This window comes from Streptomyces sp. NPDC028368, from assembly GCF_055565615.1.
In genome coordinates, this window is record NZ_JBVHTY010000012.1 from 170820 (window position 1) to 226086 (window position 55267).

The 55267-nt window shown below is 70.5% G+C and carries 55 protein-coding genes (2 of these 55 only partly in view); 24 read left to right on the top strand and 31 right to left on the bottom strand.

What is annotated here, in order from left to right:
- From ACZ4S3_RS26590 to ACZ4S3_RS26620, 7 genes are all read left to right on the top strand, one after another.
- Positions 1–244: the final stretch of an acyl-CoA desaturase gene (locus tag ACZ4S3_RS26590; protein ID WP_467938309.1), read on the top strand. It extends 737 nt beyond the left edge of the window; only the last 244 of its 981 coding nucleotides appear in the window; its start codon lies beyond the left edge, outside the window; the stop codon is at positions 242–244.
- Positions 245–251: 7 nt separating this feature from the next.
- On the top strand, positions 252–944 hold the full coding sequence (locus ACZ4S3_RS26595; protein ID WP_467938310.1) for a TetR family transcriptional regulator: 693 nt from the start codon (positions 252–254) through the stop codon (positions 942–944).
- Between the two features lie 279 nt (positions 945–1223).
- Positions 1224–1784 (top strand): hypothetical protein, encoded by a 561-nt coding sequence (locus ACZ4S3_RS26600; RefSeq protein WP_467938312.1) that lies wholly within the window; start codon positions 1224–1226, stop codon positions 1782–1784.
- A 268-nt stretch (positions 1785–2052) separates the two neighbouring features.
- On the top strand, positions 2053–2343 hold the full coding sequence (locus tag ACZ4S3_RS26605; protein ID WP_467938313.1) for a WXG100 family type VII secretion target: 291 nt from the start codon (positions 2053–2055) through the stop codon (positions 2341–2343).
- Between the two features lie 51 nt (positions 2344–2394).
- Positions 2395–3609: a WXG100 family type VII secretion target gene (locus ACZ4S3_RS26610; protein WP_467938315.1), complete on the top strand. Its 1215-nt coding sequence runs from the start codon at positions 2395–2397 to the stop codon at positions 3607–3609.
- 141 nt (positions 3610–3750) lie between these two features.
- Positions 3751–4893 carry a hypothetical protein gene (locus ACZ4S3_RS26615; protein WP_467938317.1) on the top strand — a complete coding sequence of 381 codons (1143 nt, stop codon included), beginning with the start codon at positions 3751–3753 and terminating at the stop codon, positions 4891–4893.
- A 22-nt stretch (positions 4894–4915) separates the two neighbouring features.
- On the top strand, positions 4916–5545 hold the full coding sequence (locus ACZ4S3_RS26620) for a hypothetical protein (RefSeq protein WP_467938319.1): 630 nt from the start codon (positions 4916–4918) through the stop codon (positions 5543–5545).
- A 211-nt stretch (positions 5546–5756) separates the two neighbouring features.
- On the opposite strand, the gene ACZ4S3_RS26625 is transcribed toward ACZ4S3_RS26620, so the two are convergent.
- Positions 5757–6578: a trans-aconitate 2-methyltransferase gene (locus ACZ4S3_RS26625; RefSeq protein ID WP_467938321.1), complete on the bottom strand. Its 822-nt coding sequence runs from the start codon at positions 6576–6578 to the stop codon at positions 5757–5759.
- 165 nt (positions 6579–6743) lie between these two features.
- On the opposite strand from ACZ4S3_RS26625, the gene ACZ4S3_RS26630 reads away from it, so the two are divergent.
- The 3 genes from ACZ4S3_RS26630 to ACZ4S3_RS26640 all read left to right on the top strand — a co-directional run bounded on the left by ACZ4S3_RS26630 (position 6744) and on the right by ACZ4S3_RS26640 (position 10283).
- A complete protein-coding gene (locus ACZ4S3_RS26630; RefSeq protein WP_467938323.1) occupies positions 6744–7241 on the top strand; it encodes a MarR family winged helix-turn-helix transcriptional regulator in 498 nt (165 codons plus the stop codon).
- Positions 7242–7397: 156 nt separating this feature from the next.
- Positions 7398–8204, top strand: a complete 807-nt coding sequence (locus ACZ4S3_RS26635; protein WP_467938325.1) for an SDR family NAD(P)-dependent oxidoreductase — start codon at positions 7398–7400, stop codon at positions 8202–8204.
- 51 nt (positions 8205–8255) lie between these two features.
- Positions 8256–10283: a beta-galactosidase gene (locus ACZ4S3_RS26640; protein ID WP_467938327.1), complete on the top strand. Its 2028-nt coding sequence runs from the start codon at positions 8256–8258 to the stop codon at positions 10281–10283.
- Positions 10284–10477: 194 nt separating this feature from the next.
- On the opposite strand, the gene ACZ4S3_RS26645 is transcribed toward ACZ4S3_RS26640, so the two are convergent.
- The 4 genes from ACZ4S3_RS26645 to galT form a co-directional block, all read right to left on the bottom strand.
- The gene (locus ACZ4S3_RS26645) at positions 10478–11263 is read right to left on the bottom strand and encodes a response regulator transcription factor (RefSeq protein WP_467938329.1); all 786 of its coding nucleotides are present in this window, start codon (positions 11261–11263) and stop codon (positions 10478–10480) included.
- A 304-nt stretch (positions 11264–11567) separates the two neighbouring features.
- Positions 11568–12746 carry a galactokinase gene (gene galK, locus ACZ4S3_RS26650; RefSeq protein WP_467938331.1) on the bottom strand — a complete coding sequence of 393 codons (1179 nt, stop codon included), beginning with the start codon at positions 12744–12746 and terminating at the stop codon, positions 11568–11570.
- On the bottom strand, positions 12746–13747 hold the full coding sequence (gene galE, locus ACZ4S3_RS26655) for a UDP-glucose 4-epimerase GalE (protein ID WP_467938333.1): 1002 nt from the start codon (positions 13745–13747) through the stop codon (positions 12746–12748). The genes galK and galE overlap by 1 nt, the downstream gene beginning before the upstream one ends.
- Positions 13744–14793, bottom strand: a complete 1050-nt coding sequence (gene galT, locus ACZ4S3_RS26660; protein ID WP_467938335.1) for a galactose-1-phosphate uridylyltransferase — start codon at positions 14791–14793, stop codon at positions 13744–13746. Before galT ends, galE begins: the two co-directional genes overlap by 4 nt.
- 224 nt (positions 14794–15017) lie before the next feature.
- Between galT and ACZ4S3_RS26665 the strand changes: the two genes are divergently transcribed.
- Positions 15018–16688 carry a sodium:solute symporter family protein gene (locus ACZ4S3_RS26665; RefSeq protein WP_467938337.1) on the top strand — a complete coding sequence of 557 codons (1671 nt, stop codon included), beginning with the start codon at positions 15018–15020 and terminating at the stop codon, positions 16686–16688.
- A gap of 18 nt (positions 16689–16706) precedes the next feature.
- Positions 16707–17009 carry a hypothetical protein gene (locus ACZ4S3_RS26670; RefSeq protein ID WP_467938339.1) on the top strand — a complete coding sequence of 101 codons (303 nt, stop codon included), beginning with the start codon at positions 16707–16709 and terminating at the stop codon, positions 17007–17009.
- 108 nt (positions 17010–17117) lie between these two features.
- On the opposite strand, the gene ACZ4S3_RS26675 is transcribed toward ACZ4S3_RS26670, so the two are convergent.
- Both ACZ4S3_RS26675 and ACZ4S3_RS26680 read right to left on the bottom strand, forming a co-directional pair.
- On the bottom strand, positions 17118–17357 hold the full coding sequence (locus tag ACZ4S3_RS26675) for a hypothetical protein (RefSeq protein ID WP_467938341.1): 240 nt from the start codon (positions 17355–17357) through the stop codon (positions 17118–17120).
- Positions 17354–17545 carry a hypothetical protein gene (locus ACZ4S3_RS26680; RefSeq protein WP_467938343.1) on the bottom strand — a complete coding sequence of 64 codons (192 nt, stop codon included), beginning with the start codon at positions 17543–17545 and terminating at the stop codon, positions 17354–17356. Before ACZ4S3_RS26680 ends, ACZ4S3_RS26675 begins: the two co-directional genes overlap by 4 nt.
- Positions 17546–18133: 588 nt before the next feature.
- On the opposite strand from ACZ4S3_RS26680, the gene ACZ4S3_RS26685 reads away from it, so the two are divergent.
- Both ACZ4S3_RS26685 and ACZ4S3_RS26690 read left to right on the top strand, forming a co-directional pair.
- Positions 18134–18676 carry a GntR family transcriptional regulator gene (locus ACZ4S3_RS26685; RefSeq protein WP_467938345.1) on the top strand — a complete coding sequence of 181 codons (543 nt, stop codon included), beginning with the start codon at positions 18134–18136 and terminating at the stop codon, positions 18674–18676.
- Positions 18673–19452, top strand: a complete 780-nt coding sequence (locus ACZ4S3_RS26690; protein ID WP_467938347.1) for a GntR family transcriptional regulator — start codon at positions 18673–18675, stop codon at positions 19450–19452. Before ACZ4S3_RS26685 ends, ACZ4S3_RS26690 begins: the two co-directional genes overlap by 4 nt.
- Before the next feature lie 169 nt (positions 19453–19621).
- On the opposite strand, the gene ACZ4S3_RS26695 is transcribed toward ACZ4S3_RS26690, so the two are convergent.
- The 8 genes from ACZ4S3_RS26695 to rsmI form a co-directional block, all read right to left on the bottom strand.
- Entirely contained in the window at positions 19622–20338 is a 717-nt protein-coding gene (locus ACZ4S3_RS26695; protein WP_467938349.1) for a response regulator transcription factor, read from the bottom strand.
- A 206-nt stretch (positions 20339–20544) separates the two neighbouring features.
- Positions 20545–22344 carry an ABC-F family ATP-binding cassette domain-containing protein gene (locus ACZ4S3_RS26700; protein WP_467938351.1) on the bottom strand — a complete coding sequence of 600 codons (1800 nt, stop codon included), beginning with the start codon at positions 22342–22344 and terminating at the stop codon, positions 20545–20547.
- A 113-nt stretch (positions 22345–22457) separates the two neighbouring features.
- A complete protein-coding gene (locus tag ACZ4S3_RS26705; protein ID WP_467938353.1) occupies positions 22458–23375 on the bottom strand; it encodes a 4-(cytidine 5'-diphospho)-2-C-methyl-D-erythritol kinase in 918 nt (305 codons plus the stop codon).
- The gene (gene rsmA, locus ACZ4S3_RS26710) at positions 23372–24262 is read right to left on the bottom strand and encodes a 16S rRNA (adenine(1518)-N(6)/adenine(1519)-N(6))-dimethyltransferase RsmA (protein WP_467938354.1); all 891 of its coding nucleotides are present in this window, start codon (positions 24260–24262) and stop codon (positions 23372–23374) included. The genes ACZ4S3_RS26705 and rsmA overlap by 4 nt, the downstream gene beginning before the upstream one ends.
- Positions 24259–25413 carry a ubiquitin-like domain-containing protein gene (locus ACZ4S3_RS26715; RefSeq protein WP_467938356.1) on the bottom strand — a complete coding sequence of 385 codons (1155 nt, stop codon included), beginning with the start codon at positions 25411–25413 and terminating at the stop codon, positions 24259–24261. Before ACZ4S3_RS26715 ends, rsmA begins: the two co-directional genes overlap by 4 nt.
- A gap of 112 nt (positions 25414–25525) precedes the next feature.
- Positions 25526–26404 (bottom strand): TatD family hydrolase, encoded by an 879-nt coding sequence (locus ACZ4S3_RS26720; protein ID WP_467938358.1) that lies wholly within the window; start codon positions 26402–26404, stop codon positions 25526–25528.
- A gap of 55 nt (positions 26405–26459) precedes the next feature.
- Positions 26460–26924 carry a hypothetical protein gene (locus tag ACZ4S3_RS26725; protein WP_467938360.1) on the bottom strand — a complete coding sequence of 155 codons (465 nt, stop codon included), beginning with the start codon at positions 26922–26924 and terminating at the stop codon, positions 26460–26462.
- 160 nt (positions 26925–27084) lie between these two features.
- Positions 27085–27975 carry a 16S rRNA (cytidine(1402)-2'-O)-methyltransferase gene (gene rsmI, locus ACZ4S3_RS26730; protein WP_467938362.1) on the bottom strand — a complete coding sequence of 297 codons (891 nt, stop codon included), beginning with the start codon at positions 27973–27975 and terminating at the stop codon, positions 27085–27087.
- Positions 27976–28130: 155 nt separating this feature from the next.
- Here rsmI and ACZ4S3_RS26735 point away from each other — a divergent pair, with 155 nt between their 5' ends.
- From ACZ4S3_RS26735 to ACZ4S3_RS26750, 4 genes are all read left to right on the top strand, one after another.
- The gene (locus ACZ4S3_RS26735) at positions 28131–29870 is read left to right on the top strand and encodes a dolichyl-phosphate-mannose--protein mannosyltransferase (RefSeq protein WP_467938364.1); all 1740 of its coding nucleotides are present in this window, start codon (positions 28131–28133) and stop codon (positions 29868–29870) included.
- 182 nt (positions 29871–30052) lie between these two features.
- On the top strand, positions 30053–31711 hold the full coding sequence (locus ACZ4S3_RS26740; protein WP_467938366.1) for a penicillin-binding transpeptidase domain-containing protein: 1659 nt from the start codon (positions 30053–30055) through the stop codon (positions 31709–31711).
- Between the two features lie 86 nt (positions 31712–31797).
- Positions 31798–32346 (top strand): YbaK/EbsC family protein, encoded by a 549-nt coding sequence (locus ACZ4S3_RS26745; protein ID WP_467938368.1) that lies wholly within the window; start codon positions 31798–31800, stop codon positions 32344–32346.
- Positions 32343–33194 (top strand): EamA family transporter, encoded by an 852-nt coding sequence (locus ACZ4S3_RS26750; protein ID WP_467938370.1) that lies wholly within the window; start codon positions 32343–32345, stop codon positions 33192–33194. The genes ACZ4S3_RS26745 and ACZ4S3_RS26750 overlap by 4 nt, the downstream gene beginning before the upstream one ends.
- A gap of 58 nt (positions 33195–33252) precedes the next feature.
- Here the strand turns inward: ACZ4S3_RS26750 and ACZ4S3_RS26755 are convergent, their stop codons facing one another.
- Together ACZ4S3_RS26755 and ACZ4S3_RS26760 are read right to left on the bottom strand one after the other, a co-directional pair.
- Entirely contained in the window at positions 33253–34038 is a 786-nt protein-coding gene (locus ACZ4S3_RS26755; protein WP_467938372.1) for an SDR family NAD(P)-dependent oxidoreductase, read from the bottom strand.
- Positions 34039–34129: 91 nt separating this feature from the next.
- A complete protein-coding gene (locus ACZ4S3_RS26760) occupies positions 34130–34369 on the bottom strand; it encodes a putative antibiotic biosynthesis monooxygenase (protein WP_467938374.1) in 240 nt (79 codons plus the stop codon).
- Between the two features lie 126 nt (positions 34370–34495).
- On the opposite strand from ACZ4S3_RS26760, the gene ACZ4S3_RS26765 reads away from it, so the two are divergent.
- Positions 34496–35086: a TetR/AcrR family transcriptional regulator gene (locus ACZ4S3_RS26765; protein ID WP_467938376.1), complete on the top strand. Its 591-nt coding sequence runs from the start codon at positions 34496–34498 to the stop codon at positions 35084–35086.
- Positions 35087–35243: 157 nt separating this feature from the next.
- Here the strand turns inward: ACZ4S3_RS26765 and ACZ4S3_RS26770 are convergent, their stop codons facing one another.
- The 6 genes from ACZ4S3_RS26770 to ACZ4S3_RS26795 all read right to left on the bottom strand — a co-directional run bounded on the left by ACZ4S3_RS26770 (position 35244) and on the right by ACZ4S3_RS26795 (position 40518).
- Positions 35244–36446: a serine hydrolase domain-containing protein gene (locus ACZ4S3_RS26770; RefSeq protein ID WP_467938378.1), complete on the bottom strand. Its 1203-nt coding sequence runs from the start codon at positions 36444–36446 to the stop codon at positions 35244–35246.
- 104 nt (positions 36447–36550) lie between these two features.
- Positions 36551–37336, bottom strand: coding sequence for an energy-coupling factor ABC transporter ATP-binding protein (locus tag ACZ4S3_RS26775; RefSeq protein WP_467938380.1), 786 nt, complete (start codon positions 37334–37336; stop codon positions 36551–36553).
- Positions 37312–38073: a cobalt ECF transporter T component CbiQ gene (gene cbiQ / locus ACZ4S3_RS26780; RefSeq protein ID WP_467938382.1), complete on the bottom strand. Its 762-nt coding sequence runs from the start codon at positions 38071–38073 to the stop codon at positions 37312–37314. Before cbiQ ends, ACZ4S3_RS26775 begins: the two co-directional genes overlap by 25 nt.
- Entirely contained in the window at positions 38073–39182 is a 1110-nt protein-coding gene (locus ACZ4S3_RS26785) for an energy-coupling factor ABC transporter permease (protein WP_467938383.1), read from the bottom strand. The genes cbiQ and ACZ4S3_RS26785 overlap by 1 nt, the downstream gene beginning before the upstream one ends.
- A gap of 299 nt (positions 39183–39481) precedes the next feature.
- Complete coding sequence (locus ACZ4S3_RS26790) at positions 39482–39670, bottom strand: DUF397 domain-containing protein (protein WP_467938385.1); 189 nt, start codon at positions 39668–39670, stop codon at positions 39482–39484.
- Between the two features lie 11 nt (positions 39671–39681).
- Positions 39682–40518: a helix-turn-helix domain-containing protein gene (locus tag ACZ4S3_RS26795; RefSeq protein ID WP_467938387.1), complete on the bottom strand. Its 837-nt coding sequence runs from the start codon at positions 40516–40518 to the stop codon at positions 39682–39684.
- Positions 40519–40736: 218 nt separating this feature from the next.
- Between ACZ4S3_RS26795 and ACZ4S3_RS26800 the strand changes: the two genes are divergently transcribed.
- Positions 40737–41153: an ATP-binding protein gene (locus ACZ4S3_RS26800; protein ID WP_467938389.1), complete on the top strand. Its 417-nt coding sequence runs from the start codon at positions 40737–40739 to the stop codon at positions 41151–41153.
- Between the two features lies 1 nt (position 41154).
- On the opposite strand, the gene ACZ4S3_RS26805 is transcribed toward ACZ4S3_RS26800, so the two are convergent.
- On the bottom strand, positions 41155–42135 hold the full coding sequence (locus ACZ4S3_RS26805; protein WP_467938391.1) for a winged helix-turn-helix domain-containing protein: 981 nt from the start codon (positions 42133–42135) through the stop codon (positions 41155–41157).
- 240 nt (positions 42136–42375) lie between these two features.
- On the opposite strand from ACZ4S3_RS26805, the gene ACZ4S3_RS26810 reads away from it, so the two are divergent.
- Both ACZ4S3_RS26810 and ACZ4S3_RS26815 read left to right on the top strand, forming a co-directional pair.
- Positions 42376–43692 (top strand): alpha/beta hydrolase family protein, encoded by a 1317-nt coding sequence (locus tag ACZ4S3_RS26810; RefSeq protein WP_467938393.1) that lies wholly within the window; start codon positions 42376–42378, stop codon positions 43690–43692.
- Between the two features lie 417 nt (positions 43693–44109).
- Positions 44110–47481 (top strand): S41 family peptidase, encoded by a 3372-nt coding sequence (locus ACZ4S3_RS26815; RefSeq protein ID WP_467938527.1) that lies wholly within the window; start codon positions 44110–44112, stop codon positions 47479–47481.
- A gap of 89 nt (positions 47482–47570) precedes the next feature.
- Here the strand turns inward: ACZ4S3_RS26815 and ACZ4S3_RS26820 are convergent, their stop codons facing one another.
- The gene (locus ACZ4S3_RS26820) at positions 47571–48413 is read right to left on the bottom strand and encodes an RICIN domain-containing protein (protein WP_467938395.1); all 843 of its coding nucleotides are present in this window, start codon (positions 48411–48413) and stop codon (positions 47571–47573) included.
- A gap of 325 nt (positions 48414–48738) precedes the next feature.
- Between ACZ4S3_RS26820 and ACZ4S3_RS26825 the strand changes: the two genes are divergently transcribed.
- The gene (locus ACZ4S3_RS26825; RefSeq protein ID WP_467938397.1) at positions 48739–49398 is read left to right on the top strand and encodes a hypothetical protein; all 660 of its coding nucleotides are present in this window, start codon (positions 48739–48741) and stop codon (positions 49396–49398) included.
- An 84-nt stretch (positions 49399–49482) separates the two neighbouring features.
- Here the strand turns inward: ACZ4S3_RS26825 and ACZ4S3_RS26830 are convergent, their stop codons facing one another.
- The 4 genes from ACZ4S3_RS26830 to ACZ4S3_RS26845 form a co-directional block, all read right to left on the bottom strand.
- On the bottom strand, positions 49483–49674 hold the full coding sequence (locus ACZ4S3_RS26830) for a hypothetical protein (protein WP_467938399.1): 192 nt from the start codon (positions 49672–49674) through the stop codon (positions 49483–49485).
- A gap of 105 nt (positions 49675–49779) precedes the next feature.
- On the bottom strand, positions 49780–50667 hold the full coding sequence (locus tag ACZ4S3_RS26835; RefSeq protein WP_467938401.1) for an SDR family oxidoreductase: 888 nt from the start codon (positions 50665–50667) through the stop codon (positions 49780–49782).
- Complete coding sequence (locus ACZ4S3_RS26840; protein WP_467938403.1) at positions 50664–51659, bottom strand: alpha/beta fold hydrolase; 996 nt, start codon at positions 51657–51659, stop codon at positions 50664–50666. Before ACZ4S3_RS26840 ends, ACZ4S3_RS26835 begins: the two co-directional genes overlap by 4 nt.
- Positions 51656–53185 (bottom strand): flavin-containing monooxygenase, encoded by a 1530-nt coding sequence (locus ACZ4S3_RS26845; protein WP_467938405.1) that lies wholly within the window; start codon positions 53183–53185, stop codon positions 51656–51658. The genes ACZ4S3_RS26840 and ACZ4S3_RS26845 overlap by 4 nt, the downstream gene beginning before the upstream one ends.
- Positions 53186–53499: 314 nt before the next feature.
- On the opposite strand from ACZ4S3_RS26845, the gene ACZ4S3_RS26850 reads away from it, so the two are divergent.
- Complete coding sequence (locus ACZ4S3_RS26850) at positions 53500–54234, top strand: MerR family transcriptional regulator (RefSeq protein WP_467938529.1); 735 nt, start codon at positions 53500–53502, stop codon at positions 54232–54234.
- Positions 54235–54471: 237 nt separating this feature from the next.
- On the opposite strand, the gene ACZ4S3_RS26855 is transcribed toward ACZ4S3_RS26850, so the two are convergent.
- Positions 54472–55113, bottom strand: a complete 642-nt coding sequence (locus ACZ4S3_RS26855) for a class I SAM-dependent methyltransferase (protein ID WP_467938407.1) — start codon at positions 55111–55113, stop codon at positions 54472–54474.
- Between the two features lie 67 nt (positions 55114–55180).
- Positions 55181–55267: the final stretch of a glycine-rich domain-containing protein gene (locus tag ACZ4S3_RS26860; protein ID WP_467938409.1), read on the bottom strand. Its footprint extends 282 nt past the window's final position; 87 of the gene's 369 nt are visible here — the last part of the coding sequence; its start codon lies off the right edge, out of view; it ends in the stop codon at positions 55181–55183.

Sequence of the window (55267 nt, forward strand, 5' to 3'; positions counted from 1 at the left end):
CAAGTCCCGCGACCGCTCCGGCAACGTCTGGTGGCTGGCGGTGCTGTCCTGCGGCGAGTCCTGGCACAACCTGCACCACGCCGACCCGACGTGTGCCCGGCACGGTGTGCTGAAGGGGCAGCTGGACTCCAGCGCCCGCCTCATCCGCTGGTTCGAGAGGGCGGGCTGGGCGTATGACGTCCGGTGGCCGAACGCCTCCCGCCTCGATGCCCGACGCAAGGAGAAGGCCGCCCAGGCGGCATGATTGACGAGTGGCGATCGACAACAGCAGCACGAGCAAGAGCAAGGGCAAGGACGGGCCTTCTCCGTCCGCCGGCAGCCGGCGGACCCGCAGGGTGCGGATGACCGGTGCGGAGCGCCGTGAACAGCTGCTGGACATCGGTCGCACACTCTTTGCCGACCGCGGCTTCGAGGGCACCTCGGTCGAGGAGATCGCGGCGAAGGCGGGCGTCTCCAAGCCGGTCGTCTACGAGCACTTCGGCGGCAAGGAGGGCCTGTACGCGGTGGTCGTGGACCGCGAGATGCGCCAGCTGCTCGACATGGTGACCGGCGCACTGACCGCCGGCCACCCCCGCGAACTCCTCGAACAGGCCGCGTTCGCCCTCCTCGACTACATCGAGACCTTCACCGACGGTTTCCGCATCCTGGTACGCGACTCCCCCGTCGCCCAGTCCACCGGCACCTTCGCCTCCCTGATCAGCGATATCGCCACCCAGGTGGAAGACATCCTCGGCCTGGAATTCAAGGCCCGCGGCTTCGACCCCAAACTCGCCCCCCTCTACGCCCAGGCCCTGGTCGGCATGGTCGCCCTGACCGGCCAGTGGTGGCTGAACGTCCGCAAGCCGAAGAAGGCCGAGGTGGCGGCCCATCTGGTGAACCTGGCCTGGCACGGCCTGGACGGGCTGGAGGCCAAGCCGCGGCTGATCGGGCATCGGAAGGCTTGAGGGGCTCGGCTCGGCAATGTCTCAACGGTGCGGCGTCTCGACGATGGTGTCTCAATGGCGACCCACCTGATGATCGTCTTCTGCCACACTGGTCGACCGTCGTCATATACCGCGCCTCACCGGGAACCACGAGACAGTTGTCCGGGTACGCGAGGGCCAAACCTTTGCGGAACGAGGCAAGTCGAAAACAGGAGTAATGGACCGCATGCCCGAGATAGAGCTCTGCGTTTCACGGGACAAGTCCGCGCAGCAATTCACCGCGCTGCCCGAGTGTGAGGCGTGGGGGCCCTTCAGTCGGAAATGGGTAGGTTCGCCGCCGAAACACCGCTGGCACGGATCCATCGCCACAGCGGAAGTGGCGACCACGAGCCGAACTTCACCATCACGACGCCAGCCGATCCCACCCAGACCCTGTGCACGGTCGTCCCCCAGACCGGAGCCCCTCACCCACAGACCGTGTATGCGGTGCATGACGGATCCGGCCATTTCCTCGGCCGGATCATCCGCGAGCGTTCCCCACTGGGAATTCGCCGTGCATGGCGCATAGAGGACGCGGGCAAGCAATGCAGCGCGGTCGCCCATAAGGGAACCCTCCGCGGCTGGATCGCATATTGGGCATCCTCGCCGTTCTGGGCCATTATGGCGTTGATCTTCCTGCTCAACGGTGACCTGCACCCGGGCCGTTCACTGTGGAACAAGCCCCACCGCGCCCGCTGGCGCATGCGCTCCGGCGGCGGACGGAAGGTCGCCCTCGACTTCCACTCCGGTCGATACCGCGCAGACACCGGACTGCTGGACACAAACCTCATCTACGCACAGGCTGCGCTGTACGGCGCGTAGTGCCGAGGGCCGCACAACGCCCTCCCTTCTATGGGGCGTAGCTATGCACGTATCATGCGGAAGTTTTAAGCATTCGGCGACATTTCCGACATGCCCCCTATCGGCTTTTCTTTTTCTTTGCCATATCTTTGGTATTTGACAACATTCCACATTACCCCTCTTTTACCTTTTCGCTTTCACCCCTCGGGTGATCACGATACGGTGATGAGGCGCGCCGGTCCGGGATCGTCGCGCCCATGGAATAGCCGAGCGATGGGGGAATCGCGCCGTGGCGGCAGACTTCAAAATCGACGTCGGGCGTATCCAGGAGATGCTCAAGAAGCTCTCGGATGCGGACGACCACATGCGGGACGCGCAGCAGCGCCTCAACAAGGTGGGCCCGAAGACTCTGGGCACCGACGGCCTCGACGACGCCTGTGACGAATTCCAGGATCAGTGGGGTGACGGCATCAAGCGGATCGCGAAGGCCACAAAGGATATTCACGAGAAGCTCAAGCTGACGCTGGACGCCTATAAGGCAGGCGAGGAAGAAAACTCCAAGCTGATGGGCAAGAAGTAACCAGCAGCTCAGCCCGGCACTCGAGAAAATACTGATCACAGGGGGATACGTATGTCCTGGCGCTATATGTTCATCGGCAAGGACGAGGACTGGCCCGGCATCGGATTCAATCCGGCCAAGGGGGATCTGGACCAGATCCAGGCGCTCGCTTCGGACGTGAAGTCCGTGGGCGACGAGCTGGATGAACTCGACCATATGCTCAAGTCCATCGGCAAGAGCGACGGCGCATGGGAAGGCTCGGCGGCGCAGAACTTCGCAAAGAAGCTCGGCGAGCTGCCCAAGTACCTCCGCCAGGGCAGTGAGTCCATGCACGACTGCGCGAAGGCCTTGCGGAGCTGGCACACCCATCTGCAGGGATTCCAGGACAAGGCCATACCCCTGGAGTCGGATACCGCTGCGGCCCGCAAGCAGATGAAAACCGACCAGGACCACCACCAAAAGGTGTACGACGAGTACCAGTCGCACGTCGGCGAGCAGATGGAGCAGGCTGACGCCAAGGCGCTCGCGGACAGGCTGGATTCGGCCCAGCACGCCGCCGACAGCTCCCGGGAAAAGCTGGAACATCTTGTGCGCGAGGCCGAGCGCATCTTCGCGCAGTGGAAGGACCGCGCCGGCGAGGCGGAACGCGCGATTCTCAAGGCCTCGGAGAACCACCCGCCGGACATCCACTGGTGGAACAAGGCCATCGACGGTCTGAAGGCCGGTTTCCGGGAATTCAAGGACTGGCTGGTCGACCACGCCGATCTGCTGTCGACCATCTCGTCGGGCCTGGCCGCGGCCGCGCTCGCCTGCGAGTTCGTCCCGGTTGTCGGGACGGTGGCGGGTGCCGTGCTCGCCGGTGCCTCCGCGGTCTGCGCCGCCGGCGCCATGGCGGGGCACTGGATGGGCAACGCCCGCGGGAACGGCACACCCGGCTGGAAGATTGCGGTCGACGCGCTCGGGGTGATCCCTGGCGTCGGAGGCATCGGGAAGTCGGCGTTCGCAGGCGCCAAAACAGCGCTGGGCGCCACCAAAGCGGTTGGCGCGCTGGGGAAGGCGGGCGCCGCGGCCAAGGGGCTTCTCAGAGGCGAAGAACTCGGCAAAAAGGTTTATGACGGGGTGCGGCAGCCCCTCAGCCAGAAGGGCATCAACTTTCTCCTGAAGGGGAAATTCCCGGAAGGAAAGGTACCAGCTGCCGTGGAGGCCGGTATCCAGTTGCCCATCAAGGCGGGGTCGTTCATCCATGGCGTCGAGAAGCAGCTCTCCGGTCATTCGGGAGAAAAGTAGGGTCCGATAGTGAACGAAGCAACGGAATAACGTTCACGCGGCGATGGAGGATTACTCGACGCGACAGGCGGAGGGATTTACAAATCCGCACGACCGCCTGTCGCGCCATCCGACTTCGTACGCAGCGAAAGGATCGTACACATGTCGAATGACAACGGACACGGCGAATCCGATCTGCCGTCTCTGCAGAAGAAATCCGGGCTGCATATCGGCTGGATCATGCCGCCCTTCATTCACGAACTTCCCGTGGACGCCGAGGATGACGAGGAGGCGGCGACCCGGTTGTACACGCTGGCCACAGAGCTCCTGCCGAACCACCCGCAGGAGTACCAATATCGCTTCGCTCTGGGCCTCTCGGCGCAGCTGGAACCGATGGCGGCAGCCAATGTCACCTATGCCGGCCTCTGCCCGCTCGAGGTGGAAGGGCGGCCAAGCCTGTCGACCATCGTCGTCAGCCAGGTGGAGCACGACGGCGATGACGAGGCCGAGGCACTGCGTAAGACGCACGAGCTTCTCGAACGGAAATATCCGGACGATGACTACCAAACCGTGGAGTTGACGTGCGGCCCCGCCCTCACCCGTGTCGGCACCTCCTCGTTCGTCATCAATGCGAACTGGTCGGCATCGGGTCGCGAGCTGCCGGTGACGCAGACGCAGATGCAGACCTACATACCCCTGCCCGGCACCGGGGAAATGCTGATCTTTGAACTCAGCTCACAGGTGGGTGAGGACTGGGGCCTTCATGCCGAACTCTTCGGAGAAATCCTCAACACCATCGACTGGGGGACGGACCAGGAAATTGCGGATTACCGCTCCATGCACGGCGGTCCCTCGGCCGGCGCTTCGGCTTCTGCCGAGCCGGACGAGTCCGTAAAACAGGGCCTGTACTGGCACTCGAGCAGGCTGCTCGACACCATCGCGCTGCGAGGCCGCATGGGCGGGCAGGAACCCGTCGGCACGACCACCTGCGAGGACTGCTGGACCAAGGGCCTGCGAACCCCGTGTTCGGCCAAGCACCATTGGCATATCGATCTCATACCGGCCGGCGAGCTCCCCGGTGCCCTGTCACGGGTGGCAGCCTCATCCTCCACCAACGGCTGGGAATCGAAGACAACCGACGCCGGTAACACGGTACGCGGGTGGGAAATCAATAGCGCTGGCGAACGGGTGGGGCACTTCTTCACCGTCACCATTGATGCATCCGCAGGTAATATCACGGCCGAGGTGACCTCTCCATGCACCCGTTCCACGTATTCCGCAGCGACCGACTCCGCCTTCGGGTGAGATGAATGGAGAAGCGCCAAGAATGACTCGCCACGATCTCGCAGAACGAGTACGAACGGCACTGCCCGCCGACGAACACCACGCAACAGTGGTCCACGCCGTCCACGTAACCCAGAGCGTCGAAGGTGGTGGCGATGCGCCGAAGTTCGCTCGGCCGGAGGTGCTGGTCGGTCACAGTATGCCGGGTGACGGCTGGGCACGGGCCCTTTCCGTCGTCCCGCTGATCTTCAAGACTGTTTTCAACGCTTTTCCGGTCCCTTCGGAAAGCAACAGCGACCCTGCGCACAGAGTGCGCATGCAGAAGGAGAACGGTCGTTTCTTTGGTACCTGGGAAAGCCTCGCAGGACAGTGGATGGCGGCCTTGCAACCGCGGTGCACCGGCGGCGTCGTCACAGCCCTCGCGCTCACCGGGACCCATGCGCGCTTCGTTTATTGGCAACAGCGCCGCGGCGGCGGGAAGTTGGGCGACGCTTACGAGATGGGGCCGTGTTTCCGCCGCGACAGCATCGCCTGGACACGCCGCAGGCGCAAGGACCTGGAATTCCAGATCGGATTCATCGACGGGTCCTGGGGAACGGTCCTGATCCGTGAGGATGATGCCTTCCTGAAGGCATTCCCACACACACTGACGCATACCGACCCCATTCCGTAACCGACGCCATGTCCAGGTGGAGACAGGTGGAGGTGGGCCGTGCCGGCCTCGAACCAGTGGTCGCCGTGGGGGGGGGCGGGTGACGGGGGTTGGGGGGCCGTCATGCCGAGGGTGTCCGCGTAGTGGGCGCGCAGGGTGTCCTCGGTGCCGGGGGGCGGCGAGCTGGATGTGGTCGAGGCCGGTGATCACGGCGGGGGGACCTCCAGGGGCGTCAGTCCGCCGGCTTGTGGGCGATGGCGAAGATGCGGCGGAAGGGGAAGACGGTGCCGTGGCGGCCGGTGGGATAGGCCGTGCGGAGGAGGTCGCGGAATTCGGCGAGGAAGGCGTCGCGGGCGGCGGGGTCGTCGTCGAGGGCGGTCAGGACGGGGCGCAGGGCGGTGCCCTTGACCCAGTCCAGGACCGGGTCGTCGCCCTGGAGGAGCTGGACGTAGGTGGTTTCCCAGGCGTCCACCGTGCAGCCGAGGTCGGAGAGGATTTCCAGGTATCCGGCCGGTTCGAGGATGTGGATGAAGCGGCGGCCGTGGGTGGTGAGGCGGTTGCGCCATTGAGGGGCGTCGCACAGCTCGCCCAGGAGGGCGTGGCTGGGGGAGGTGAAGTTGCCGGGGACCTGGAAGGCGAGGGTGCCGCCCGGGGTGAGGGCGTCGACCCAGCGAGGGAGGGACTCGGGGTGGTTGGGGACCCATTGAAGGGCGGCGTTGGAGACGATCAGGTCGAACGGCTCGTCAGGGGTCCAGTCGGCGGCGTCGGCGGGGGCGAAGTCGAGGAGGCCGCCGCCGGGGGTCGGGCCCGCGTACGTCTTGGCTTCGCTCAGCATCTCGAGGGAGTTGTCGAAGCCGGTGATGTGGGCGTCGGGCCAGCGGTCGGCGAGCTGGGCGGTGACGTTCCCGGGACCGCATCCGAGGTCGGCGATGCGGGCGGGGCCCGTGTGCCGGGGAAGTTCGGGTATGCGGGTGAGCAGGTCGTGGAACGGGCGGGTGCGGTGCCCGGTGTGGTGCAGATACTGCTGCGGGTCCCAGGTTGGTGCGTCGTGCATGTTCGAAACCCCTTCGCTGGTACAGGGCTGACTCTGAGCTCACGAACGGTTGGTTTTGGCCAACGCTGGTGAATCGAGCTTCCCGCCGACGATGCCCAATAGTCCATCGAAATATATCTCGACGTCAAGAGACTTCATGTCGACAGACCCTTTACACTGATCGTCATGGAGGATGAGGTCGATCGACTGGTCGCAGCATGGCGCCGGGAGCGCCCGGACCTCGACGTGGAACCACTTGAGGTCCTCAGCCGGGTATCCAGGCTGGCCAGACACCTCGACCGGGCCCGCCGGATCGCGTTCTCCGAGGTGGGCCTGGAGCCCTGGGAGTTCGATGTGCTCACCGCGCTGCGCCGCGCCGGGGCGCCGTATCAGCTGTCACCCGGTGCACTGCTGACCCAGACCCTGGTCACTTCCGGCACGATGACCAACCGCATCGACCGGCTCGCCAAGAAGGACCTCGTCGAGCGACTGCCCGACCCCAGCGACCGGCGCGGAGTGCTGGTCAGGCTGACGGCGGAGGGCCGCGACAAGGCCGATCAGTCGCTGGCCGGTCTGCTGGCCCAGGAGCGCGCCATCCTCGCCGAGCTCTCCCGCCAGCAGCGACACGAATTGGCCGGTCTGCTGCGGAAGTTGACCGGCCCTTTCGACAATATTCCGGGCTGACGACGCCCTTCGGGGCGGACGGCGGCGCTGATGGCGGCAGCCGCTCCCGGCCGGCGATCCGCGGCCGGGCGGGGCGTCCTCCCCCCGGGTGAGGGCACGCCCCCACTCGTACGACGTCCCCTTGCCCGCCGCTCCCCCGTCGGCTTGGATCGCGCCATGAGCCAGCAGCGCGCACCGCACCCGGCGAACGGCGGCCACGGTGGCCCGTACGGCAGGCGGTTCTCGGACCGTACGGTTCTGGTGACCGGCGCCGCCGCCGGGATCGGCGCGGCGACCGCCGACCGGCTGGCGGCCGAAGGGGCCGCCGTACTGCTGCTGGACATCGACGACGAGCGCGGCGAGCACACCGCGCGCCGCATCCGGGCGGCCGGCGGCCAGGCCTCCTACGAGCACTGCGATGTGGCGCAGGAGGACGACTGGCAGCGCGCCGTGGAAGCGGCACGCCGCCGGTACGGGCCGGTGGACGGGCTGGTCAGCAACGCTTTCGTGCCGTATGTCGCGGCCGCCGACCGCACCACACTCGCCGACTGGGAGCGCCAGCTGTCCGTCAACCTCACGGGGTCCTTCCTGGGGGTGCGCGCCGCGCTGGACGATCTGCACGGCCGGCACGGCGCGGTGGTGCTGACCTCGTCCGTCCATGCGCTGATGGGGCTGCCGGGGCGCCCCGCGTACGCCGCGTCCAAGGCCGGGCTGACCGGGCTCGGGCGGCAGCTGGCCGTGGAGTACGGGCCCGAGGTGCGGGTCAACAGTGTGCTGCCGGGGCCGGTGCTGACCGCGGCCTGGGACGGCATCAGCGATGCGGAACGGCAGGCCAGCGCCGAGGAGACCGCGGCGCGGCGGCTGGGGCGGCCGGAGGAGGTCGCCGCGGCCATCGCGTTCCTGCTCTCCCCGGAGGCATCCTTCGTCACCGGGGCGAGCCTCGTCGTCGACGGCGGCTGGAGCGTGTACAAGAACTCAAGCTGAACCGGGACAGTCGGGACAGAGAGAACCTGAAATTCGACCCTTGGGGGTCCGATGGGCGGCATCCATTTCGGCGGCGACTACAACCCCGAGCAGTGGCCCGAGGAGGTGTGGGCCGAGGATCTGAAGCTGATGAAGGCGGCCCATGTCACCATGGTCACGGCCGGGATCTTCTCCTGGGCCAAGGTCGAACCCCGGCCCGGGGCATGGGACTTCGGGTGGTTCGACAGGGTGATGGACGGCCTTGCGGGGGCCGGGATCGATGTGTGTCTGGCGACGATGACGGCCTCGCCGCCGCCCTGGCTCTCCCGTGCGCATCCCGAGATCCTGCCCGAGGGCGTGGACGGGCAGCGCCGCTGGCCCGGCGGCCGGCAGCACTACTGCCCCTCCAGCCCCGTCTACCGCGCCCATGCCGTACGCCTCGTCGAGCAGCTCGCCACCCGCTACGCCGGACACCCGGCGCTGGCCATGTGGCATGTGGGCAACGAGTACGGGTGCCATACGCGGCAGTGCTACTGCGAGGTGTCGGCCGGGGACTTCCGCAGGTGGCTGCGGGAGCGGTACGAGAGCATCGAGGCGCTCAACGACGCGTGGTCGACGGCCTTCTGGTCGCAGGCGTACGGGGATTTCGACGAGGTGCTGCCGCCGCGCACGGCGCCCACCTTCCCCAATCCGGCGCAGCAGCTGGACTATCTGCGGTTCGGTGATGCCGCGCTGCGGGGCTGCTATCTCGCCGAGAAGGAGGCGCTGGAGCGCCTTGCGCCCGGTGTGCCCGTCACCACCAACCTGATGCCGCAGCACAAGCCCGTGGACGCCTTCGCCTGGGCGGCGCAGATGGATGTCATGGCGCTGGACATGTACCAGGATCCGTACGCGGCGGACGATCACATCCGGGCCGGCTATGTCTTCGACCTGATGCGTTCCGCCCGGTCCGGGCAGCCCTGGCTGCTGCTGGAGCAGGCGCCCGGCGCGGTCAACTGGCGGCCCCGCAACGGGCCCAAGCCGCCGGGTGCGATGCGGCTGTGGAGCTGGCAGGCCGTCGCCCAGGGCGCGGATGCGGTGCTGTATTTCCAGTGGCGGCAGTCGCTGGGCGGGGCGGAGAAGTTCCACTCGGCGATGCTGCCGCACGGCGGGACCGACACCCGGATCTTCCGTGAAGTGGCAGGGCTGGGGCGTGAGTTGGCGTCGCTGCCGGAGATCGCCGGGACGCGGTCGCGGGCCGAGGTGGCGCTGCTGGCGGACTGGCACAGTTGGTGGGCGCTGGAGGTGGACTCCAAGCCGTCGACCGCGCTGGACCACTCCCGGATCGCGCTGGATCACTACCGGCCCTTCTTCGAGGCGGGCGTCGCGTGCGATGTGGTGCCTCCGCAGCGCGAGCTCGCCGGATACCGGCTGGTCGTCGTACCGAATCTCTACCTGCTGACGGCGCGGGACGCGGAGCGGCTGGCCGCCTATGTGCGGGGCGGGGGGCGGCTGGTGGTGTCGTTCTTCTCGGGGATCGTCGATGAGCACGACCGGGTGCATCCCGGCGGCTATCCGGCGCCGCTGCGGGAGCTGCTGGGGCTGCGGGTGGAGGAGTTCTGGCCGCTGGACGCGGGCCGGCAGGTGGCGGTCGGCGGGGAGTACGCCGGGTCGGCGGATCTGTGGTCGGAGGCCATTGATCTCGAAGGGGCGCAGGCCCTCGCGTACTTCACGGACGGGGAGCTCGCGGGGCGGCCCGCGGTGACCCGGCACGCGTACGGGCGGGGCACGGTCTGGTACGTGGGCACCCGGCTCGAACCGGGCCTGCTGCGGGCCCTGCTGGACGACGTGCGGGAGGAGGCCGGGGCGGCGCCCGTACTGCCGGGGCTGCCGGCCGGTGTCCAGGCCACCGTCCGTGAGGATCCGGAGGGGCGGTACGGGCGGTTCACGTTCCTGCTCAATCACCGGGCCGGGTCCGTCGAGGTCGACCTCCCCGCGCCGATGACGGATGTGCTGGCGGCGGCCGGTACGGCGTCGGGGGCGGCTCCCCCGCCCGCCCGCCGGATCACGCTGCCGGGGCGGGGCGTGGCCGTACTGACCGAGCCGGAACCGGGCGACTAGGGCCTGTCGTCAAACTCCCGTCGTTCGCCCGAAGGGCGGGCCCCGCGGCGTCTGGTGCGTGCGATCGCAAGGCGGAGGGTCGTCCCGATACTGGGCGTACCGGGGCGAGCCCGACAACGCAGCGAGCGTGCGTGCCAGGCGTCGCGGGGCAGGCGGGAGTTTGACGACAGGCCCTAGGGACAGGCCCCAACGGCTTATGGCACCGCCACCGAGGCGGCCGCGGCTCCGGCCGTCGCCGCCTCGACCTCCGCCGGGCCCACCCCGGCCCGGCGGGCCAGCGCCACCGCGGCGAGGGTGGAGTGCACCCCGAGCTTGCCCAGGACGTTCTGCATATGCGTACGGACGGTGTGCGGGGAGAGGAACAGCCGCTCGGCGACCGCCTTGCGGCCCAGGCCCGCGACCATGCAGCGCAGCACCTCGCGCTCGCGCGGCGTCAGCGACTCCACCAGCCGCTCGCTCTCGCTGCGGTGCTTGCGGGCCGCTGTCAGCTCGCGCAGGACGCCGGTCAGCAGAGCGGGCGGCAGATGCGTTTCATCACGCAGTACGCCGCGGATGACGGCGAGCAGCCGGGAGAGCGAGCAGTCCTTGGCGACCCAGCCCGAGGCGCCGGCCTGGAGGGCGGCGGCCGCACGGCGCGGATCGTCGCGCTCGGCGAGGACGACCGTGCGCAGATACGGGTGGCTGGTGCGCAGGCCGGAGACGAGTGCGATACCGGCCGAGGCCGTGGTGCGTGGCGCGCTCTCGCGGGCGGTCGGCTGCGGCGGCACCGCTGCCAGCGGCGCGACGGCGGCCAGCTCGGCGTCGGCGAGCAGCACATCGAAGCGGCGGCCCTCGGCGGCGGCCCGTTCGAGGTTGCGCAGGGCCGCGGGGGCGCTGCCCGCCGCCGCCACGTCCACGTCCTGTTCCGCCGCGAGTGCGGCCGCCAGGGATTCGGCGAAGATGCGGTGGTCGTCTACCACCAGAACCCGGATGCGTTGCACGGAGACCCCCTGTCTCGGTGAACGGACCATAGCGGGCACGACGCCCGGATTGAAGATCGCCTCAGCCGTACGGCCGCCGCCGTGCCGACATGACTACCCCGCCCCGGGCGCCGTACCCGACGGTCTCGCCCCCTGATCAGCACCGGCCCCCACCGGTGCTGATCTCAGAGTACGGACAGGAGGCCGCGAGGGAAGGGCAAATGGCCGAACCGGTCCGCCCGCGGGGTGTTTTTGCGACGGATCGGTGGGTGGTATGCGGCGGTCCGGTGGCCGTTTTGCGATGGCTGCCGGCGGGCCGCGCCCGTTACAGCAGGCGGCGGGCACCCGCGCCGGGCACGGCGGTGAAGACTCGCGGGGGGACGAATCCGGCCGCCGCAAAGGCGTCGGTGACGGCGGCGGTGACCGCCGTGGCGTCCGCCTCCTCGACGAGGACGATGGCCGAGCCGCCGAAGCCGCCGCCGGTCATCCGGGCCCCTACGGCACCCGCCGCGACCGCCGTGCCGACCGCGAGGTCCAGCTCGGCGCAGGAGATCTTGAAGTCGTCGCGGAGCGAGGCGTGTCCGGCGGTCAGCAGCGGGCCGATCGCGCGGGTCTCGCCCGCGCCGAGGCGGGCGACGACCTCTTCGACGCGGTGGTTCTCGGTGACGATGTGGCGTACGAGGTCCCGGACGGCGGGCTCATCGGCGAGCTTGTCCAGTGCCTCGGACAGATGCGCGTACGGCACATCGCGCAGGGCGCGCACGCCGAGCGCCCGCGCGCCACGCTCGCAGTCGGCGCGCCGCTGCGCGTATGCGCCGTCCCCCAGTTCGTGCTTCACGCAGGTATCCACGACGAGGAGCCGCAGCCCCTCCCCCGCCAAATCGAACGGTACGTGCCGCTGGGAGAGGTCGCGGGTGTCCAGGAAGAGGGCGTGGCCGTCGGTGCAGCAGGCGGCGGCCGTCTGGTCCATGATCCCGCAGGGCACGCCGACGAAGGCGTTCTCGGCGCGCTGGGCGAGCTGGGCCAGGCGCTGCGGGGCGAGGCCGAGGCCGTAGAGGTCGTTGAGGGCGAGCGCCGTGACGACCTCCAGGGCGGCGGAGGAGGAGAGCCCGGCGCCGGTGGGCACGGTGCTCTCGTAGTGCAGGTCCGCGCCGCCCACCGGCAGCCCGGCCTCCCGCATCGCCCAGACGATGCCCGCCGGGTACGCGGCCCAGCCTCCATCGGGAGCGGGCCGCAGAGCGTCGATGACCAGCTCGACGATGCCGCCGTCGGCGCCGCCGGAGTGCAGGCGCAGCACGCCGTCCGGGCGGGCCGAGGCGGCGGCGACGGTGGTGTGCGGGAGGGCCAGCGGCATCACGAAGCCGTCGTTGTAATCGGTGTGTTCGCCGATCAGGTTGACCCGGCCGGGGGCGGCCCAGACGCCTGCGGGGGCGGCGCCGTACACGGCGTGAAACGCCTCGGAGACGGCCCCTGCCTCCGTCGTCCCGGCCTCGGTCGCGGTCATCAGGACTCCTTCGTGCTCTCCGGCCGGCCGGCGTCGAGCTGCTGGGTGAACTGCCAGGCGTCGGCGACGATCCCGGCGAGGTCGGCGCGGCTGGGGCGCCAGCCGAGCCGGTCGATGGCGGTGCGGGCGGAGGCCACCAGGACGGCGGGGTCGCCGCCGCGGCGCGGGGCCATGACCTCGGGGATGGGGTGCCCGGTGACCTTGCGGACCGTCTCGATGACCTCGCGGACGGAGAAGCCGTTGCCGTTGCCGAGGTTGCAGATCAGGTGCTCGCCCGCGGTCGCCGCGTCGAGGGCGAGGAGGTGGGCGTCGGCCAGGTCGGCGACGTGGATGTAGTCGCGGACGCAGGTGCCGTCGGGGGTGGGGTAGTCGTCGCCGTAGACGGAGATCGCTTCGCGCTTGCCCTGGGCGACCTGGAGGACGAGCGGGATGAGGTGGGATTCGGGGTCGTGGCGCTCGCCGCAGCTGCCGTAGGCGCCGGCGACATTGAAGTAGCGCAGGGAGACGGCGGCCAGGCCGTGGGCGGTGGCCTCGCCGCTGATCATGTGGTCGACGGCGAGCTTGCTGGCGCCGTAGGGGCTGGTGGGCGCGGTCTCGGCGGACTCGGTGATCGGGGTCGACTTCGGCTCGCCGTAGGTGGCGGCAGTGGAGGAGAAGACGAGCTTGCGGACGCCGGCCTTGCGCATGGCGCCCAGCAGCTCCATGGTGCCGCCGACGTTGTTGTCCCAGTACTTCTCGGGCTTCACGACGGACTCGCCGACCTGCGAGAACGCGGCGAAGTGCAGCACCGCGTCGTACGAGTCGTCCAGCCACTTGGCGGCGTCGCGGATGTCGCCCTCGATGAACTCGGCGCCCGCGGGGACCCCCGCCCGGAAGCCGGTCGAGAGGTTGTCGAGGACGGTCACCGTGTGCCCGGCCTCCAGCAGGTGCTGGGCCACCACGCTTCCGACATATCCGGCTCCACCCGTCACCAGGTACTTGGCAGACTCAGGCTTGCTCATGACTCGCTCGCTACCTCTCGCAGTCGCTCGGCCGCGGCCTCCGGCGGCACATCGTTGATGAACACGTTCATGCCGGATTCGGAACCCGCGAGGAACTTCAGCTTGCCGGAAGTCCGGCGAATGGTGAAAAGCTCGAGGTGAAGCGCGAATTCGGTACGGTCCGCGGCCCGTACCGGCGCCTGGTGCCAGGCGGCGATATACGGCGTCCCGGGCGCGTCCGGCCCGAAGATCCGGTCGAACCGCCGCAAGACTTCCAGATAGATCTGTGGGAACTCTGTGCGGGCCGCCTCGTCGAGAGCGAGCAGGTCGGGAACCCGGCGCCGGGGATAGAGGTGCACTTCGTACGGCCAGTGGGCGGCGTACGGGACGAAGGCCACCCAGTGCTCGCCCTCGAGGACGATACGGCGTCCGTCGGCGAGCTCGTCGGCCACCACGTCGTCGAAGAGGTTGCCTCCGCCGGTGGCCTCGCGGTGGGCGGCGAGCGAGCGCAGCATCCGTTCGGTGCGGGGGGTGGTGAAGGGGTACGCGTAGATCTGGCCGTGCGGGTGGCCGAGGGTGACGCCGATCTCGGCGCCGCGGTTCTCGAAGCAGAACACCTGCTCCACTTCGGGGAGTTGGGACAGCTCGGCGGTGCGGTCGGTCCAGGCTTCGAGGACCAGGGCGGCCTGTTCCTCGGTGAGGTCGGCGAAGGAGGCGTCGTGGTCGGAGGTGAAGCAGACGACCTCGCAGCGGCCGCTGTCGCCCGCGAGGGAGGGGAAGCGGTTCTCGAAGACGGCGACGTCGTAGTCGGCGGCGGGGATCTCGGAGCGCCGGCCGTCGCGGGAGGGGCACAGCGGGCATGCGTCGGCCGGGGGGTGGTAGGTGCGGCCCTGGCGGTGCGAGGCGACGGCGACGCGGTCACCGAGGAGGCGGTCGTGGCGGATCTCGGAGGCGGTGGCCACCGGGTCGAGGGGGCGGCCGTCGGCCTCGTCGCGTACGGCGTCGTCGCGGGAGTCGTAGTAGATCAACTCCCGGCCGTCCGCGAGCCGGGTCGTCGTCTTCTTCACCGGGAGCTCCTCACCACACACCACGCCGACCAAACACAAACAAACATAATGAAGCACAACTAAACAGTGGCGTCAACGCCTGAGCATTATCCGGACATACCGCCCCGCAGGGCTCACGCCGATCACGATCGAACAAATAAAACCAACAAAAGTGTTCAGTTTCTGGCGGCTCGCGCGTAGCTTTCTGTGCGTTCAGATCGCTCCCAAAGAAGCGAGTGCCTCCCATGACCACCCTGGCCGAAGGCCTCCGGCTCCCCACCAACGGACTCGACTACACGATCCTGGCCATCTACTTCGTCGTCGTCCTCGGCATCGGATTCGCGGCCAGGCGCAGCGTGAAGACGAGCCTGGACTTCTTTCTCTCCGGCCGTTCGCTGCCCGCCTGGGTGACCGGCCTCGCATTCGTCGCCGCCAACCTCGGCGCCACCGAAATCCTCGGGATGGCCGCGACCGGCGCGCAGTACGGCGTCGCGGTGGTGCACTGGTACTGGATCGGCGCCATCCCGGCCATGGTCTTCCTGGGCCTGGTCATGATGCCGTTCTATTACCGCTCCAAGGTCCGCTCGGTCCCCGAGTTCCTGCTCCAGCGGTTCGACAAATCCGCGCACCTGCTCAGCTCGGTCCTGTTCGCCTTCGCGGCGATACTGATCGCGGGCGTGAACCTCTACGCCCTGTCGATCGTCGTCGAGGCGCTGCTCGGCTGGCCGCAGTGGGTGGCGATCGTCGTCGCGGGCCTGTTCGTCCTCGCGTACATCACCATCGGCGGCCTGTCCTCGGCGATCTACAACGAAGTGCTCCAGTTCTTCGTCATCCTCGCCGCGCTCATACCCCTCTGCATCATCGGCCTCAAGCGTGTCGGCGGCTGGGGCGGCCTGACCGACTCCGTGGAGTCCTCGCACGGCCACAACTTCCTCACCGCCTGGGGCGGTACGGGCATCGGCGACGCCAACCCGCTCGGCGCGAACTGGCTGACGATCATCCTCGGCCTGGGCTTCGTGCTCTCCTTCGGCTACTGGACGACGAACTTCGCCGAGGTGCAGCGCGCCCTGTCCGCGAAGAACCTCTCCGCCGCCCAGCGCACCCCGCTGATCGCCGCCTTCCCCAAGATGTTCATCGTCTTCCTGGTGATGATCCCGGGCCTGATCGCCGCCGTCCTGGTCCCGAAGATAGGCACGGCCGGCTCCGGCCTCACCTACAACGACGCGATTCCCTATCTGATGCAGGAGCTGCTGCCCAACGGCGTGCTCGGCATCGCGGTCACCGGTCTGCTGGCCGCGTTCATGGCGGGCATGGCGGCCAACGTCTCCTCCTTCAACACCGTCTTCACGTACGACATCTGGGCCAAATACGTGAAGAAGGACCGGGAGGACGGCTACTACCTGCGCTTCGGCCGGCTCATCACGGCGGTCGGCGTCCTCGCCTCCATCGGCACGGCCTTCATCGCCTCGTCGTTCTCGAACATCATGGGCTACCTCCAGACCCTGTTCTCCTTCTTCAACGTCCCGATGTTCGTGGTCTTCATCATCGGCATGTTCTGGAAGCGCGCCTCGATGAAGTCCGGCGTGTGGGGTCTGCTCGCGGGCACCACCGCCGCGATGGTCAACTACTTCTGGATCTACAAGCAGGGCATCATCGCCATCCCCACCGACCAGGGCGCCAACTTCGTCTCCGCGATCGTCGGCTTCGTCGCCGGCGCCGTCGTCATGGTCGTCGTCACGCTCTTCACGGCGCCCAAGCCGGAAGCCGAGCTGGCAGGCCTGGTGTACGGGACGACCGCGCCCGGCCTGGAGGAGCCGCCCGCCGAGGGCGACGACGCCTGGTACCGCAAACCGGCACTGCTCGGCTGGGGCGCGATCGTGCTCGCCGCCGCCTGCTACCTGCCCTTCTCCCTCTGATCGGAGGCTTGACGTCCCATGTCTGAACTGCAGAACGAAGTCTCCGAGCTGGAGCGCAAGTCCGCGACCGCGGCACGGCTCTTCGACATCCGGCGCATCATCGGCGGCCTGTTCGTGCTCTACGGGATCATCGTCACCATCGCCGGCATCACCGCCTCCGACGCCGACCTGAAGAAGGCCGAGGACATCAACATCAACCTCTGGACGGGGCTCGGCATGCTCGTCCTGGGCCTGTTCTTCCTGGTGTGGCTGAAGCTGCGGCCGGCCGTGCCGCCCGCGGTGGAGGGGATCGAGGCGGCTGACGGCCCCTCGGCGCACTGAACCGCGGACCACTGCGCCCGCCCCGGACCGGTGGTACGGCGCGGGCCCGGCGCCTACGGAAACGTGAGCGCCCGGCCCGCCCCGGCCGCGCGCCCGGCCCGCCCCGGCCTACCGGGACCGGGGTGCCCCTTCCGGATACCCGTATTCCTTTTCCTTGTGCCGCGTCATGTTGTCGAGCACCTCCCACAAGGCGAGGCCGTTCTGCGTCCAAAGGACTTCGCGCAGTTGCTCCTTCAGCAGAGCGCATCCCGGGCAGCAACTGGGGTCCGCGAGACCGGAACGCGGCACGGCGAGCGGATCCTGATACGACACGTTCCTGCGGCGCGCACTGCCGCTGCCCCCGCTCATCCCCGCACCACCTGCGGATGGGCGTGGCAACTCATCTCGACGTTGCAGTCCGTCACCTTCGACCTGTCCCCCACGGCGTACGCCCTCGCCCGCTCCTCGGCCAGCGCCCCGCACACGTCACACCCCGCAACCGGTACGGGCTCCGGCGCCGGTTCCCCCAGGTGGACGGGGCGGCACAGACGGGCCATCAGGCCCGCACCTCCACACCGTGAATCCAGCGCGGCCCCGCGTCACACCCGTGCACGGCCAGCCACAGCGCCCGACGCCGCCCACGCTGAGCCCGTCGTTCCCGTCGTTCCTCGGGCGTGCGGACGTACGGACGGACCAGGTACGAGTCCTCCCCACACAGCAGCGCCGGCTGCCGGACGGGCACACGAGGGGGCACGGGCATGGGCGCGTCTGCGCGGCGGCCCACCAGCGGCACTCGGCTCAGCCGTCCGACCGGAGCAGAAGCGCGGAGCCCGGCGGCCGGGTACGTCCCGCCCGCCCGGTGGCGCCCCGCCGCAGGCGGCAACAGCCCTAAGAGCGACTCCGAGAGGCGGGCGAACTTCGGCAGCAAGGGCTGCCGCAGCGGGAGCATGAGCACGAGTTCGCGGGAATCGACGTTGTCGTGACAGGGACACGGTGAACCACCGCCTTGATCCTGGGCTATACGATCCCGGGAACCGTATCGCCATTCACGAAAAGCAGCAAGATAGGGAGCGGGTGGTTGCCGCCAGGTAGTCGCTTACCGTGTACACGAAGGGTTGGGATCACCTACCGCGCAGGAGGACGCCGTGAGCACCAGCGAGTGGGTCAGTACCTCGATGCCGTACCTGACGCCCCGTGAGAAGGGGGAGCCCGACGCCTGGGGCGCGGAGACTGCCGCCCGTGGTCGCCGGGGCAGGCAACGCATCGTCCATGCTGGGGAGATCGCGGCACCGGCCGAGATCGCGGAATGCCTGGGAATCGCCCAGGGCGAGGACGTCGTCGTACGACGCCGTGTGATGTATCTCGACGACGTGCCCTGCGAGTTGACCGATACCTATTACCCCGTCCACATCGCACGAGGAACCCGTCTGGCCGGGACGGCAAAGATTCCCGGCGGTGCGGTCTCGCTCCTCGCCGAGCTCGGGCACACAGGCGTCCGGGTGCGGGAGGATGTGATCGCCCGGATGCCCGGCGACGAGGAGCGTGATGCCCTGCGGACCGGCGCGGGTGAGCCGGTGCTCCAGCTGACCCGGGTCACGCTGGACGGCCACGACCGGCCGATCCAAGTCGACAGGATGGCCATGCCCGGACGCCTTCAGCGGCTGCGCTACGAGATCAGGATCGGATGACCGTGCCGAGAACCGAAGACGACGCATACGACCGGCGGTCCCTGCACGAACGGATCGCCGCCGATCTACGCGACGAAATCATGAGCGGCGACCTGGCCCCTGGCGCAAATCTGCCCTCCACGGCGCAGCTCAAGGCACGGTTCGACGCCTCCAACGCCACCGTGCAGAAAGCGCTCCAGCTACTCAAGGACGAACGTCTCGTCGTTGGTCGCGCAGGAGCTGCGGTGACCGTCCGGGAACACCGGCAGCGGACCATGCGGCCCGCTTCCTTCATGTCACCGGCCGGACCCGGCGAGCAGTACCCCTGGCTCACCGAGGCCGCGAAGCACGGAGGGCGGGCACGCAGCGAGCTGCTGGAGGTCGCGGAGGCCGTGCCGCCGAGTGATGTCGCGGACGCCCTGAAGCTCGCGGACCGCGGCACGGCATTGCTCCGCCGCCAGATCCTTTGGATCGACGACGAGCCGGTCGAACTGGTCAAGTCCTACTACCCACTGGACATCACCCGCGGCACCGCGATGACGGAACGCCGCAGAATCAAGGGCGGCACACCCGCTCTCCTGGCCGAACTGGGCTACCCACCCAGGCTCAGCGTCGACCGGCTCTCGGCCCGCGTACCCACTCAAGAGCAGTACGAGGCCCTGCACCTTTCCAGCAACCTGCCCGTCCTTCGGACCCTGCGCGTCGTCTACAGCAACCATGAACGGCCCGTTGAGGCCACCGTCATGGTCAAGGCCGGCCACCTCTATGAGCTCCGATACGAGTTCACACCGGAGTGAAGCCGCCCTTGCCGGAAATTCTCTTGTCGGCCGCCCGGCGCTGGTCTTCTCCGCCGGAAGCTGGTCGTCGTTCGTCTCCGCCGTCAAGCGCGGGGATTTCCCCGCCTGAGCCGACCGGAGCGCGTGCAAGTTCGTGCAAGTCCGGTGCGCTGCAGGGGGCGTACCCCCTCTACGCGCGCCCCGGTTCCGGCTCCCCCGCGTCCCTGGCCCGCACGCCCCCGCCCCGCGCCACCCGCTCCAGCAGCCCGGTACGCGCCGCCAGCGCGGCGGCCTCCAGCCGGGAGCCCACCTCCAGCTTCATCAGGACCCGCTGGACGTGCGTACGGGCCGTGCTCGGCGCGATGTCCATCCCGGCCGCGATCAACCGGGTGTCCTCACCGTCCGCGACCCGCATCAGCACCTCGATCTCGCGCGGGGTGAGCAGCTGCAGCAGCCGCGCGCCCTCGTCATCCGGCTGGACCGCCGGATGCAGCAGCTCCTCGAAGGCCTGCTGGAGCAGCTGCGGCGCAATGGCCGACTCGCCCGCCCGCGCCTTCATCATGGCGCGCTCGACGCCCTCGATCCGCTCGTCGTTACGGACATAGCCGGAGGCCCCGGCGGCGAAGGCGGCCGCGATACCGAGCGGGCTGGGCACCGGTCCCAGCACCACTACCGCGATCCCCGGCCGCTCCTTCTTGATCCGTACGACCGGGTCGAAAGCCCCCGGCGCGGCGGGCGTGGCGGTGCCCAGCAGGCACACCTCCGGCGCCCGGCTCACCACCAGATCCGCGGCCCCGGCGCTCGGCGCAGCCGCCGCCAGTACGCGGTGCCCGCGCAGCTTCAGAGCCGAGGCGAGCGCCTCGGCGAGCAGACGGTGATCGTCGACCACCATGAGCCGCACGACCATCGAGAACCCCCTCACCTCCCGGCGGGCCCCGCCCCCGGCCCCCGCCGGGCCCCTTTGTCCCCGGGAAGCTACACGGTCGGCCGACCGCGCGCGCCCCCTACCGGGGAGAAGGCCACCGGAATGCGGCCTTCTTGGCCAATCGGGGCCGATAGCCTCCCCCGGACGCCGTCCGGGGGAACCCCCATCGCGGCCACGGCCCCGCGCCGCTACGCGTCCTCGGCCAGTTCCAGCCAGCGCATCTCCAACTCCTCGCGCTCGCCCGCCAATTCACGCAGCTGGGCATCGAGCCCGGCGACCTTCTCGAAGTCGGTGGCGTGCTCGGCGATCTGGGTGTGGAGTGTGCTCTCCTTGTCGCCGATCTTGTCCAGCTGCCGCTCGATCTTCTGGAGTTCCTTCTGTGCCGCGCGGTTGACGGCCGCCGTCTTCTTGGGCGTGGCCGTCTGCTGCGCGGGGGCGGGCGTCGCGGCCTCGATGACCTTCTGGCGGCGCTCCAGGTACTCGTCGATGCCGCGCGGCAGCATCCGCAGCGCGGCGTCACCGAGGAGCGCGAAGACCCGGTCCGTCGTCCGCTCGATGAAGTACCGGTCGTGGCTGATGACGATCAGCGAGCCCGGCCAGCCGTCCAGCACGTCTTCCAGCTGGGTCAGGGTCTGGATGTCGAGATCGTTGGTCGGCTCGTCGAGGAAGAGGACGTTGGGCTCGTCCATCAGCAGCCGCAGGATCTGCAGCCGCCGCCGCTCACCGCCCGACAGATCACCGACCGGCGTCCACTGCTTCTCCTTCGTGAAGCCGAACTGCTCGCACAGCTGCCCCGCGGTCATCTCCCGGCCCTTGCCGAGATCGACGCGCTCGCGCACCCGCTGGACGGCCTCCAGCACCCGCAGCGCGGGGTCGAGTTCGCCGACCTCCTGCGAGAGATACGCCAGCTTGACGGTCTTGCCGACGACGATCTTCCCGGCCGCGGGCTGCGCCTCGCCCTGCGTACGGGCCGCCTCGGCCAGCGCCCGCAGCAGCGAGGTCTTGCCCGCGCCGTTCACACCCACCAGGCCAATCCGGTCGCCGGGCCCGAGCTGCCAGGTCAGATGCTTCAGCAGCTCCTTGGGGCCCGCCTGGACGGTGACGTTCTCCAGCTCGAAAACGGTCTTGCCCAGCCGGGAGTTGGCGAACTTCATCAGCTCTGCGGTGTCCCGCGGCGGCGGCACATCGGCGATCAGTTCGTTGGCGGCCTCGATACGGAACCGCGGCTTGCTGGTACGGGCCGGGGCGCCGCGCCGCAGCCAGGCCAGCTCCTTGCGCATCAGGTTCTGCCGCTTGGTCTCTTCGGTGGCCGCGATCCGCTCCCGCTCGGCGCGCGCGAAGACGTAGTCGCTGTAGCCGCCCTCGTACTCGTGGATCGCGCCGCGCTGGACGTCCCACATCTGCGTACAGACCTGGTCCAGGAACCACCGGTCGTGGGTGACGACCACCAGCGCGCTGCGGCGCGCCCGCAGATGGCCGGCGAGCCACGAAATGCCTTCCACATCAAGGTGGTTGGTGGGCTCGTCCAGGACGATCAGGTCCTGTTCGGCGATCAGGAGCTTGGCCAGGGCGATGCGGCGGCGCTCGCCGCCGGACAGCGGCCCGATGACGGTGTCCAGGCCCTTGTCGAAGCCCGGCAGATGCAGATCGCCGAAGAGCCCGGTCAGGATGTCCCGGACCTTGGCGTTGCCGGCCCACTCGTGGTCGGCCATGTCCCCGATGACCTCGTGCCGGATGGTGGCGGCCGGGTCGAGGGAGTCGTGCTGGGTGAGCACGCCCAGCTGCAGCCCGCCGCTGTGCGTGACCCGGCCGGTGTCCGCGTCCTCCAGCTTGGCGAGGATCCGGATCAGGGTGGTCTTCCCGTCCCCGTTGCGCCCGACGACGCCGATCCGGTCCCCCTCGTTGACGCCGAGCGAGACACCGTCGAGCAGGGCACGGGTTCCGTAGACCTTGCCGACGGCTTCCAGATTGACGAGGTTGGTGGCCATTGCGCTCCTTGCTGCCGGCCCGCGCGGCTCCGGTCAGCGCCGCGCTCAGTGGGGCAGCTTCCAGGATCCCATGGCGCCACCGGGACCTCGTACGAGCCCGGTGGCCCGACGGCTCACACCAGCGTCGCGCCCGGCGCCGGTGCATCGGCGACCCGTACCTGGCGGCAGGTGCCGGAGGCCAGCAGTGCGGCCGCGACCTGCTGTGCCGCGTCCGCGTCCTTGACCAGGAAGGCGGTGGTCGGTCCGGAGCCGGAGACCAGGGCGGCCAGGGCGCCGGCGGCGGTGCCGGCATCCAGGGTGGCCCCGAGGGCGGGCCGCAGGGAGAGCGCGGCGGGCTGGAGGTCGTTGGCGAGGGCGGCGGCGAGGGCCGTGGCGTGGCCGGTCTCCAGGGCAGCCAGCAGTTCGGGGGCGGCCGTCGGCTCGGGGACGTCCGTGCCCTCCGTCAGGCGGTCGAATTCGCGGTAGACGGCCGGGGTGGACAGCCCCCCGTCGGCGACCGCGAAGACCCAGTGGAAGGCGCCGCCGACGGTCAGCGGGGTCAGCAGCTCGCCGCGGCCGTGGCCCAGCGCCGCGCCGCCGACCAGGCTGAAGGGGACATCGCTGCCCAACTCGGCGCAGATGTCGAGGAGTTCGGCGCGGTCGGCGCCCGTGGACCAGAGGGTGTCGCAGGCGAGCAGGGCGCCGGCGGCGTCCGCGCTGCCGCCCGCCATACCGCCCGCGACCGGGATGTCCTTGGTGATGTGGAGGTGGACGTTCGGCTCGATGCCGTGCCGGGCCGCGAGGAGCTCGGCGGCGCGGGCCGCCAGGTTCGTACGGTCCAGCGGGATCTGGTCGACGTCATGGCCCTCGGCGGTGATCCGCAGGGTGTCCGAGGGGGTGGCGGTGACCTCGTCGTAGAGGCCGACGGCCAGGAACACATTCGCCAGGTCGTGGAAGCCGTCGGGCCGGGCCGCGCCCACCGCCAGCTGGACGTTGACCTTGGCCGGCACCCGTACGGTGACCGATGCGCTGTTCGTCGCGCCTGCCCTCATCCCGCGTCTCCCTCTGTCCCTGGCTTGTGCTCGGCGATCCGCGCGAACTCTTCCACGGTCAGCGCCTCGCCGCGGGCCTGCGGCGAAATCCCCGCGGCGACCAGCGCGGCCTCCGCCGCCGCGGCCGATCCTGCCCACCCCGACAGCGCGGCCCGCAGCGTCTTGCGGCGCTGCGCGAAGGCGGCGTCGACGGCCGCGAAGACCTCGTCCCGGCTCGCCGTCGTCTCCAGCGGCTTCTGACGCCGTACGAGGGAGACCAGCCCGGAGTCGACGTTCGGCGCGGGCCAGAAGACATTACGGCCGATGGAGCCGGCCCGCTTGACCTCGGCGTACCAGTTGGCCTTGACCGACGGCACGCCGTAGACCTTGTTGCCGGGGCGGGCCGCAAGCCGGTCGGCGACCTCGGCCTGCACCATGACCAGGGTGCGGTCGATGGTGGGGAAGGTCGCCAGCATGTGCAGCAGCACCGGGACCGCGACGTTGTAGGGGAGGTTGGCGACCAGCGCGGTGGGCGCGGCGCCGGGCAGCTCGGTGACGTGCATCGCGTCGGTGTGCACCAGCGCGAAGCGGTCGGCGCGCGCGGGCAGCCGGGCGGCGACGGTGCCCGGCAGCGCGGCCGCCAGCACCTCGTCGATCTCGACGGCGATGACCCGGTCGGCGGCCTCCAGCAGCGCCAGGGTCAGCGATCCGAGACCGGGCCCGACCTCGACCACGACATCGTCGGGCCGGACACCGGCGGTTCGTACGATCCGGCGGACCGTATTGGCGTCGATGACGAAATTCTGGCCGCGCTGCTTGGTGGGCCGTACGCCGAGCGTGGCGGCCAGCTCGCGGATGTCGGCGGGCCCGAGAAGGGGGCCGGACTCGTCGGTGGGGGTCTTACTCACCCGTGAAGCTTACGGCCGCAGACCGGCCAGGGGCTCGCCCCCCGGGTCACGTACAGCTTCTTCGCGCGGAAGGTCTGCTCCTGGGCGGGGGCGTCCTGCGGCCGGCCGTTGCCTCCGAGGGCGTGCCAGGTGCCGACGTCGAACTGGTAGAGCCCGCCGTAGTTCCCCGACGCATCGACCGCGTCCGGCCGCCCGCCCGCCTCGCACTGCGCCAGCGATTCCCAGGCGAGATGGTCGGCTCCGGCGACGGAGGCGGGCAGGACCCTGGTGCCGATGTGCACGATCTGCGGGCGGGGCGCATGCACCACGTCCGTATCCAGCCGCTGCGGCTTCTGCTTGACGCCGTTGACGGTGCGCAGGCGGTAGGTGACCCGCCGCACGCCGGGCCGCCCCTGCTGCACCACGGACTCGGTGCCGACGGCCAGTGAGGGGTCCCGCTTCGTGACCGTACGGAAGGGGATCGACCGCTCCCGTACCTCCTTGGAGCCGGTGATCCGCATGACCGAGACACTCTGCCCCTCGCGCGGGAAGCTCTCCGGCGGCACCGAGGTGGTGTCCTGGCCGTGCAGCGTGAGCCCGGCCTGGGCCAGGGCCTCGCGGACGGTGGCGGCGTTGGTGCGGATGCGGTATTCGCGGCCGTCGGCGACGAAGACCACCGAGCGTTCGGTGCGTACGGCCAGCTCCAGGCCGTGCCGCTCGATGCGGAGGGAACGGGAGCTGGAGAGATGGGCGCCCTCGGCCCGTACCCCGAGCTGGCGCAGCGCGCCGTTCACGGTCTCGGCGGTGGTCCACACCTGGCGGCGCTGTCCGTCGAGGGTGAGGACGACGGGACGGCCGTGCCGGACGACGACCTCGTCGCCGCTGCGGAGCTCGGCGCCGGGGGCGGGCGCGACGATGTCATGCCCGCCGATGTCCAGCTTCTCGTCGTCGAGCAGGTCCTCGACGTCGGCGGCGAAGGTGTGCAGGGTGCGTGGGTTGCCGTCGACGCTGAGCCGGATCGCCTTGTCGTGGGCGATGAAGGCGGTGGTGCCGCCGGCGAGGAAGGCCACGACCAGGGCCCGCGGCAGCAGCCGCCGTAGCGTTTCCGGGCGCTGGGGGGCGCGCCTGCGACGGCCGCGCGCGGCGCGGTGGCTGCTCTGCGAATGACTCACGACGCTCCAGATGCCACAGATCCGGTTGACGGCCGGAGGGTAGCGGAGCAACGGTCACCATCCAAAGCCGGTCGACTACGGAACGTGATCGCGTCTTTCGGGCGCGCGGGGGTCAGTAGTCGAAGGCGCGGGCCGTGTTCGCCGCGACGGCCGAGGCCAGCGCGTCCTCAGGCATCCCCTTGACCTCGGCCATCGCGCGCAGCGTGAGCGGAATCAGATAGGGCGCGTTCGCTCGTCCGCGGTACGGCACGGGGGTGAGGAAGGGGGCGTCGGTCTCGACGAGCACCAGTTCGGGCGGGGCGACGGCGAGCGCGTCGCGCAGCGGCTGGGCGTTCTTGAAGGTGACGTTGCCGGCGAAGGACATGAAGTAGCCGGCCTCGGCGCAGATCTCGGCCATGGCGGCGTCGCCGGAGTAGCAGTGGAAGACGACGCGTTCGGGCGCGCCCTCCTCGCGCAGGATCCGCAGCACGTCCTCGTGGGCTTCCCGGTCGTGGATGACCAGGGCCTTGCCGTGCCGTTTGGCGATCTCGATATGGGCGCGGAAGGACCGCTGCTGGGCGGCCATGCCGTCGGGGCCCGTACGGAAGTAGTCGAGGCCGGTCTCGCCGACGCCGCGGACCTCGGGGCGGGCGGCGAGTGCGTCGATCCCGTCCAGCGCCGCGTCCAGGGCGGCGTCCCCGCCGGGCTGCCGCGCGCCCTGTCGCGACCAGCCGTCGGGGTCCCCGAGGACGATCCGGGGCGCCTCGTTCGGATGCAGCGCGACGGCCGCGTGCACGCTGTCGTATGCGGCGGCGGTGTCCGCGGCCCAGCGCGAACCGGCCAGGTCGCAGCCCACCTGGACCACCGTCGTCACCCCGACCGAGGCGGCCTTGGCGAGCGCCTCCTCGACGGGGGTTTCCTGCATGTCGAGGTGGGTGTGCGAGTCCGCGACCGGCACCCGAAGCGGTTCGGGCAGCGGCGGCGGGGTGGTCTTGTCGTCCTGCGGTGCCATGGCCGCGATCCTACGAGGACCGCGGCCGGCGCTCACCTGCGGTGGTGCGGGACGGTCACTTGCGGTGGTGCTGGAAGGGATGCAGCAGGTCGGAGAGGTGCCAGTGGTGGCGCTCGCCCTGTTCGGCGGTGCTGCCCGAACGGCCCTCGGCGGCCTGCGGACCCGTTGCGGGAGCGGCCTTTTTCCTGCCGTTGCCGGACTGGCGCTGGTGCATGTTCGCTATCGCGTCGGAGACCAACGAGACCTGGCCGGAGCGCATGATCCGTACGACGTTGCTGCCGCAGCTCAGGCACGTGGGCCGGGTCAACGGGGACGGCACGCGCTCGCCGTCCGCGTAGTAGATGACGTGCAGGTCGCCCTTGGCGTCCACCGGGTGCTCTATCTCGTACGCCTGCTCCCAGCCGCGCCCGCATTTCATGCACGCGAAGGCATACGCCTCACGTGCCGCAGGCTCGGCGGACCGGGGAAAAGGGGAATCTCCGCGCGCCGGAGTGCTGGTGGTCTTCGCGATGTCGCTCATGTGCGCTCCCTCTTGTCCATAGGACAAGGCAAGGTTTCCGGGACCGTACGTCCCACCCCCAGTGGACGCCCATTTCGGCCGGATGCGCAGCTGAGCTGCTGCCTATTGGCCCAGATTTGACAGGTGGCAGGTAAAACACCCGACTGCGCGGCCGCTGCCTTTACCTTCCAGGCCCGTCATTTACCTTCCCGTGGGCCGGTTCTGGCCGAGTCGCGTTCTTCGCCGCGACCACCGCGTCAAAAACCTGCCGCTTGGGCAGCCCCGCATCCGCCGCAACCGCCGCGATGGCCTCCTTACGGCGCTCCCCCGCCTCCTCGCGCACCCGCACCCGGCGCACCAGCTCTTCCGGCCCCAGCTCCTGCGGCCCGGTCTCCGGAGCGCCCTCCACCACGACGGTGATCTCGCCCCGTACCCCCTCGGCGGCCCACGGCGCCAGCTCCCCCAGCGTCCCCCGCTTGACCTCCTCGTACGTCTTGGTCAGCTCGCGGCAGACGGCGGCCCGCCGGTCCGCGCCGAAGACCTCGGCCATCGCGGCGAGGGTGTCGTCCAGGCGGTGCGGGGCCTCGAAATAGACCAGGGTGCGGCGCTCGCCGGCCACCTCGCGCAGCCGCGAGAGCCGCTCGCCCGCCTTCCGGGGCGGGAATCCCTCGAAACAGAAGCGGTCCACCGGCAGGCCGGACACCGCGAGGGCGGTGAGCACCGCGGACGGGCCCGGCACGGCGGTGACCTTCACCCCGCGCTCCACCGCCGCCGCCACCAGCCGGTAGCCGGGGTCGGAGACGGACGGCATCCCGGCGTCGGTGACCAGCAGCACCCGCGCCCCGCCCGCCAGCGCATCGGCCAGCTCCGGCGTCCGCGCCGCCTCGTTGCCCTCGAAGTACGACACGATCCGCCCGGACGGCTGCACGTCCAGCGCCTGGGTCAGCCGGCGCAGCCGCCGGGTGTCCTCGGCGGCGATCACATCGGCGGCCGCCAGCTCGGTGGCCAGCCGCGGCGGCGCGTCCGCGATCTCGCCGATGGGCGTCCCTGCAAGTACCAGCGTTCCAGTCACACACCCATCCTCCCAGGGCGGCGCGGGCGCCCCGCGGCGGGCAGGACCGAGGCAGGAGCCGTCGCCGGTTCCGGAGAACCTGTTGACCACAACCTCGACGGCGCGGCGCCCCGGTCCGTGGCACCAAACGCCGGTCCACAGACTGCTTCCCTACGATGGGCCGGGTGACGAGTGACACCACCGCGACCGAGGCCGGCGCGCACCGCGCCGGATACCCGGCCCAGCAGCCCCCCGTGTGGCAGCGGCGGCTGCGCCGCTTCGGTTACCCGGGCCGCCCGCAAGGCGATCTCCGCGCGCGGCTGGTGCCCGCTTTCCCGGAGCCCGGGAGCCGGCTGTGGGCGCTGCTCGGCGTGGGCCCGCTCGCCGCCGGGCGGCTGGCCCGCTGGTCGGCCTGGGGCGGCCCGCTCCTGGTGGCGCTGCTCGCGGGCGTCCTGCGCTTCTGGCACCTGGGCAGCCCGCACGACGTGATATTCGATGAGACGTACTACCCCAAGGACGCCTGGTCGCTGCTCCAGTACGGCTACGAGGGCACCTGGGACAAGAACGCCAACGCGGCGCTCATCGATCCACACCCGAAGATCCTGCTCTCCCCCCAGGCCTCGTACGTCGTCCATCCGCCCATGGGCAAATGGCTGATCGCCCTGGGCGAGTGGGTGTTCGGCATGAACCCCTTCGGCTGGCGCTTCATGGTCGCCCTCCTGGGCACCCTGTCCGTCCTGCTCATCTGCCGCATCGGCCGCCGCCTGATGCGCTCCACGGCCCTGGGCTGCCTGGCCGGCACCCTCCTGGCGTTCGACGGCCTGCACTTCGTGATGAGCCGCACCGCCCTCCTCGACCTCATCGTGATGTTCTGGGTGGTGGCCGCCTTCGGCTGTCTCCTGGTGGACCGGGACCGCACCCGGGCCCGGCTGGCCGCGGCCCTGCCCGTAGGTCCGGACGGCCTGGCCCGCCCGGACGACACCGTCGGCGACCGGCTGCGCCTCGGTTGGCGCCCCTGGCGTATCGCGGCCGGCCTCTGCCTCGGCCTGGCCTCCGCCACCAAGTGGAACGGCCTCTACTACCTCGCCGCCTTCGCCCTGATGGCGGTCCTCTGGGACGTCGCGGCCCGCCGCACCGCCGGCGCCCGCCGCCCCTTCCGCTCCACCGTCCGCCGCGACGTCCTCCCCGCCTTCGGCGCCACCGTCGTCGTCGCCCTCGCCACCTACCTCGCCTCGTGGTCCGGCTGGATCGCCACCAAGGGCGGCTACTACCGCGACTGGGCGACCACCCCCGAGGGGCACACCGGCTCCTGGACCTGGCTGCCCGACTGGCTGCGCAGCCTGTGGCACTACCAGACCGAGGTCTACGCCTTCCACACCGGCCTGACCACCCCGCACACCTACCAGTCCAACCCCTGGAGCTGGCTGGTCCTGGGCCGCCCCGTCTCGTACTTCTACAAGGACCCCGCCGCCGGCTCCCAGGGCTGCACCGCCGCCGAAGGCTGCGCCCGCGAGGTCCTGGCCCTGGGCACCCCGCTCCTGTGGTGGGCCGCCTGCTTCGCCCTGCTCTACGCCCTCTACCGCTGGCTCTTCATCCGCGACTGGCGAGCGGGCGCCATCGTCTGCGGCGTCGCCGCGGGCTACCTCCCCTGGTTCCTCTACCAGGAGCGGACCATCTTCCTCTTCTACGCCGTCGTCTTCGTCCCGTTCCTGTGTCTGGCGCTGGCCATGATGATCGGCGCGATCATCGGCCCGCCGGGCGCGAACGAACGCCGGCACACGATCGGGACGGTGGGCGCGGGCGTCCTCGTTCTCCTCATCATCTGGAACTTCATCTACTTCTATCCGCTCTACACGGGCACGCCGATCCCGAAGTCGGCGTGGCACGGTCGGATGTGGTTCGACAGCTGGGTCTGATGCGCTGCCCGGCCCGCCGCCCGAGGGTCACGGGTCCATGACAACCCCACAACAGCGCGTCACCGTACCGTGCCCAGATCGAGACTGATCGGGACTCGTTCACTTGCCCGTGTCCCTTAGAGTGCGACGCACGTTCTTGTGTGCGTATTCAAGGACGAGTTCTCTGGGAGGGGATCGGTGGCATGCGCCGCGAGGTGAAGTACGGGCTGATCGGCGGATCGGTGGCCCTGGTGGCCGGAGTCGTCGGCGGCTTCACGCTGTTCGGTGGCTCGGACGACGACAAGTCGCCGCAGCAGGTCACATCGGCGGACGCCAAGTCGGGTGACAACGCGCCTGGCGTGAAGACCGGCCCGCTCAGCGTGAAGGAAGTGCAGGCGACGTCGCAGGAATTCCTGAACGCCTGGCAGTCCGGCGACGCCGACAAGGCCGCCGGGCTGACGGACAGCCCCGAGACCGCCAAGAGCGCGCTGGCGTCCTTCAGCAAGAAGGCGCGGTTCTCGAAGGTGACGGTGACGCCGGGCACGCCGACGGGCGACAAGGCGCCGTACACCGTCGCCGCCCAGATCGACTACAACGGCACCAAGGCGCCGTTCACGTACAGCACTTCGGTGAATGTGCAGCGCGACAAGACCACCGGCAAGCCGCGGATCGCCTGGCAGCCGTCGGCCCTCTACCCGGGCCTGGCCAAGGGCGACGAGCTGCGTACCGGCGAGGCCGAGGCGCCGCCGATCAAGGCCGTCGACCGTAACGGTGTCGAGCTGACGCCCGAGGCGCACCCGACGCTGGCCGGGATCCTGGACAGCCTGCGCGACAAGTACGGCGCCAAGACCAACGGCAAGCCCGGTGTGGAGCTGTTCATCCACCGCGCCACGAGCGCCAAGCCTGCCGAGCAGCAGCCCGACAAGACGCTGAAGGTGCTCTCCAAGGGCACCCCGGGCACGCTCAAGACCACCCTGGACGCCAAGCTCCAGTCGGTGGCCGAGAAGGCGATCAGCGGCAAGAAGTCCGCCTCGGCGGCCGCGGTCAAGCCCAGCACCGGCGAGATCCTGGCGCTCGCCAACTCCCCGGCGAAGGGCTTCAACACGGCCACCCAGGGGTCGTACGCCCCCGGCTCGACGATGAAGATCATCACCTCGGCGATGTTCCTGGACAAGGGCCTGACCTCGCCCACCAAGAAGCACCCGTGCCCCAAGTACTTCACGGTCGGCGGCTGGAAGTTCCAGAACGACGGCAAGTCCGAGATCAAGGACGGCACCTTCGCGCAGAGCTTCGCCGCGTCCTGCAACAACGCCTTCATCTCGATGGCGCCGAAGCTCAAGAACGACGATCTGACGAACGAGGCCCGGGACGTCTTCGGCATCGGGCTGAACTGGCAGACCGGCATCCCCACCTTCGACGGCGCGGTGCCGGTGCAGCAGGACGCGCAGATGGCGGCCTCGCTGATCGGGCAGGGCGGCGTGCGGATGAACCCGCTCAACGTCGCCACGTTCGCCGCCACGGTCCACGCCGGCTCCTTCCACCAGCCGTACATCGTCGCGCCGTCGCTGGACAACCGGACCTTCGCCAAGGCCGCCCGCGCCCTGAAGCCGTCCACCCAGTCCGGCCTGAAGTCGCTGATGAAGCTGACCGCCACCTCCGGTACGGCCGCCGAGGCGATGGCCGGCGTCGGCGGTGACATCGGCGCCAAGACCGGCTCGGCCGAGGTCGACAACCAGAAGAAGCCCAACGCCTGGTTCACCGCCTACCGCGACGACCTCGCCGCGGCGGCCGTCGTCCCGGCGAGCGGTCACGGCGGCTCCAACGCGGGCCCGGTGGTCCGCTCCATCCTCACCGCGGGCTGAGCCGTCCGGGCACCGCCGCGTGCCCCTCGTCTCACCGTCCGGATTTCGTTCGCATGGCCCGTACAGCTTTCGCTAGCGTGCGGGCCATGAGCGATTCCGCGTCCGCCACCCCCACGCCAGAAAGCCCCAGCTCCCAGGCCCACCCCCGCTTCGCCGAGGCGCTCGCCGAACTGGGCCTGACCGTCGAGGTCCGCCGCTTCCCCGAGGCCACCCGCACCGCCGCCGAGGCCGCCGCGGCCATCGGCTGCGATCTCGCCCAGATCGTCAAGTCGCTGATCTTCACGGCATGGGGGTCCCCCCAGGGGGCCGGCCATGGGGATGGGGAGCCGGTCCTGGTGCTGATGGACGGGTCCTCGCGCGTCGACGTGGGACGCGTACGGACCGAACTCGGCGCCGCCAAGGTCAGCCGCGCGGACGCCGATCTCGTCCGCGAGACCACCGGCTACGCGATCGGCGGTGTCCCGCCCTTCGGGCACCGCACCCGCACCCGCGTCCTGGCCGACCGCGGCCTGCTGGAGCACGGCACGGTCTGGGCCGCCGCCGGCACCCCGCACACCGTCTTCCCGCTCGACCCGAAATCCCTGATCGGGTACGCCCAGGGCCGCATCGTGGACGTGCGCGAGCGCACCGCGTGACCCCGCTCGTCGTCGCGGCCGTCCTGATAGCCGCCATCACCCACGCCAGCTGGAACGCCATCGCCCACGGCATACGCGACCAGCTCCTGGCCTTCACCCTGGTCGGCGGCGGCGGCGCCCTCTGCGGCGTGGCCATGACCGCCTTCACACCGCTCCCCGCCGCCGGCGCCTGGCCCTACCTCCTCGCCTCCGCCGTCCTCCACGTCGTCTACCAGGCCCTGCTCATGCAGTCGTTCCGGCTGGGTGACTTCGGCCAGATGTACCCGATAGCCCGCGGCACCGCGCCGCTGGTGGTCACCGTCCTGGCCGCCGTCTTCGTCCACGAGGTCCCCAACACCTGGGCCCTGGCGGGCGTGGCCCTGGCCTCCGCAGGCCTGGTGGGCGTGGCCCTGTGGGGCATCCGTGGCGCGGAGACCAAGCCCCACTGGCCGGCCATCATCGCCGCCCTCGCCACCGGCCTGTCGATCGCCGCCTACACCACCGTCGACGGCCTGGGCGTACGCGCCTCCGGCACCCCTCTCGGCTATATCGCCTGGCTGATGATCCTCGAAGGCCTGGCCATCCCCGCCTACGCCCTCGCCGTCCGCCGCCGCCAACTCCTGGCCGAACTCCGCCCGATAGCCCTGCGCGGCCTGGCCGGCGGCATCCTGTCCGTCTTCGCCTACGGCCTGGTCCTCTGGGCCCAGACCCGCGCCCCCTTGGCCCCGATCGCGGCCCTGCGCGAGTCCTCGATCATCGTCGGCGCCGCCATAGGAGCCCTGTTCTTCAAGGAACGCTTCGGCGCTCCCCGCATCGCCGCGGCAGGCTTGATGGTGGTGGGCATCGGCCTGATGCTGCATACGGGATGAGCCAACGGCCCGGCGCCGACCTCGGGTTGCACACCCCGGCCGGCGCCACCTCACCCCCTCACCGCGGCTTGCGCAGCACCCGCCGCAGTTCCGGATGGGCGACCAGCACCCCGCCGTCGACGGGCAACGTAATCCCGGTCACCCAGGCCGCATCCGACGACGCCAGGTACGCCACGGCCGCCGCAACATCCGCCGGCCGTCCGACCCGCCTCAGCGGATACACCTCGGCCGCCCGGCGCAACGTGTCCTCGCGCCCCTCCCATCCAGGGGTGTCGACCGTCCCCGGGGCCACCAGATTGACCCGTACGCCCCGCGGCCCGGCATGCCCGGAGAGCGTGCGCGTCAGGCTGGCCAGCCCCGCCTTGGCGGCGCTGTACGCATGGTTGCCGAAGTCATGAATCCCGTTCACCGACCCGATGTTGACGATCGCGCCGCGCCCGCCCGCGGCAGCCAGATGCGGCATCGCGGCCCGCGCGCAGCGAAACGCCCCGCCCAGCGAGACATCGAGATCCGCCGCCCACCCCTCATCCGTTTCGTCCTCGAACAGCGGCGCCTCCGGATGGAGAGAAAACGCGTTGTTGACCAGCGCATCCAGCCCGCCGAACCGCTGCACCGCCGCCGCAACGGCCGCCTCAACGGCGTCCCGGTCCCCCACGTCGCACACCATCGCCTCGGCGACGCCGCCCGCCTCGCGCACCCCGGCAGCCGCCCGGTCCGCCCGCGCGCCGTCCCGATCGGTCACCAGGACCCGCGCCCCCTCGTCGGCCAGCCGGCGCGCCGTGGCCTCCCCGATTCCCCGTCCGGCACCGGTGATCAGCACGCTGTACCCGTCGAACCGTCGCATGTTCCCCACTTCCCACGGTTGGGGCCGACTGTCGCATCCCTTGCCGCGCCGGGAAACCCTGCCGGCACGCACCGCTCCGGGATGTCGCGGGTCAGCGCCGTCGGCGGGTGAGCGCGGCGTTGGCCTTCATCAGGGCCGGGATCAGTACGTACGCGGCTATCGGGACGACGATCGCGGTGAGAACCAGCGTCCGCAGCACCAGCGGCAGGCCCGCGGTGGCCGGGCCGATCAGGCCGAGGACGAGAGTGACCGTCGGATAGATGGCGAGCCAGGTGATCAGCGCGCGGCGGTGAGTGGACGGCGCAGCGGCGACGGACTCGTTCGTGGACATGGAGGTCCCCCCTCGGAGCGCTGGAGCGTGACCTCCAGCGACATATTTCCAACCGTTGGGTTGGAGTCTGTCGCATGACCCGGCCCCTGTCCAACCGAATGGTTGGACAGGGGTTAGGGTCAGGCGATGGCCTGGGACACAGCGCGCACCCAACAGCTCCTGCTCGACGCGGCGGTCGAGGAGTTCGCCGAGCACGGCCCCGAGGGCGCCCGTGTCGCCCGCATCGCCACCCGCGCGGGGATCAACAAAGAGCGGATCTACCAGTACTTCGGCAGCAAGGAGCGGCTGTTCGCCGCGGTCTTGGAATCCGAGCTGGAAAAGGTCGCCGCCGCGGTACCGCTCACCCCGGAGCAGGCCGCTGACCTGGGCGATTACGCGGGCCGGATCTTCGACTACCACCACGGGGCCCCGCACTTCGCCCGGCTGCTCGCCTGGGAGGGCCTGCTGCACCAGGGCCCGGTGGCCGCCGAACGCGAGCGCACCGCCCACTATGCCGAGAAGATCGCCGCCGTGACCGGGGCCCAGCAGGCCGGCGCCCTGACCGACGAGATCGACGCGGGCGAACTGATGCGCGCGGTCATCGTCCTGACCGCCTCGTGGTTCACCCTGCCCCAGCTGACCCGCATCCTGCCCCCCACGGCCGCCGGGAGCACCGGGAGCGCCCCTGACGCCCAACGTGAGGTGCTCGTCGCCCTGATCCGCCGCCTGACCGCATAAGCCCCCGGACGACGTCCCGGAGACCTGGCCCCGCGCCCACGCGGCCGCGGCCGGCCCACGACCTCCCCCGGTCCCGCCGCCAGGCAGGCAGGCAGGCAGGCAGGCAGGCAGGCAGGCAGGCAGGCAGGCACAGAACAACGGAAGGCCTACGGCAGGGTCACCCGGCAACGTGGGAAGCCGCGGCCCGCAACAGGGCCTGGGCGCGAGGATCCGCCGTCACATTCTTCTGCATTCCATTGGTGACGTAGCCAAAGGCGAACCCGCTCTCGGGATCGGCAAAGGCGAGAGCGCCGCCACGCCCCGGATGCCCGAAAGAACCCGGCGCCAAGAGCGGCGAAGCCGGCCCGTGCAACATAAATCCCAGCCCGAAACGGGTATTCACCAGCAACGTACGGTCAAGACCGGCCGACTCCTCGGTACGCGCGAGAGTCAACGTAGCCGGGGCGAACAACCGTGCATGCCCGTCCACCGGCCCGATCAATGCCGCATAACACCGGGCCAGGGAACGCGCCGTGGCAATTCCGGCCGACGCCGGAAGCTCGGCGGCCCGATAGGCGAAGTCATTCTCATCGGCCGCGGGCTCTATCGCGCCGAACGCCCGCCGGGTAAGCGACGAAGGATCCGCATAGGCATCGGCAACCGCCCGCTTGGGCCGCGCCCGCAGCCCCGCGCCGCCCGCCCCGGCCGACGGGGTCTCGATCTCCGCCAGCCGCCCGACACGGGATTGCACGGCCGCCGGCAGCCCTATCCACATATCAAGCCCCAGCGGCCCGGATATCTCCTCCGCAACCCAGCTGCCGAGCGAGCGCCCGGTAACCCTCAGGACCAGCTCACCGATAAGCCAGCTATAGGTCTGCGCGTGATATCCGTGCTCGGTCCCGGGCTCCCAGGCGGGCTCCTGGGCGGCCAGCGCGGCGGGCCCGCTGATCCCGTCAATGGCCTGAGCCGGCGTAAGCGGCGTATCCAGAACAGGCAGCCCGGCCCGGTGTGACAGCAGATGCCGGACGAGCACCCGCTCCTTTCCCGCGGCCTTGAATTCGGGCCAGTACGTACCGACGGGCGCATCCAGATCGAGCAGCCCCCGCTGATGCAGCAGCAGCGGGACGATCGCGGCCACACCCTTGGTCGCGGACCGGACGACCTGCGCGGTCCCCGCCTCCCAGGGCTCCGAGGTCGCGCCGTCCCCGTCCTTGACCCCGCCCCACAGGTCCACGACCTTGCGCCCGTGCAGGTACACGGCGACCGCCGCCCCCTGCTCACCGCGCCGTGCGAAGTTGTCCGCGAAGGCGTCCCGGACCGGCTCGAAGCCGTCCTCGACCGTGCCCTGGACGTCCACCACTGATTCCCGCTTCCCACTCATCCGTCGCTTTGGTGACCCATCAATGGTGCAACGCGCAGATCAGTGCTGATGACCAGGGCCCTGGCCAGTGGGGTTCATCACATCGAAAGGGAACGGTGGCCCGGCTAAACGGGCGAGGTCACCGACCGCGGGTCAAACCCGAACGGCAACTCCAGCCGATGGGTCCGCATCAGTTCCTCATCACACAGCAATTCCTGAGTGGTCCCGTCCGCAACCATCACGCCGCCCGACAGAACAACGGACCGCGGACACAGTTCCAGCGCATACGGCAAATCATGCGTCACCATCAGCACGGTGACATCCAACGACCGCAGAATATCCGCGAGTTCACGCCGCGATGCCGGATCGAGATTGGACGACGGTTCGTCCAGCACAAGAATCTCCGGCCGCATGGCAAGCACCGTGGCCACGGCAACCCGGCGCCGCTGCCCGAACGACAAATGGTGCGGCGGCCGGTCGGCGAATCCGGCCATCCCGACCCGTTCGAGCGCCTCCGTAACCCGCTCCTCCAGCTCCGCACCCCGAAGTCCCGCGGCGGCAGGACCGAAGGCGACATCTTCCCGGACGGTCGGCATGAACAACTGGTCATCGGGGTCCTGAAAGACAATCCCCACCCGCCGCCGGATCTCGGCAAGGTGCTTCTTGCCCACCGGCAGCCCGGCGACGGATACGGACCCGGCCCCCGCCTCGAGAATGCCGTTGAGATGCAGGACCAGGGTGGTCTTTCCTGCCCCATTGGGCCCCAGCAGCGCCACCCGCTCGCCGCGCCCCACGGACAGATTGACCCCGAAGAGCGCCTGATGCCCGTCGGGGTAGGCGTAGGCGAGCCCGGAAACGTCGAGCGAGGGGGGCGGCGTGGTCGTACTCAAAGCGTCCATCCCAGGAGACATACGGCAAGGGCGGCAACGGGCAGCGCGGCGGCGTGGGTCCATTGTGCGCGGGTGGCGGTGGCGTCGGAGAGCGCGGGCATCGTGCCGGTGTAGCCGCGGCTGACCATGGCGAGGTGCACGCGCTCACCCCGCTCGTAGGAGCGGATGAACAGCGCGCCGGCGGACTTCGCGAGCACTCCCCAGTGCCGTACGCCGCGCGCCTCGAAACCGCGCGAGAGCCGGGCGATCCGCATCCGCCGCATCTCGTCGGTGATCACATCGCCGTAGCGGATCATGAAGGACGCGATCTGTACGAGCATCGGCGGCATCCGCAACCGCTGCAGCCCCAGCAGCAATTCCCGCAATTCGGTGGTCGAGGCGAGCAGAACGGAGGCGGCGACCCCCAGCGTTCCCTTTGCCAGAATGTTCCAGGCTCCCCACAGCCCGGACTCGCTCAGGCTCATTCCGAGGACGGCTGTGCGCGGCCCCTCGGCAACAAAGGGCATCAGCAACGCAAACGCCACGAACGGCACCTCGATCAGCAACCGCTTGAGCAGGAATCCGGCCGGAATCCGGGCCACGGCCGTGGCCGCCGCGATCAATACCCCGTACAGCCCGAACGCCCAGACCGCCTCCCGCGGCGTGGACACCACGATCAGCACAAAGCAGAAAACGGCGGCGATTTTGCAATGCGGCGGCAGCGCGTGCACCGGCGAATGCCCGTGCCGGTAGAGCTTGTGCGCGTGCCCGGCACCCATCAGACACACCCACCCGGAGCGTCGGCCGCCTTGCGGCGCCGGAGCACCACGAAGACGCCCGTGCCGACGGCCAGCGTCGCACCGACCCCGATCACTCCGGCGAGCCCGCCCGCCAGCCGCGCGTTTCCGATGTCCTTCACGCTGTAATCCGCGAGCGGCGAGTCCTCGCTCGCGTGGGCCTCGGCCTTCTTGTCGATGCCCTGGTCATGGGCGACCTTCTCCAGTCCGTCGGGGCTGGCGGAGGCGTAGTAGCTGACACCGCCCGCGCACACCAGCGCCGCCGCGAGCCCGGCCAGCCAGACGCGACGGGCGGACCGGCGGGGGGCCGGGGTGGCGGCGGCCGGCTCGGCCTCGCGCGCCGCCGTGGTCACGTCTTCGGGCCCGGCCGCCGGAACATCCAGCGGCGACGTCCGCAGCTCCAGCGGCTTGGCCAGCCCGCGCGCCCCGTACACCAGGTCCGGCCGTACGGCGATCACCGCGCCCACCGTCAGCGCCGTAATGACGGCCTCACCGATACCGATCAGCACATGCACGCCCACCATGGCGGTGAACACCTTGCCGATCGGCACATCCGTGGTCCCGCCCAGCGCGTAAATCGCGGTGAACGCGACCGCCGCGGCCGGCACCGAGATCAGGGCGGCGACGAACGACGCCACCGTGACCGAACGCCGCCGCCGCGGCAGCACCTTCACCAGCCCGCGGAAAATGGCATACGCGACGATTGTCGTCACGATCGCCATATCGGTGATATTCACGCCCAGCGCCGTCAGCCCGCCATCGGCAAACAGCACCCCCTGCATCAGCAACACCACCGACACGCACAGAACGGCCGTGTACGGGCCCACCAGAATCGCCGCGAGCGCACCGCCGAGCAGATGCCCACTGGTCCCGGCGGCGACCGGGAAATTCAGCATCTGCACCGCGAAAATAAAGGCCGCCACCAGCCCGGCGAGCGGCGCCGTACGCTCCGCGCCCGCCCCGGTTCCGCCCTGCACCGCACCCGCCAGCTCCCGCCGGGCACCGCGCAGGCTGACCGCGACCGCGACCGCGGCGACCGCACCGGTCGCCACCGACACCGGCGCATTGATGAATCCATCAGGTACGTGCATCTCAGGCCGTCTCCGCTGCAGGGTCTGTAACCAGCCAATGGTGAGGCCTCCTGCAAAGAGCTTGCAAGAGCGCCCACAGTGCGAAACGACACAACGCCTGGTGGCAGGCCCGTAACTCACCGCATCGCCATCGGCCGTGACGGCCCGGCCCCTCCCGAAGTGCGGCGTATGCCGTCGACATCCGGAAAGTGGTGTACGTCCCGTTGTCGCCCAGGCGGCCGCCGTACGCTTACCGGCCAGGCCCGCGCCGGCTGCGCGAGTGCCCGTGGCGGATCAGCGCGAGGACGCCTGCCGCCCGGTCACTCCGCCTCGGCCCGCACGTGCCGTATGAGCGCGGCGAGTTCGGCCGGGGTGACCGACAGGACCTGGGTCGGGGCGTCGCTCTCGCGGACGAGTACGCCGCTATCGACGGCGGCGAGTTCGACACAGTCGGATGAGTCGCCACCGCCGGAGAACGAGGACTTCTGCCACACGATGCCCTGTGCCATGTCGGGACCTTTCACATGCTCTGCGCGAGGCGATGGATGAAGTCCCTCGACTCTACGACCCCCAGTGCAGCGTCCTCCAGCTTGCGGCGAACCTCTCGATAGCGGCTGAGCTGCGCTTCTGCATCCAGCAGAGCCCCGCCGTGCGGAGTATCCATCAGGACCGTGTCCAGTTGCGGGACGGGGCCACTCGCGTACACCAGCGGATCACCGATTCCGGCAAAGCCGTCTACAGCGAACGGGACGATCTGCACGGTCACTTGCGGAAGTTCTGATTGCTTCAGGATATGGAGCAGCTGGCCTCGGGCCACCTTGCTGTCGGCAGCCCTGATACGCAACGCCGCCTCATGGATCACAGCCATATACGGCACGGACAGCTTCTGGCGCCTCAGGCGGAACCGCACCCGTACATCGACCTCTTCCTCCGACAGCTTCGGCACCGTAGAAGCGAAGATCGCCCGAACCTGCGCTTCAGTCTGGAGAAGAGCGGGGATGTGCACGCTCTGAAAAGTCCACAGGCCGGCGGCATGGTGCTCCAGTTCCGCCACATCCAAATACCCCGAAGGCACCAGCTCCCTGAACTCCTCCCACCAGCCCCGCCCACGCTCGGTCGCCATGGCTGCCAGCGCATCGACGAGGGCCGCGTCGTCGCATGCGTACTGGCTGGCCAGATGGCGTACGCGCTCCGCGCTCACCCCCACCCGGCCCGCCTCCGTGCTGGAGAGCTTGCTCTCTGCGATGCCCAGAGCCCGCGCCGCATCCCGACCCCTCAGTCCCGCCCGCTCGCGGAGCTTGCGCAGCTCCGCGCCAAGTCGTTCCTGACGTGCGGTGATGACGCTCCTTGAGGCCATGCGTCCCTTCTCTCGCGGGAGTTGATAGGTACGAGTATTTCACCCCGGCTTGACCGGGGGAAAGTTTTACCTCTACCGTCAGTGACGCATCGCACACACGCTGCGAAATCCGGCACCCGGAAGCGCACCGCCCCGCCATGCCACGACGGCCGCGACACTGCCACCGCCTGCCCGACCGCAGCGCTCCTCAACTCCCCTCTCGCACACCGGAGTTACGCATGCCCGAAGTCGCCGACGCCGACGAAGCCCGGGAATACTCCCTCTACATCCCCAACGACCCGCGCGCCGTCCCCATCACCCGCCGCACCCTGCGCCTCATCCTCACCGCGCACGGCCTGCCCCGCCTCATCGAGACGGCGGAGCTGCTGGCCACCGAGCTGATCACCAACGCCGTACGCCACACCAAGGGCCCCGCCGCCTTACGGCTCCACTGGTCGGACGGCATCCTGCGTATCGGGGCCTGGGACACGGATCCCACGCCGCCGGCGCCCGCGCTGCGCCTCGTCGAGGTCGCTGAGAGCGGGCGGGGCCTCGACCTCGTCCACACCTGCGCCGACAAGTGGGGCTGGTACCCGCTGCTGAGCAGCGGCGACATGGGCAAGTACGTCTGGTGCGAGCTGGCGGCGGCCGCGTGAGTCACGCGGTCGGGGTGCGGCCACCCCGCTGCACCAGCAGGCTCCCCAGGGCGGTGCGCCGGTGCAGGACCGCCCGTCCCGCGCGGACCGTGGTGATCAGGCCCGCGCCGCGCAGCGCGGCCGCATGGGCGGAGGCGGTGGCGTTGCTGACGCCCAGCCGACGGGCGAGTTCGCTGGTGGTGTGCTCGTCGGCGAGCCGGTGCAGGATGTCGACGCGGGTGCGGCCGAGGACCCCGGAGAGCGCGTCGTGCGTGCCGTTCGCCCCGGTTGGCGTGAGCGGCAGACCCGTACCGGCCGGGTAGGTCAGGTACAGGGGGCGGTCGGGCAGGTCGGAGATGAGGGGGCGGCCGGTCCAGTGGAAGGTGGGCTGGAGCACCAGGCCGCGGCCGTGGAGTGGGATGTCGCCGTCGGGGAGAAACGCGAACTCCCATATTCCGGCGTTCAGTTGGGCATCGGGGAGCAGTTCGGCGAGTGCGGTGCCGATGCCGTGTTCGGCGACGGTCAGGGCGTGGCGGGTGAATTCCGCCCGGTGCAGGTCCTGCACCAAGGGCCATACGGGGCGCAGTGCCGTATCGAAGGCCGCATGCTGGGCGCGGCGGACGAGTTGCCAGGCGTCGGCGTCGCCGCGGTGCAGGTCGCGGATCCACGGCGGGGGCGCGGACGGGCGGCCGGCGTAGACGCGGTCGAGTTCGGAGCGGACCAGGCCGGAGGGCGAAGCCCGTACGGTGTCGAGTCCTTCGCGCAGGCTGTCGCTGAAGACGTCGATGAACAGGGGGGCCTCGTCCGCGGGGACCAGGTCCCGTAACGGCCGGACGGCGGCGGGCAGGGACTGGAGCAGCCGGCGCCTCCAGCGGCCGAAGAGCAGCTCGTCGCCGGGGAGGCACATCTTCATCAGGGCGACGTTCAGTTCCTGCAACGGGGCCGGCCGGGGCGCGAACCGGACCCGGGCGAAGTCGTCGGCCGTGAAGTGGATCCTGAGCATTACGCCCCCTCCCGGCCCCGCGCCATCGTTTCGCCCTGGTCCTAAACCTTCGACCGCACCCGTCGCCGGGCGCCAGCATGCAGGGCATGGGCCCTCCCCGTTCATTCACCCAGGGGAGCGCCGGAAGGCGCAAGGGCCGACGTCACAGGCAGAGCCACAGCCGGACAGCCGTATGGCAGTACTGCCGTACTGCCGTGCTGCAGAGCAGTGGTTCAGGGTGCAGGGGCACAAGGGGGAATCATGTTGCGCAAAGTGGCCGGTTACGGCGACGTGGACCGGCGGACGGTCACCAAGTCGGCCGTCGCCGCGCTGGGCGCCGGGCTGCCGCTCGCGGGCTGCGGCACCGCGGAGGGGACGTCCGCGAAGGGGCACCCGGCGACGGCGGGGGCCGGGAAGAAGCAGGCCGGGAAGAAGCCGGCCGGGAAGGGGCGGGCAGGAGGTGGTCTCGTCCTGCGGTTGCCGGCGCCGACCGGTCCGCACCGGATCGGGGTCACCACGCTCTACCTGGTCGACCGCTCGCGGCGCGACCCGTGGGAGCCGAAGATCGCGGTACGGGAAGTGATGGTGACGGTGTTCTATCCGGCCCGGACCGTCCGCGGCTGTCCGGTCGCGCCGCAGATGACCAGGGGCGCCGTGGAGGTGTTCAAGGGGCTCGACGCCGGGATACACCACCTGCCGATGAAGGGTGTGGACTGGGCGGCCACCCAGACCCACGCGCATACGGGCGCGCCCGCTCTGACCGGCAAGCGGCCGGTGCTGCTGTACAGCCCCAGTGGCGGCGACGCGCGCACCCTCGGCACCGGGCTCGCCGAGGAGCTGGCGAGCCGCGGCTGTGTGGTGGTGACCATCGACCACCCCGGCGATGCCGGTGAGGTCGAGTTCCCGACGGCGCGGGCGGGGCGGGACAGGGTCCGCACCACCGTCTTCCGGGGAGACCCCCGGGCGAATTCGCGGCAGGCCCGCACCATGATCGAGGCGAGGATCGCGGACATCCGGTTCGTGCTGGACCAGTTGGCGGCGCTGGCTGCCGGGCGCAATCCCGACGCGGCGGGAGGCGCGCTGCCCAGGGACCTCGGCCGTGCGCTGGACCTGCGGCGGGTGGGCAGCTACGGCCACTCCGCGGGCGGCACCGCCGCGGCCGAGGCGATGTACGAGGACCGGCGCATCGGCGCGGCGGTCAACCTGGAAGGCTACCTCGACCATGCCCCGGACAGGCCCGGCCGGGAGGGGGAGCTGTACCCGATCGCCCGGCACGGGGTGGACCGGCCGCTGCTCCTGGTGGGCAGCGAGAACTTCGCCACCAGGAAGGAGCGGGATCGTTCCTGGTCGGCCATGCTCGCCCACCGGCGGGGGCCCACGCAGCGGCGTCAGATCGACGACGCCACGCACTGGGTGTTCAGCGATTACGCGGCCCTGGCGCCCCAGTTGCAGGCCGCCGGGCTGATGACCGCCGGCGACCGGAACGCGCTGGTCGGCGCGATCGGTCCGGCCAAGTCGGTGCCCATGGTGCGCACTTACGTGCAGGCGTTCTTCGCCCGGTACCTGCCGGCGCGCTGACCGGTTTGGCGCGCTGACCGGCCTGGCGGACTGCCGACGGATACCGGCCGACCGACCGGCCGGCCGTCTCGACCGCGACGGCGGCCGGGGCCAGGACGGGGGTCCGGCCCCGGCCGCGGTCGCTCGTACGGCGGGGCCGCAGGTCCGGGCGGCGGGGCCCACGCGGGCGCCGCGCCAAAACCCGGTGACGACCGCCTCGCCGGGCGCCCCCCTGGACGTACCGCTCGCGCATCCCCTGGACGTACCGCTCGCGCATCCGCCTGACGAGGGAAGACCGCGCCGCACCGGCCCGCGCCGCCCGGCCGAGTTGCCGCCCCCTCCCCCTGCCGAAACCATGGGTGGGTGAGCGACGCACGCGAGGCCGTCGGGACGCACCCGGAGCCGAACCCCGCCAAGCCTGGCGGTCGGCTGCGCCGGATGCCGACCGCACCGGGCCCGTCCTCCGGCTCCTACCTGCGGTTTCCGCATCTGCACGGCGACATGCTCTGCTTCGCCGCGGAGGACGATCTGTGGGTCACCCCCATCGCAGCGCCGGGTGCGGAACCCGACCGCGCCTGGCGGCTGACCGTCGACCGCACCCGCGTCGGCCACCCCCGCTTCTCCCCCGACGGCCGCCATATCGCCTTCACCACCTGGCGCAGCCTCGACCCGGAGATCCATCTCGCGCCGGTCGCCGGCGGCCCGGCGCGGCGGCTGACGTACTGGGGCAGCACGGACGCCCGGGTCTGCGGCTGGACGCCGCCCGACCAGGACGGCGCCACCCATATCCTCGCCGTCTCCTCGCACGGGCAGCCGTTCTCGTACTACTCGTGGGCGTACAGCCTGCCGACGGACGGCAGCCCCGGTGGCCAGCTGCCCTGGGGGCCGGTCTCCGATATCGCGGTCGCCGATGTCGACGGGGAGCACCGCACCCTGCTGCTCACCGGCAAGCCCCCGCACGAGCCCGCCTCCTGGAAGCGCTACCGGGGCGGTGCGATGGGCCGGCTGTGGCTGCACGGGACCCGGCTGCTGCCGGATCTGTACGGGCATCTGGACTCGGTGATGTTCGTGGGCGGCCGGATCGCGTTTCTGTCCGACCACGAGGGCAACGCCAATGTGTATTCCTGCCTGCCGGACGGCTCCGATCTGCGGCGGCATACCGACCACGCGGACTTCTACGCCCGGCATGCCTCGACGGACGGCTCGCGCATCGTCTACCAGTGCGCGGGCGACATCTGGCTGGTCGAGGACCTGAGCGCGGGCGCCGTACCGCGCAAGCTGGCCGTGCGGCTCGGCGGCCCGCGGGCCGGGCGCCGTACGTACCAGGTCCCGGCCGCCTCGCACGTCACCGCACTCGCGGTGGACGCCACCGGACGGGCCAGCGCGGTCGGCGTACGCGGCAGCCTGTACTGGCTCACCCACCGCGACGGCCCGGCCCGTACGATCCACGACGTCCCGGGCGTACGGGTCCGGCTGCCGGAGATGCTGGGCTCCACCGGGCGCATCGGCTATGTGACGGATGCCGAGGGCGAGGACGCCATCGAGATCTGCGATCTGCCGCGGGCCAGCGCCGCCCACACCCCGCTCCGGCTGGCGGCCGGCAAGCTCGGCCGCGTCCACGAGATGGTCTCCTCCCCGGACGGCGAACGGGTGGCGGTGGCCGCGCACGACGGCCGCCTGCTGCTGGTGGACACGCGCCCCCCGGAGGAGGCCGCCGAGGGCGGGACGGCCGGGGAGGGGGCGGCCGGGGAGGGGACGACCGGGGAGGGGACGGCCGGGGAGGAAGCGGGCCGGCCCGGCGAGGTCACCGAGCTGATCGTCTCCGGCAACGGCCCCGTCCGCGACCTCGCCTTCTCTCCCGACTCGCGCTGGCTGACCTGGTCACATCCCGGGATCGGCCGTTCGCTGCGGCTGATCAAGATGGCCCGGCTGGCCGACCGGCACATCGTGGACGTCACCAACGGCCGCTTCGAGGACGAACAGCCGGTGTTCACGCGGGACGGCCGCTATCTGGCCTTCCTGTCCTGGCGCGGCTTCGACCCGGTCTACGACGTACACACCGGCGACCTCTCCTTCCCGCTGGGCTGCCGCCCGCATCTCGTACCGCTGTCATCCGCCACCCCCTCCCCCTTCGCGCTGTCCCCCGAGGGGCGGCCCGCGGCGGGCGGCCTGGACCCGGCGGAGAACCCGCCGGTCGGGGAGGGGCCGGTGCTGGTGGAGGTGGAGGGGCTGGAGAACCGGGTCACGCCGTTCCCGGTCGCCGCGTCCAAGTATTCGTCGCTGGAGCCGGTCGCCGGGGGCGGGGTGGTCTGGCTGCGCTGGCCGATCTCCGGGGCGCTCGGCGAGACCTTCGCCAACCCCGCGGACACCTCGGGCCGCCCCACCCTCGAACACTTCGACCTGGTCAAGGCCCGGCGCACCGAACTCAGCAGTTCCCTGGACTCGTTCGCGCTCAGCGGCGACGGCTCCCGGCTGGTCGTCAACGACGAGGGCGATCTGCGCGCCGTCCCCGCGACCGAGTCGCCCGACGTCGACTCGACGGTCTTCCTGGACCTGCGGCGCATCCTGCACGACGTCGAACCGGAGTGGGAGTGGCGCCAGGCGTTCGACGAGGCGGGCCGGCTCATCCGGGCGTACTTCTGGGATCCGGGGATGTGCGGCATCGACTGGGCCGAGGTGCTGGCACAGTACCGGCCGCTGGTCGAACGGGTCGCCTCCCCCGACGAGTTCGCCGACCTGCTGAGAGAGGTGCTGGGCGAGCTGGGCACCTCCCATGCGTACGTGGCCGGCGCCCGGCGCAACGAGGGGCCCCCGCACTACCAGCGCCCCATCGGCCTGCTCGGCGCCAACTTCTATCCCCGGGACGGGCGCTGGGTGCTCCAGCGGATCCTGCCCGGCGAGTCCTCCGACCCCAAGGCCCGCTCACCGCTGGCCGGTACGGGCATCCGCGAGGGCGCGGCGCTCACCCATGTGGACGGCCGCCCGGTCGATCCGGTGGCCGGCCCGTATCCGCTGCTCGCCGCGGCCGGGGGCACCACCGTCGAGCTGACCTTCGCCCCGCCCGAGGGCAACGGCCCGCCGCGCCGGGTCGCCGTGGTCCCCCTGATCGACGAACGGCCGCTGCGCTACCAGGACTGGGTCGCCAAACGCCGCGCCGTCGTACGGAAGTTGAGCGAGGGCACCTGCGGCTATCTCCACATCCCCGACATGGGCGGCTCCGGCTGGGCCCAGTTCAACCGCGATCTGCGGATGGAGGTGTCGATGCCCGCGCTGATCGTGGACGTACGGGGCAACGCGGGCGGCAATATCTCCGAGCTGGTCATCGAGAAGCTGACCCGCACCATCATGGGCTGGGACCTGACCCGCAACGCCCGGCCCGTCTCCTACACCAGCAACGCACCGCGCGGCCCGGTGGTCGCGGTCGCCGACGAGATGACGTCCTCCGACGGGGACATGATCACCGCGGCCTTCAAGCTGCAGGGCATCGGCCCGGTGGTGGGCATGCGTACCTGGGGCGGAGTGGTCGGAATGACCGGCCGGCACCGGCTCGGCGACGGCACCGCGATCACCGTGCCGATGAATGCCGCGTGGTTCCAGGTCTTCGGCTGGGGTGTGGAGAATCACGGCGTCGAGGTCGACATCGAGGCGCTGCGCTCGCCGGTGCACTGGGCCGAGGGCAAGCATCCGCAGCTGGGCGTCGCGGTGCGTACGGCGCTGGAGCTGCTGGAGCGGCATCCGGCCGCGACCCCGCCGGACCTGTCGGAGGTGCCGGACCGGCGGCGGCCGGCGCTGCCGCCCCGGGACGGCTGAGGCCTGCTTCAGGCACCCGCTCGAACCCGCTTCACGGGGTCGGTCAGGTCTGCTTCACCCCGTCGATCAGGTCTGCTTCACGGGGTCGATCAGGTCTGCTTCACCGGGTCGATCAGGAATTTCTGGCTGTCCGCCGTGCTGCAGGGCTGCGCCAGGGCGACGGCGGCGTGGGCGGCCGGGCCGCCCTGGATGCCGACGCACCGGTCGCCGTCGCCGTCGTCCGACCGGAACCGGTAGGCCCTCTCCCCGGCCGCTTCGATACGGAACCGCTGCGCGGGACCGACCGCCGAGCAGTCCTCGTCCGGCTCCAGCAGCCCGGCCAGACCCGGCTCACGCAGCATGACCAGGCAGCCCCGGCCCTCGTCGGGGTGGTCCCACTCGATGCGGTAATGCTCCGCCCCGGCCGCCTTCAGATACGTACGCGGCGGCACGGCCTCCTTGCAGGGCCGCTGGACGGCGACCGTGCGGTAATGGTGCGCCCGCAGCACCCGCCCGTCGGTCAGGCACAGGCCGGGCGCGCGCACCGGGCGGATCCGGACCTCGCCGGTGGGAAGCGGCCCGGCGGCCGCGGCCTTGGGCGGCGTCCCCTCGCCGGCCACGAGCCGTACGCCCACGGCGGCAAGCAGCGCGGCGAGGACGGCGACGCCGGTCAGCAGCAGTGGTCTTCGGCGCTTGGGGCGCGCCCGGGGCGGCGGCTCCCCGTTCGCCACCGGCGCGTCCTCGATGCGCTGCCGCGCCGCCAGCCACTCGCCGGTCTCCGCCTCCGTGCCGCCGCAGGCCCGGACGAGCGCGGCGACCACCTCGGCCCGCGGCAGGGCCTGGCGGCGCAGGACGTCGGCGAGCGTGCTGCGGGCGAGCACCGCGCCGCGCGCGGCCGCCCGCTGCTCCAGCTGACGGTAGGTCAGGCCCGATTGGTTCTTGAGCTGTTGCATCAGCTCGACGTATGCGGCCGCGTCCCCGGCCGCACCGGGACGTAAGTCTCCGGTACCCCCCGATGTCCCCATAGGCGTCATTGAACCGCCGCCCGGCCGAACCCACAACATCCAATCCGCCCCCGGACAGCCCCCCGCGCCACCCGGACAGCCCGTCCGCACCCCCTCTGACCTGCCAGGACAGTCTCATCGTGTCCCGGACGGCAGTTCCTCTTGCCGGACGGCGACAGCCTCAGCAAAGTCATGTCCTGCCCGGCCGGCGCCTCGCTCAGCACCAACTCGCCACCACACAACGGGAGATATGCCGATGCGCACCATGCGAACCATGCGAACCAGGGGATTCAGCGGAGCCGGCGCGACCAGGGGAACCAGGGCGATCACGGGGGTCGCCGCCCTCGCCCTCACCGGCGGACTGGCTCTCACCGTCGCGGCCCCCGCCGAAGCCGCCCGCCCCGCGACCGGGCAGACCGCCCAGGCGGCCGCGGCCGGGGGCACGTACCTCTACTTCAACAAGAACTGGCGCAATACCGGCAACTCGAAGCTCTACCTGATGAAGAGCATCCCGAACGCCAAGGACAAGGTGCTCGCCAAGTACCGTGCCGGCTCCGGCAACGGCGGCCGCAACGGCACAAACGAGTGCGCATCCCGGCAGGGGTGGCTGCCCAACGGCACCTACCGGGTGCTGGGCCACACCACCCACAAGGCCGGCGGGGCCAAGGGGATCAACGGCTATGCGATCCAGGTCGAGGACAAGTTGTGCAAGAACCACCACACCAAGCGCACCGCCCTGTTCGTGCACAGCGAGATGAGGCCCAACGGCACCCAGGGCGCCCGGCAGCCCGGCCACGACAGCCCGTACCGCTGGGACGGCACCAACGACTACTACTCGCTGGGCTGCATCAAGCTGACCCCGGCGCACATCAAGAACCTCTTCGCCAAGGCCGCGCACTACGGCTGGCCGAAGAAGCTCAAAGTCGTGAAGTGACCTTCCACGGCGAGACCCTCAACTGAACGAGTGGGGCGCACCCGGTGCTGCGGGTGCGCCCCACTCGCGTGCGTACGCGACGCGTCAGTCCTGGTAGCGGTAGGGGTCCTGATCCTCGTCCCGGGCCTGGTCCGGGGCCTCCTGGCCACGCTCACGGGCCTTGTCCTGGGCATGCCGGCCGCGCTCGGACGCCTCGTCCTTGGCGCCGCCCATCGCCTTCTGCGCCCGCTGCCTGAGCTGCTCGGCCTTGTCCTGGAACTGGTCCTTGAGACCCATGCTGGTCACTCCTACGCGTGGTGCGGGGAAGAGGGCTCGACCAGACTTACACGAGGGGACATAAGCCGCATTTCGATCATGGGCCGGCCCCGCGAACCGCTTTCCTCAACCATTCGTCCGGGCCTTCTCGTCCGCTTCCCCGCCCGCGCCGACCAGCCCGACCCGCATCCCGTCCAGCCGGTCCCCGAAGCGCCGCATCTCCCGCCGGCCCACCGAGCCGATGACCGACGGCAGATAGCCGCGGACCGACTGCATCCCGCGCAGCCACCACTGCCCGTAGACATGTGCGGAACGGCGCTCGATGCCCGCCACGATCCGGTCGACGGCCGGGCCCAGCGGATAGGTCTTGTTCGACGGCCAGGGCAGCCGGGAGCGCAGCTCGCGCATGACGTCGTCCTGGTCGGCGCCGCGCACCATGTCCGTATCGGTCCAGCTCAGATAGCCGACGCCGACCCGTACGCCCTTGTGGCCGACCTCGGCGCGCAGGCTGTGCGCGAAGGCCTCCACACCCGACTTCGACGCGCAGTACGCGGTCATCATCGGCGCCGGGGTGATCGCGGCCAGCGAGGCGATCTGCAGGAAGTAGCCGCGGGACTCCATGAGTACGGGCAGGAAGGCCCGGCCGGTCACCGCGCCGCCTATCAGGTTGACCTCGATGACCCGCTTCCACGCCACCGGGTCCGAGTCGACGAACGGGCCGCCGGTGGCCACCCCGGCGTTGGCGACGACCGCATCGACCTTGCCGAAGCGGTCCTTGACCTCGCCCGCGACCCGGGCCATCGCCTCGTGGTCGGTGACATCGGCGTGCCAGTGGTGCGCCGGGCCGTGCAGCGAGGCCGCGACCTCGCGCAGCTCGTCCGGCTCCAGGCCGACCAGAGCCAGTGTGGCACCGCGCGCCGACAGCTTGCGGGCCAGCAGCGCACCGACCCCACGGGCCGCGCCGGTCACGACAACGACCTGTCCGTCCAGGCTCCTGCTTGCACTCGCGCTCACGCCGTCTTCTCCTTCTTCTGCCGGCTGCCACGGGCGGCGGGTGCGGACTCGGCGTCCGTGGTCCGCGCGGCCTTCGGGGCGGTGGTGGTCAGGTGATCTTGTACGAGTTCGCGGAGGCGGCCGCCGACCGCGCCCGGGTCCTCGATGGGGGTCATATGTCCCAGGCCGGACAGCTCGGTCACGCCACGGCAGTCGGGGAGTACGGAGGCCATCCGGCGGGCGTGTGCGAGCGGCGTGAGGCGGTCGGCGGTGCCCGCGACGACGGCGGTCGGCATCTCCAGCCGGGCCACCCCGCCGGTCAGTTCGAGGCCGGCCAGCACCTTGCCCCAGCGGGCCCGTACGCCCGGCGGGCAGCCGTGCACGATCCGCGCGCAGGCCTCGATCTGTTCGGCGGTGGCGCCGGCGCCCATGGTGGCGTACCGCAGGGCCCACTTGGTGACCGGGGAGACGGGTCCGAGCGGGGCGCGCGAGCTCAGCAGCAGACGGTGCGCACGGCGCCGGCCCTGCGGGCTGCGCAGCGGGAACACCCGTGATTCCGCGGCCAGTTCGGAGCTTCCGGTGCTGCACAGCAGCGCGGCGGCGGCCCGCTCACGCAGCTGCGGGCGCTCCGCGGCGGCCATGATCGTCATGCCGCCCATGGAGTGGCCGCCGACCACGGCGCGTTCGCCCGGCTCGAGCGTCGCCTCCAGTACGGCGACGAGGTCGTCGGCGAGGGCTCGGGTGCCGTACCCCGACGCGGCGACGGCGGGGCTGCGGCCGTGGCCCCGCTGGTCGTAGACGACCACCTTGTGATCGGCGGCGAGGTCGCGGACGACCGGGGCCCAGAAGGCGGTCGAGCAGGTCCAGCCGTGGGCGAGGACGACGGCGGGGGCGTCCGTGGGCCCGTGGATCTCGGCGTACAGGCGGGCCCCGTCACCGGAGGAGACGGTCATCGTCCTACGCGGCACGGGCGGTGCGTACGTCCCCGTGGTCAGATGCGCCGGCCGGCTCATGCGGCCACCTCCTCGGCGCGCTGCCCGGCGGGTTCGCCGACGGGCCCGGCCGGTGGCCGCAGCACCTCGTACTCCGCCAGGTCCACCTGCCGGGTCACCCGCTTGAACTCGGCTGTCGTCCCCGGCCACACGGTGGTGTTGCGCCCGTTCGCGTCCAGATACCAGCTGTCGCAGCCGCCGGTGTTCCACACCGTGCGCTCCATCCGCAGCTGGACCTTGCGGGTCCACTCCGCCACCGCGGACGGCCGGGCGCTGAGCGCGATCGTGCCGCCGAGGATGTCGAGCTGGCGCATGAAGTCGACCATGTAGTTCAGCTGGGCCTCGATGATCAGGATCATCGAGCTGTTCCCGAGGCCGGTGTTGGGGCCGATGATGGTGAGGAAATTGGGGAAGCCGGCCGCGCTGGCGCCGCGCAGCGCCTCCATGCCGTCCTTCCACTCCTCGGCGAGGGTGGTGCCGTGCGCACCGGTCACCCGCTGGGCGATGGGCATATCGGTGACGTGGAATCCCGTACCGAAGATGATCGCGTCGGCCTCGGTCTGCGTGCCGTCGGCGGCGATCAGCGTGTTGCCGCGGATCTCCTTCAGCCCGGATGGGACGACATCGACATTGGGCCGGGCGAGCGCCGGGTACCAGCTGTTGGAGAGCAGGATGCGCTTGCAGCCGATGCGGTAGTCCGGGGTGAGCCGGGCGCGCATCGCCGGGTCCTTGATGGCCTTGCGCAGATGGGCCTTGGCGAGCGCCTCGATCAGGCCGAGCTCGTTGGGCCGCTTGGTGAAGGCGCTGACCTGCAACTCCCGGATACCCCACAGCAGCCGGCGGCGCAGCGCGCGGGTCGCGGGGACCTTGGAGTGCAGCCAGCGCTCCGCTCCGGTGATCTTGCGGTCGGCGCGCGGCATGACCCAGGGGGGCGTCCGCTGGAAGACGGTGAGCCGGTCGACCTCGGGCTGGATGGCCGGCACGATCTGGATCGCCGACGCCCCGGTGCCGACCATCGCGACCCGCTTGGCCCGCAGGTCGTAGTCGTGGTCCCAGCGCGAGGAGTGGAAGACCTTGCCGGGGAAGGTGTCCAGCCCCGGCACGTTGGGGACCTTCGGGTCCGACAGCGGCCCGGTGGCCGAGACCACCACGTCGGCCGTCAGCGCCCCGCTCGCCGTATCGATCTCCCAGTGCAGCTCATCGCCGTTCCACCGCAGGCTGCGCACCTCGGAGTGGAAGCGGATGTGCGGCCGCAGACCGAAGGTGTCCGTCACCCGCTCCAGGTACGCGCGGATATGCGGCTGCCCGGAGAAATTCCGCGGCCACTGCGGGTTGGGCGCGAAGGAGAACGAATACAGATGCGACGGCACATCGCATGCGCACCCCGGATAGCTGTTGTCCCGCCAGGTACCGCCCACCGAACCGGCCCGCTCCAGGACCACGAAGTCGGTGATCCCCTGGCGGCGCAGCCGTACGGCCGCCCCCAGTCCACCGAATCCCGATCCGATCACCGCCACCCGCACATGCTTCCGCTCGCGCTCGGCCATCCCGCCGCCTCCCGAGTTCGACGTCAACCTTCCCCAGTCTTCACGCCAATCACGCCAGCAATTACTGGCGCGATCAACTGATTGGAGAGTAGGGCAGGTCCGTACCCAGCGGTAGGGGTCGGGCGCCGGGAAGTTACCGCCGGTCGCACTCCGCCCCGGCGGCGCTGGTCCCGGCATAGGGTGAACGGGTGGCAGCGAACGAGAACGAGACGGCGGACGGGCACGGGAGCGAGAAGGCGAGCCCGGCCGCCACCGCGACCGGGGAACGTGACGAGAGCCCCGCCCCCCCTTCGCCGCCCGCGCGCGAATTCCGCATGACCGACCTGGCCAAGGAAGCCGGCATCACGGTCCGTACGCTGCGCTTCTACCGCGAGCGCAAGCTCATCCCGGCGCCGCGCCGCGACGGCCGGATCGCCTGGTACAACGACCACCACCTCGCCCGTCTGCGCACCATCGGCGCCCTCCTGGAACGCGGCCACACCCTCGGCGGCATCGGCGAACTCCTCACCGCCTTCGACAGCGGCCGCGACGTCGGCGAACTCCTCGGCCTGGACTCCTCGATCGTCACCCCGTGGTCCGAGGAAACCCCGGTCCGCCTGACACCCGAGGAGCTGGCCGACCACTTCCGCGACGACATCACGCCCGAGAACCTCACCGCGTCCCTGGACCTCGGCTATCTCGCCGTCGACGGCGACGAGTTCGTCCACATCAGCCGCCGCCTGCTGGACACCTCCACCGAACTCGTCAACAAGGGCGTCCCCCTGGCCGCCGTCCTGGCCGCCGCCCGCCAGGTCCGGGTGCACGCCGACGCGCTCGCCGACCTCTTCTGCGACCTCATCCGCACCCACCTCCTGGCCGACGTCCTCCAGCACACCTCCACCGACCAGCCCCTCACCTCCCAGGAGGTGGACCACATAGCCGACACCATCGACAATCTCCGCCCCCTGTCCAAGGGCGTCGTCGAGGCCGAACTCTCGATGGCCATGGACCGCCGCGTCCGGGCGGAAATCGAGGAGTGGCTGCGGGCATGCGACGAGGAACGGGACTGATCAGGGCCCGTCCGATGGATCAGGGCCTGTCCGGTGGATCAGCCCCTGGCTCGCCACCCGCTCAGTCAGACGTTCCGCCGGAAGAGCCCCTGCGCTTTCCTGACGCCGCGGTAGCCCAGGTAGCCGAGGAAGACAACGAGGACGAGGATCACCTCCCACAGCACCCGGATCTTCACGTGCGCGAACGAGGGCCAGGCGGTTGATCCGGGGGGAGGCACCGGGCATGACGTGTCAGTGCTACCCGTAGGCCATGGCCAGGAGGGTTCCTGTGCTTTGCCCTTCTGGGGGAGGAATGATCTCGGCTTTGATGCCCGAGAATCCGGCAGACGCCAGAAAAGCCGTCCATTCATCTGCCGAGTGATCCCACCTGGTCACCGCCTTGGCCTCCCTCAGAGGGCCTACCGGCTTCATGCCGCCGGCTGGAGGCTTGTGGGAGAAGGCCAGCACACCGCCCGGGGACATCCTCTTGTGGATCAGGGGGAGGAGCTGTTCAGGGTCTGTGAACCAGACTGGGCCGAAGATCGACAGAACCACATCGAAGGTGCCTGCTGTGCGGGTCAGGTATTCCGTCACCTCTGCCGTGCGGAAGGTGAGGCCGGGAAGGTGCCCCCATCGGACCTCAGCCTTACGGCGCTGGCTCGGTGCGATATCGACCCCTGTGCAGGTGGCCCCGAGGGTGGACAGGTGGGCCAGGTTGCAGCCTGTACCGCAGCCCAGTTCCAGCACGGTACGGCCCTGGAGGTCTCCGAGGATCGATTCATCGGGGCCATGGTCTGGGTACTGAGTCCAGTTCAACCACGTACGGGCACCAGCAGCGTTGGCTTCACGTCGTGGTGTCCGTCCCTGTGCGTACCATTCCCAGGCTTCCACGGCCTTCATGCTGTTCCTCTCATGGGAACACCTCTCCCCATGATCGGGGAGAGGTGCCGCTCATCGTGCGTCTGGCTTACTTGGCGACTGGGCTGTCTGTGCAGCACGCGTGGCACTGGTGGCAGTCGGCCGCCTTGGCGTTCCAGAGCTCTCGGTCGATGGC

What these genes read in the sequence shown, in the direction of transcription:
- ACZ4S3_RS26610 (WP_467938315.1), top strand. Translation starts at nt 2,395, where the DNA reads ATGTCCTGGCGCTATATGTTCATCGGCAAGGACGAGGACTGGCCCGGC.
- ACZ4S3_RS26615 (WP_467938317.1), top strand. Translation starts at nt 3,751, where the DNA reads ATGTCGAATGACAACGGACACGGCGAATCCGATCTGCCGTCTCTGCAG.
- ACZ4S3_RS26620 (WP_467938319.1), top strand. Translation starts at nt 4,916, where the DNA reads ATGACTCGCCACGATCTCGCAGAACGAGTACGAACGGCACTGCCCGCC.
- ACZ4S3_RS26625 (WP_467938321.1), bottom strand. Translation starts at nt 6,578, where the DNA reads ATGCACGACGCACCAACCTGGGACCCGCAGCAGTATCTGCACCACACC.
- ACZ4S3_RS26630 (WP_467938323.1), top strand. Translation starts at nt 6,744, where the DNA reads ATGGAGGATGAGGTCGATCGACTGGTCGCAGCATGGCGCCGGGAGCGC.
- ACZ4S3_RS26635 (WP_467938325.1), top strand. Translation starts at nt 7,398, where the DNA reads ATGAGCCAGCAGCGCGCACCGCACCCGGCGAACGGCGGCCACGGTGGC.
- ACZ4S3_RS26640 (WP_467938327.1), top strand. Translation starts at nt 8,256, where the DNA reads ATGGGCGGCATCCATTTCGGCGGCGACTACAACCCCGAGCAGTGGCCC.
- galK (WP_467938331.1), bottom strand. Translation starts at nt 12,746, where the DNA reads ATGACCGCGACCGAGGCCGGGACGACGGAGGCAGGGGCCGTCTCCGAG.
- galE (WP_467938333.1), bottom strand. Translation starts at nt 13,747, where the DNA reads ATGAGCAAGCCTGAGTCTGCCAAGTACCTGGTGACGGGTGGAGCCGGA.
- ACZ4S3_RS26665 (WP_467938337.1), top strand. Translation starts at nt 15,018, where the DNA reads ATGACCACCCTGGCCGAAGGCCTCCGGCTCCCCACCAACGGACTCGAC.
- ACZ4S3_RS26670 (WP_467938339.1), top strand. Translation starts at nt 16,707, where the DNA reads ATGTCTGAACTGCAGAACGAAGTCTCCGAGCTGGAGCGCAAGTCCGCG.
- ACZ4S3_RS26675 (WP_467938341.1), bottom strand. Translation starts at nt 17,357, where the DNA reads ATGAGCGGGGGCAGCGGCAGTGCGCGCCGCAGGAACGTGTCGTATCAG.
- ACZ4S3_RS26680 (WP_467938343.1), bottom strand. Translation starts at nt 17,545, where the DNA reads ATGGCCCGTCTGTGCCGCCCCGTCCACCTGGGGGAACCGGCGCCGGAG.
- ACZ4S3_RS26690 (WP_467938347.1), top strand. Translation starts at nt 18,673, where the DNA reads ATGACCGTGCCGAGAACCGAAGACGACGCATACGACCGGCGGTCCCTG.
- ACZ4S3_RS26695 (WP_467938349.1), bottom strand. Translation starts at nt 20,338, where the DNA reads ATGGTCGTGCGGCTCATGGTGGTCGACGATCACCGTCTGCTCGCCGAG.
- ACZ4S3_RS26700 (WP_467938351.1), bottom strand. Translation starts at nt 22,344, where the DNA reads ATGGCCACCAACCTCGTCAATCTGGAAGCCGTCGGCAAGGTCTACGGA.
- ACZ4S3_RS26705 (WP_467938353.1), bottom strand. Translation starts at nt 23,375, where the DNA reads ATGAGGGCAGGCGCGACGAACAGCGCATCGGTCACCGTACGGGTGCCG.
- ACZ4S3_RS26720 (WP_467938358.1), bottom strand. Translation starts at nt 26,404, where the DNA reads ATGGCACCGCAGGACGACAAGACCACCCCGCCGCCGCTGCCCGAACCG.
- ACZ4S3_RS26725 (WP_467938360.1), bottom strand. Translation starts at nt 26,924, where the DNA reads ATGAGCGACATCGCGAAGACCACCAGCACTCCGGCGCGCGGAGATTCC.
- ACZ4S3_RS26735 (WP_467938364.1), top strand. Translation starts at nt 28,131, where the DNA reads ATGGGCCGGGTGACGAGTGACACCACCGCGACCGAGGCCGGCGCGCAC.
- ACZ4S3_RS26740 (WP_467938366.1), top strand. Translation starts at nt 30,053, where the DNA reads ATGCGCCGCGAGGTGAAGTACGGGCTGATCGGCGGATCGGTGGCCCTG.
- ACZ4S3_RS26745 (WP_467938368.1), top strand. Translation starts at nt 31,798, where the DNA reads ATGAGCGATTCCGCGTCCGCCACCCCCACGCCAGAAAGCCCCAGCTCC.
- ACZ4S3_RS26755 (WP_467938372.1), bottom strand. Translation starts at nt 34,038, where the DNA reads ATGCGACGGTTCGACGGGTACAGCGTGCTGATCACCGGTGCCGGACGG.
- ACZ4S3_RS26760 (WP_467938374.1), bottom strand. Translation starts at nt 34,369, where the DNA reads ATGTCCACGAACGAGTCCGTCGCCGCTGCGCCGTCCACTCACCGCCGC.
- ACZ4S3_RS26765 (WP_467938376.1), top strand. Translation starts at nt 34,496, where the DNA reads ATGGCCTGGGACACAGCGCGCACCCAACAGCTCCTGCTCGACGCGGCG.
- ACZ4S3_RS26770 (WP_467938378.1), bottom strand. Translation starts at nt 36,446, where the DNA reads ATGAGTGGGAAGCGGGAATCAGTGGTGGACGTCCAGGGCACGGTCGAG.
- ACZ4S3_RS26775 (WP_467938380.1), bottom strand. Translation starts at nt 37,336, where the DNA reads ATGTCTCCTGGGATGGACGCTTTGAGTACGACCACGCCGCCCCCCTCG.
- cbiQ (WP_467938382.1), bottom strand. Translation starts at nt 38,073, where the DNA reads ATGGGTGCCGGGCACGCGCACAAGCTCTACCGGCACGGGCATTCGCCG.
- ACZ4S3_RS26785 (WP_467938383.1), bottom strand. Translation starts at nt 39,182, where the DNA reads ATGCACGTACCTGATGGATTCATCAATGCGCCGGTGTCGGTGGCGACC.
- ACZ4S3_RS26790 (WP_467938385.1), bottom strand. Translation starts at nt 39,670, where the DNA reads ATGGCACAGGGCATCGTGTGGCAGAAGTCCTCGTTCTCCGGCGGTGGC.
- ACZ4S3_RS26795 (WP_467938387.1), bottom strand. Translation starts at nt 40,518, where the DNA reads ATGGCCTCAAGGAGCGTCATCACCGCACGTCAGGAACGACTTGGCGCG.
- ACZ4S3_RS26800 (WP_467938389.1), top strand. Translation starts at nt 40,737, where the DNA reads ATGCCCGAAGTCGCCGACGCCGACGAAGCCCGGGAATACTCCCTCTAC.
- ACZ4S3_RS26805 (WP_467938391.1), bottom strand. Translation starts at nt 42,135, where the DNA reads ATGCTCAGGATCCACTTCACGGCCGACGACTTCGCCCGGGTCCGGTTC.
- ACZ4S3_RS26810 (WP_467938393.1), top strand. Translation starts at nt 42,376, where the DNA reads ATGTTGCGCAAAGTGGCCGGTTACGGCGACGTGGACCGGCGGACGGTC.
- ACZ4S3_RS26815 (WP_467938527.1), top strand. Translation starts at nt 44,110, where the DNA reads ATGCCGACCGCACCGGGCCCGTCCTCCGGCTCCTACCTGCGGTTTCCG.
- ACZ4S3_RS26820 (WP_467938395.1), bottom strand. Translation starts at nt 48,413, where the DNA reads ATGCAACAGCTCAAGAACCAATCGGGCCTGACCTACCGTCAGCTGGAG.
- ACZ4S3_RS26825 (WP_467938397.1), top strand. Translation starts at nt 48,739, where the DNA reads ATGCGAACCAGGGGATTCAGCGGAGCCGGCGCGACCAGGGGAACCAGG.
- ACZ4S3_RS26830 (WP_467938399.1), bottom strand. Translation starts at nt 49,674, where the DNA reads ATGGGTCTCAAGGACCAGTTCCAGGACAAGGCCGAGCAGCTCAGGCAG.
- ACZ4S3_RS26840 (WP_467938403.1), bottom strand. Translation starts at nt 51,659, where the DNA reads ATGAGCCGGCCGGCGCATCTGACCACGGGGACGTACGCACCGCCCGTG.
- ACZ4S3_RS26845 (WP_467938405.1), bottom strand. Translation starts at nt 53,185, where the DNA reads ATGGCCGAGCGCGAGCGGAAGCATGTGCGGGTGGCGGTGATCGGATCG.
- ACZ4S3_RS26850 (WP_467938529.1), top strand. Translation starts at nt 53,500, where the DNA reads ATGACCGACCTGGCCAAGGAAGCCGGCATCACGGTCCGTACGCTGCGC.
- ACZ4S3_RS26855 (WP_467938407.1), bottom strand. Translation starts at nt 55,113, where the DNA reads ATGAAGGCCGTGGAAGCCTGGGAATGGTACGCACAGGGACGGACACCA.